50 protein-coding genes, 1 tRNA gene, 1 other RNA gene and 1 pseudogene (2 of these 53 only partly in view) are annotated in these 56,770 nt (G+C 63.3%); 12 read left to right on the forward strand and 41 right to left on the reverse strand.

Translation table 11 applies throughout. From position 1 onward, the window contains the following. From AB8717_RS16335 to AB8717_RS16365, 7 genes and pseudogenes are all read right to left on the reverse strand, one after another. On the reverse strand, positions 1 to 524 hold the 5' portion of the coding sequence (locus AB8717_RS16335; RefSeq protein WP_443748377.1) for a pentapeptide repeat-containing protein. 736 nt of this gene lie to the left of the window's left edge; only the first 524 of its 1,260 coding nucleotides appear in the window; the start codon lies at positions 522 to 524; the stop codon falls past the left edge of the window. A gap of 65 nt (positions 525 to 589) precedes the next feature. Beyond that, entirely contained in the window at positions 590 to 1,273 is a 684-nt protein-coding gene (locus AB8717_RS16340) for a bifunctional diaminohydroxyphosphoribosylaminopyrimidine deaminase/5-amino-6-(5-phosphoribosylamino)uracil reductase RibD (protein ID WP_443750911.1), read from the reverse strand. A gap of 81 nt (positions 1,274 to 1,354) precedes the next feature. After that, positions 1,355 to 1,624, reverse strand: a pseudogene (locus AB8717_RS16345) (endonuclease domain-containing protein); the annotation flags it as partial. Positions 1,625 to 2,028: 404 nt separating this feature from the next. Further along, positions 2,029 to 2,745, reverse strand: a complete 717-nt coding sequence (gene gpmA, locus AB8717_RS16350; RefSeq protein ID WP_443748378.1) for a 2,3-diphosphoglycerate-dependent phosphoglycerate mutase — start codon at positions 2,743 to 2,745, stop codon at positions 2,029 to 2,031. Positions 2,746 to 2,852: 107 nt separating this feature from the next. After that, positions 2,853 to 3,407: a hypothetical protein gene (locus AB8717_RS16355; RefSeq protein ID WP_443748379.1), complete on the reverse strand. Its 555-nt coding sequence runs from the start codon at positions 3,405 to 3,407 to the stop codon at positions 2,853 to 2,855. Positions 3,408 to 3,431: 24 nt separating this feature from the next. Then, positions 3,432 to 4,505, reverse strand: coding sequence for a peptide chain release factor 1 (gene prfA / locus AB8717_RS16360; protein WP_443750912.1), 1,074 nt, complete (start codon positions 4,503 to 4,505; stop codon positions 3,432 to 3,434). Between the two features lie 39 nt (positions 4,506 to 4,544). Further along, positions 4,545 to 5,144 carry a glutathione S-transferase N-terminal domain-containing protein gene (locus AB8717_RS16365; protein ID WP_443748380.1) on the reverse strand — a complete coding sequence of 200 codons (600 nt, stop codon included), beginning with the start codon at positions 5,142 to 5,144 and terminating at the stop codon, positions 4,545 to 4,547. 204 nt (positions 5,145 to 5,348) lie between these two features. On the opposite strand from AB8717_RS16365, the gene AB8717_RS16370 reads away from it, so the two are divergent. Continuing rightward, the gene (locus tag AB8717_RS16370) at positions 5,349 to 7,577 is read left to right on the forward strand and encodes a putative bifunctional diguanylate cyclase/phosphodiesterase (protein WP_443748381.1); all 2,229 of its coding nucleotides are present in this window, start codon (positions 5,349 to 5,351) and stop codon (positions 7,575 to 7,577) included. 184 nt (positions 7,578 to 7,761) lie between these two features. On the opposite strand, the gene ispG is transcribed toward AB8717_RS16370, so the two are convergent. Then, positions 7,762 to 8,868 carry a flavodoxin-dependent (E)-4-hydroxy-3-methylbut-2-enyl-diphosphate synthase gene (gene ispG, locus AB8717_RS16375; protein ID WP_443748382.1) on the reverse strand — a complete coding sequence of 369 codons (1,107 nt, stop codon included), beginning with the start codon at positions 8,866 to 8,868 and terminating at the stop codon, positions 7,762 to 7,764. Positions 8,869 to 8,938: 70 nt separating this feature from the next. Beyond that, positions 8,939 to 10,210 carry a helix-turn-helix domain-containing protein gene (locus tag AB8717_RS16380; RefSeq protein ID WP_443748383.1) on the reverse strand — a complete coding sequence of 424 codons (1,272 nt, stop codon included), beginning with the start codon at positions 10,208 to 10,210 and terminating at the stop codon, positions 8,939 to 8,941. A 223-nt stretch (positions 10,211 to 10,433) separates the two neighbouring features. Here AB8717_RS16380 and AB8717_RS16385 point away from each other — a divergent pair, with 223 nt between their 5' ends. Further along, positions 10,434 to 10,847 (forward strand): acyl dehydratase, encoded by a 414-nt coding sequence (locus AB8717_RS16385; protein ID WP_443748384.1) that lies wholly within the window; start codon positions 10,434 to 10,436, stop codon positions 10,845 to 10,847. A 329-nt stretch (positions 10,848 to 11,176) separates the two neighbouring features. Here the strand turns inward: AB8717_RS16385 and AB8717_RS16390 are convergent, their stop codons facing one another. The 5 genes from AB8717_RS16390 to AB8717_RS16410 form a co-directional block, all read right to left on the reverse strand. Beyond that, complete coding sequence (locus AB8717_RS16390) at positions 11,177 to 11,911, reverse strand: CPBP family glutamic-type intramembrane protease (protein WP_443748385.1); 735 nt, start codon at positions 11,909 to 11,911, stop codon at positions 11,177 to 11,179. Between the two features lie 43 nt (positions 11,912 to 11,954). Continuing rightward, the gene (locus tag AB8717_RS16395) at positions 11,955 to 12,281 is read right to left on the reverse strand and encodes a hypothetical protein (RefSeq protein ID WP_443748386.1); all 327 of its coding nucleotides are present in this window, start codon (positions 12,279 to 12,281) and stop codon (positions 11,955 to 11,957) included. Beyond that, entirely contained in the window at positions 12,278 to 12,574 is a 297-nt protein-coding gene (locus tag AB8717_RS16400) for a DUF2089 family protein (RefSeq protein WP_443748387.1), read from the reverse strand. The genes AB8717_RS16395 and AB8717_RS16400 overlap by 4 nt, the downstream gene beginning before the upstream one ends. A gap of 232 nt (positions 12,575 to 12,806) precedes the next feature. Next, a complete protein-coding gene (locus tag AB8717_RS16405) occupies positions 12,807 to 13,595 on the reverse strand; it encodes a SapC family protein (protein WP_443748388.1) in 789 nt (262 codons plus the stop codon). A gap of 170 nt (positions 13,596 to 13,765) precedes the next feature. Then, on the reverse strand, positions 13,766 to 15,874 hold the full coding sequence (locus tag AB8717_RS16410) for a TonB-dependent receptor (protein WP_443748389.1): 2,109 nt from the start codon (positions 15,872 to 15,874) through the stop codon (positions 13,766 to 13,768). Positions 15,875 to 16,034: 160 nt separating this feature from the next. On the opposite strand from AB8717_RS16410, the gene AB8717_RS16415 reads away from it, so the two are divergent. Together AB8717_RS16415 and AB8717_RS16420 are read left to right on the forward strand one after the other, a co-directional pair. Further along, positions 16,035 to 16,529, forward strand: coding sequence for a Fur family transcriptional regulator (locus tag AB8717_RS16415; RefSeq protein WP_443748390.1), 495 nt, complete (start codon positions 16,035 to 16,037; stop codon positions 16,527 to 16,529). A gap of 142 nt (positions 16,530 to 16,671) precedes the next feature. Continuing rightward, on the forward strand, positions 16,672 to 17,868 hold the full coding sequence (locus AB8717_RS16420; RefSeq protein WP_443748391.1) for a pentapeptide repeat-containing protein: 1,197 nt from the start codon (positions 16,672 to 16,674) through the stop codon (positions 17,866 to 17,868). A gap of 135 nt (positions 17,869 to 18,003) precedes the next feature. Here AB8717_RS16420 and AB8717_RS16425 read toward each other — a convergent pair whose 3' ends face one another. From AB8717_RS16425 to AB8717_RS16450, 6 genes are all read right to left on the reverse strand, one after another. Then, the gene (locus tag AB8717_RS16425) at positions 18,004 to 19,017 is read right to left on the reverse strand and encodes a magnesium transporter CorA family protein (protein ID WP_443748392.1); all 1,014 of its coding nucleotides are present in this window, start codon (positions 19,015 to 19,017) and stop codon (positions 18,004 to 18,006) included. A gap of 77 nt (positions 19,018 to 19,094) precedes the next feature. Continuing rightward, complete coding sequence (locus AB8717_RS16430) at positions 19,095 to 19,748, reverse strand: CHAP domain-containing protein (RefSeq protein WP_443748393.1); 654 nt, start codon at positions 19,746 to 19,748, stop codon at positions 19,095 to 19,097. A gap of 233 nt (positions 19,749 to 19,981) precedes the next feature. Continuing rightward, positions 19,982 to 21,094, reverse strand: coding sequence for an acyltransferase family protein (locus tag AB8717_RS16435; protein WP_443748394.1), 1,113 nt, complete (start codon positions 21,092 to 21,094; stop codon positions 19,982 to 19,984). 151 nt (positions 21,095 to 21,245) lie between these two features. Further along, positions 21,246 to 21,632, reverse strand: a complete 387-nt coding sequence (locus AB8717_RS16440; RefSeq protein WP_443748395.1) for a YdbL family protein — start codon at positions 21,630 to 21,632, stop codon at positions 21,246 to 21,248. Positions 21,633 to 21,645: 13 nt separating this feature from the next. Further along, positions 21,646 to 21,819 (reverse strand): YnbE family lipoprotein, encoded by a 174-nt coding sequence (locus AB8717_RS16445; protein ID WP_443748396.1) that lies wholly within the window; start codon positions 21,817 to 21,819, stop codon positions 21,646 to 21,648. Positions 21,820 to 21,894: 75 nt separating this feature from the next. Continuing rightward, on the reverse strand, positions 21,895 to 23,376 hold the full coding sequence (locus AB8717_RS16450) for a peptidoglycan DD-metalloendopeptidase family protein (protein WP_443748397.1): 1,482 nt from the start codon (positions 23,374 to 23,376) through the stop codon (positions 21,895 to 21,897). A 630-nt stretch (positions 23,377 to 24,006) separates the two neighbouring features. Here AB8717_RS16450 and AB8717_RS16455 point away from each other — a divergent pair. Beyond that, on the forward strand, positions 24,007 to 27,432 hold the full coding sequence (locus AB8717_RS16455) for an intermembrane phospholipid transport protein YdbH family protein (RefSeq protein ID WP_443748398.1): 3,426 nt from the start codon (positions 24,007 to 24,009) through the stop codon (positions 27,430 to 27,432). A gap of 45 nt (positions 27,433 to 27,477) precedes the next feature. After that, positions 27,478 to 28,626: a succinyl-diaminopimelate desuccinylase gene (gene dapE / locus AB8717_RS16460; protein WP_443748399.1), complete on the forward strand. Its 1,149-nt coding sequence runs from the start codon at positions 27,478 to 27,480 to the stop codon at positions 28,624 to 28,626. Here the strand turns inward: dapE and truA are convergent. The 4 genes from truA to rmuC all read right to left on the reverse strand — a co-directional run bounded on the left by truA (position 28,575) and on the right by rmuC (position 32,454). Further along, positions 28,575 to 29,357 (reverse strand): tRNA pseudouridine(38-40) synthase TruA, encoded by a 783-nt coding sequence (gene truA / locus AB8717_RS16465; protein ID WP_443748400.1) that lies wholly within the window; start codon positions 29,355 to 29,357, stop codon positions 28,575 to 28,577. The two genes, dapE and truA, sit on opposite strands and share 52 nt — an antisense overlap. A 231-nt stretch (positions 29,358 to 29,588) precedes the next feature. Beyond that, positions 29,589 to 30,521: a methionyl-tRNA formyltransferase gene (gene fmt / locus AB8717_RS16470; protein WP_443748401.1), complete on the reverse strand. Its 933-nt coding sequence runs from the start codon at positions 30,519 to 30,521 to the stop codon at positions 29,589 to 29,591. A gap of 64 nt (positions 30,522 to 30,585) precedes the next feature. Continuing rightward, positions 30,586 to 31,119: a peptide deformylase gene (gene def / locus AB8717_RS16475; protein ID WP_443748402.1), complete on the reverse strand. Its 534-nt coding sequence runs from the start codon at positions 31,117 to 31,119 to the stop codon at positions 30,586 to 30,588. Positions 31,120 to 31,170: 51 nt separating this feature from the next. After that, positions 31,171 to 32,454, reverse strand: coding sequence for a DNA recombination protein RmuC (rmuC, locus tag AB8717_RS16480; RefSeq protein WP_443748403.1), 1,284 nt, complete (start codon positions 32,452 to 32,454; stop codon positions 31,171 to 31,173). A 101-nt stretch (positions 32,455 to 32,555) separates the two neighbouring features. On the opposite strand from rmuC, the gene AB8717_RS16485 reads away from it, so the two are divergent. Next, the gene (locus AB8717_RS16485) at positions 32,556 to 33,119 is read left to right on the forward strand and encodes a VUT family protein (RefSeq protein ID WP_443748404.1); all 564 of its coding nucleotides are present in this window, start codon (positions 32,556 to 32,558) and stop codon (positions 33,117 to 33,119) included. Here the strand turns inward: AB8717_RS16485 and recR are convergent. From recR to ffs, 4 genes are all read right to left on the reverse strand, one after another. Then, the gene (gene recR, locus AB8717_RS16490) at positions 33,103 to 33,702 is read right to left on the reverse strand and encodes a recombination mediator RecR (protein ID WP_443748405.1); all 600 of its coding nucleotides are present in this window, start codon (positions 33,700 to 33,702) and stop codon (positions 33,103 to 33,105) included. The two genes, AB8717_RS16485 and recR, sit on opposite strands and share 17 nt — an antisense overlap. Before the next feature lie 7 nt (positions 33,703 to 33,709). Further along, positions 33,710 to 34,039: a YbaB/EbfC family nucleoid-associated protein gene (locus AB8717_RS16495; RefSeq protein ID WP_443748406.1), complete on the reverse strand. Its 330-nt coding sequence runs from the start codon at positions 34,037 to 34,039 to the stop codon at positions 33,710 to 33,712. Beyond that, positions 34,039 to 35,856, reverse strand: a complete 1,818-nt coding sequence (locus AB8717_RS16500; protein WP_443748407.1) for a DNA polymerase III subunit gamma/tau — start codon at positions 35,854 to 35,856, stop codon at positions 34,039 to 34,041. Before AB8717_RS16500 ends, AB8717_RS16495 begins: the two co-directional genes overlap by 1 nt. 175 nt (positions 35,857 to 36,031) lie before the next feature. Then, positions 36,032 to 36,127: signal recognition particle sRNA small type (gene ffs / locus AB8717_RS16505), an RNA gene on the reverse strand. Positions 36,128 to 36,240: 113 nt separating this feature from the next. Here ffs and AB8717_RS16510 point away from each other — a divergent pair. The 3 genes from AB8717_RS16510 to AB8717_RS16520 are packed head-to-tail and all read left to right on the forward strand — an operon-like array spanning position 36,241 to position 39,633. Further along, a complete protein-coding gene (locus AB8717_RS16510; RefSeq protein ID WP_443748408.1) occupies positions 36,241 to 37,905 on the forward strand; it encodes an alpha-glucosidase in 1,665 nt (554 codons plus the stop codon). 49 nt (positions 37,906 to 37,954) lie between these two features. Beyond that, positions 37,955 to 38,938 (forward strand): class I SAM-dependent methyltransferase, encoded by a 984-nt coding sequence (locus AB8717_RS16515; protein WP_443748409.1) that lies wholly within the window; start codon positions 37,955 to 37,957, stop codon positions 38,936 to 38,938. Continuing rightward, the gene (locus AB8717_RS16520) at positions 38,935 to 39,633 is read left to right on the forward strand and encodes a pseudouridine synthase (RefSeq protein ID WP_443748410.1); all 699 of its coding nucleotides are present in this window, start codon (positions 38,935 to 38,937) and stop codon (positions 39,631 to 39,633) included. The genes AB8717_RS16515 and AB8717_RS16520 overlap by 4 nt, the downstream gene beginning before the upstream one ends. Here the strand turns inward: AB8717_RS16520 and AB8717_RS16525 are convergent. Together AB8717_RS16525 and AB8717_RS16530 are read right to left on the reverse strand one after the other, a co-directional pair. Then, entirely contained in the window at positions 39,630 to 40,034 is a 405-nt protein-coding gene (locus tag AB8717_RS16525; protein ID WP_443748411.1) for a hypothetical protein, read from the reverse strand. The genes AB8717_RS16520 and AB8717_RS16525 overlap by 4 nt on opposite strands. 11 nt (positions 40,035 to 40,045) lie before the next feature. After that, positions 40,046 to 40,681: a TetR/AcrR family transcriptional regulator gene (locus AB8717_RS16530; protein WP_443748412.1), complete on the reverse strand. Its 636-nt coding sequence runs from the start codon at positions 40,679 to 40,681 to the stop codon at positions 40,046 to 40,048. Positions 40,682 to 40,773: 92 nt separating this feature from the next. Between AB8717_RS16530 and AB8717_RS16535 the strand changes: the two genes are divergently transcribed. Continuing rightward, complete coding sequence (locus AB8717_RS16535; RefSeq protein WP_443748413.1) at positions 40,774 to 41,187, forward strand: hypothetical protein; 414 nt, start codon at positions 40,774 to 40,776, stop codon at positions 41,185 to 41,187. Here AB8717_RS16535 and aguB read toward each other — a convergent pair. The 4 genes from aguB to AB8717_RS16555 form a co-directional block, all read right to left on the reverse strand. Next, entirely contained in the window at positions 41,184 to 42,065 is an 882-nt protein-coding gene (gene aguB, locus AB8717_RS16540; RefSeq protein WP_443748414.1) for an N-carbamoylputrescine amidase, read from the reverse strand. The two genes, AB8717_RS16535 and aguB, sit on opposite strands and share 4 nt — an antisense overlap. Before the next feature lie 56 nt (positions 42,066 to 42,121). Further along, complete coding sequence (locus tag AB8717_RS16545; protein ID WP_443748415.1) at positions 42,122 to 43,153, reverse strand: agmatine deiminase family protein; 1,032 nt, start codon at positions 43,151 to 43,153, stop codon at positions 42,122 to 42,124. Between the two features lie 164 nt (positions 43,154 to 43,317). Further along, positions 43,318 to 46,644 carry a TonB-dependent receptor gene (locus AB8717_RS16550; RefSeq protein ID WP_443748416.1) on the reverse strand — a complete coding sequence of 1,109 codons (3,327 nt, stop codon included), beginning with the start codon at positions 46,642 to 46,644 and terminating at the stop codon, positions 43,318 to 43,320. Between the two features lie 496 nt (positions 46,645 to 47,140). Further along, the gene (locus tag AB8717_RS16555) at positions 47,141 to 48,373 is read right to left on the reverse strand and encodes an OmpA family protein (RefSeq protein ID WP_443748417.1); all 1,233 of its coding nucleotides are present in this window, start codon (positions 48,371 to 48,373) and stop codon (positions 47,141 to 47,143) included. Positions 48,374 to 48,741: 368 nt separating this feature from the next. Between AB8717_RS16555 and AB8717_RS16560 the strand changes: the two genes are divergently transcribed. Continuing rightward, a tRNA-Ser gene (locus AB8717_RS16560) sits at positions 48,742 to 48,831 on the forward strand. A gap of 305 nt (positions 48,832 to 49,136) precedes the next feature. On the opposite strand, the gene AB8717_RS16565 is transcribed toward AB8717_RS16560, so the two are convergent. From AB8717_RS16565 to AB8717_RS16595, 7 genes are all read right to left on the reverse strand, one after another. Then, a complete protein-coding gene (locus AB8717_RS16565; RefSeq protein ID WP_443748418.1) occupies positions 49,137 to 49,817 on the reverse strand; it encodes a Fe2+-dependent dioxygenase in 681 nt (226 codons plus the stop codon). Positions 49,818 to 49,899: 82 nt separating this feature from the next. Further along, positions 49,900 to 52,188, reverse strand: coding sequence for a catecholate siderophore receptor Fiu (locus AB8717_RS16570; protein WP_443748419.1), 2,289 nt, complete (start codon positions 52,186 to 52,188; stop codon positions 49,900 to 49,902). A gap of 98 nt (positions 52,189 to 52,286) precedes the next feature. After that, positions 52,287 to 53,099, reverse strand: a complete 813-nt coding sequence (locus AB8717_RS16575) for a DUF4198 domain-containing protein (RefSeq protein WP_443748420.1) — start codon at positions 53,097 to 53,099, stop codon at positions 52,287 to 52,289. 93 nt (positions 53,100 to 53,192) lie between these two features. Further along, positions 53,193 to 53,717, reverse strand: coding sequence for a DUF2271 domain-containing protein (locus AB8717_RS16580; protein ID WP_443748421.1), 525 nt, complete (start codon positions 53,715 to 53,717; stop codon positions 53,193 to 53,195). 11 nt (positions 53,718 to 53,728) lie between these two features. After that, the gene (locus tag AB8717_RS16585; RefSeq protein ID WP_443748422.1) at positions 53,729 to 54,346 is read right to left on the reverse strand and encodes a PepSY-associated TM helix domain-containing protein; all 618 of its coding nucleotides are present in this window, start codon (positions 54,344 to 54,346) and stop codon (positions 53,729 to 53,731) included. Between the two features lie 92 nt (positions 54,347 to 54,438). Then, a complete protein-coding gene (locus AB8717_RS16590; RefSeq protein WP_443748423.1) occupies positions 54,439 to 55,695 on the reverse strand; it encodes a hypothetical protein in 1,257 nt (418 codons plus the stop codon). Next, positions 55,692 to 56,770, reverse strand: the end of a protein-coding gene (locus AB8717_RS16595) for a putative bifunctional diguanylate cyclase/phosphodiesterase (protein WP_443748424.1). 1,291 nt of this gene lie beyond the right edge of the window; 1,079 of the gene's 2,370 nt are visible here — the last part of the coding sequence; the start codon falls outside the window, past its right edge — the gene reads right to left on this strand; the stop codon is at positions 55,692 to 55,694. Before AB8717_RS16595 ends, AB8717_RS16590 begins: the two co-directional genes overlap by 4 nt.

Genomic DNA, 56,770 nt, shown 5'->3' on the forward strand with positions numbered 1-56,770 from the left:
ACCGCGTCGGTGAAGTCGGCCTTCATGGCCTGGATGCCCGACAGCTTGGACCGTTCCAGGTTGGCGCCGCGCAGGTTGGCATAGGTTGCCTCGGCCGTGCGCATGGAGATTTCGACGTAGGACAGGCCGGTCTGCTTGTCCGGCAAGGCCAGCGCCCCTTCGCGCAGGTCGGCTTCGAACAGGTCGCAGCCCGACAGGTTGGCGCCGCGCAGGCAGGCGCCGCGCAGGTCGACGCGCTTCATCGAAGCGCCCGTCAGGTTGGCCAGTTGCAGATCGGCGCAGAACAGGTTGGATTTGTCGAGGACGGCACCGGCCATGTCGCAGTCGGTCAGGATGGCGGCGGTGAAATCGGCATCCATCAGGACACGGCCACGAAGGCTGAGACCGGATAGATCGGTCCATGCGAACACGGCACGCGCCCCCCCGGGCCTGGCCGCCCAGAAGCGCTCATGCTTCATGCAAATCTGGTCGACCTGCACCTGCGTGAGCTTGGTATACCGTTTCTCGCCTGCCGTGGCGTTCATGAAGACAGAGGCGTTCCTGTGACAATCCGAACCGTCATAGTCGCATGAAAACCTTAAGATTTGGCTCAATCGTCAACAGGTGTGAGCAACCCGGCACGCTTCAACTCAGAGGCGATTTCACTGCCGGGAAGGACGTGGATCGCGCGGTAGCCCCTGGCGCCCCAGGCCTTGAGATCGGCTTCCGGCGAGAGATCGGGATCACGCGTGAACACGGCGTCGAAGCCTTGCGCGGTCTCGCTTTCGGTGACCAGCGGGCGGCCGGTAGAGAGAAAATGGACAAAGCCCGCGATCAGGTCCTCGGCCTCCCTGGCACACAGGCCCTGGGCAAGGTCGATCCCGGCGGCTTCGATGCGCTCGGGGCCGACATGCGAGGCGAAGGGGGATGGATCCTCGCAGGCATAGACGACGCGCGCGACCTGAGCCCTGACCAGCCGTTCGGAACACGAGCAGCCACCGGTCGAGCGTTTGCCGCACGGTTCGAGCGTGACATAGGCCGTGGCGCCCTGCGCCGCATCGCCGGCGGCATCGAGCGCTATTTCCTCGGCATGAGGCCGCCCGCCGTCGCCGGTGGCGCCCCGGGCGATGACTGCGCCGTCCTTGACGATGACGCAGCCAACCGGCGGATTGGGCCAGGTCCGGCCCATCTGTCCGCGGCCGAGCGCGATGGCTTCGCACATAAAGGCGATGTCGGCGTCGGACCAGACAGGTGTGGCTGGAAGGAATTGAAATTCGGGGCTATCGGTTCGCATGTGAATTTCGCCCCAGCAAATGGCGGCAATAGTATCAAGAACCGCTTGATGCTCGCTTAGCATGCTTCCGCTGTCAAAGCGCGCGACCGACCATCCGTTATCGGTCATATAGCGGTTGCGAATTTTGTCGTTTGGGTCATCGATATGATGGCTGCCATCGAGTTCAATAACAAGATGAAGGTCCAGGCAAACAAAATCGGCGATATATTTTCCGAGTGGATACTGGCGGCGAAACTTGAAGCCACCCAGCATACGGTTACGCAGATGCTGCCAGAGTCTGCCTTCGGCAAGATTGTCTGACTTGCGCTGTATTTTGGCCAAGGGCGTCAAACGAGATCGCTTCCTCGACATCGCAATCCTCCGACCGAAACTTAACTTTTCTTCTCCCCTTGAATAGGGGAGAAGGTGGCCCGAAGGGCCGGATGAGGGGTAAAGGCCCCGAACCCAGTGCGCGTATCTGCTGACGCTATCCTTCACCTTGGCGCTACACCTTGCGCTTGCCGACGCTATACGCCGGCTTCGCTCATCCGCCTCCTCTCAAGCGATAGGGCTATCGCATATGACTTAGCGGAGCCGTATTACATTCTCCTCTCCCGATGAAAAGGAGAGAGGAGAGACGCGAAGCGCCAAGGTGAGGGGGTAAATCGTCAGCAGATACGTGCGCTGAAGGTACAGTAACCCCTCATCCGGCCCTGCGGGCCACCTTCTCCCCTCAAGTGGGGAGAAGAAAAGCGAATTGGATATCGATCTCTTGTTTACCCCACCAATTCCGGCAGCGGGTTGGCGCGGGCCGTATCGAGATACTTGGCGGCGGTCGGCTTCAGGTTGGCATCCAGTTGCACCACCAGCGGGTTGCCCGTCGGGACCTCGACGTCGAGAATGGTCTTCTCATCGAGGTTGAACAGCTTCTTGATAATGGCGCGGATCGAGTTGCCGTGCGCCGCGACCAGCACCGTCTTGCCGCCCTTCAAGGCCGGTGCGATATCGGCGTCCCAAAACGGCAGGACACGGTCGAGCGTCGTCGCGAGGCTTTCCGTATCCGGCAGGTCGGCGCCGGCATAGCGGCGGTCGCCCTTGAAGTCATACGGGCTGTCATTGCCGAGTGGCGGCGGCGGGACGTCGTACGACCGGCGCCAGATCTTGACCTGGTCCTCGCCATGCTTGGCGGCGGTCTCGGCCTTGTCGAGGCCCGTCAGGCCGCCGTAATGACGCTCGTTCAGGCGCCAGTCCTTGATCACCGGCACATAGGATTGCCCCGCCGCTTCGAGCGCCAGATTGCAGGTGCGGATGGCGCGCGTCAGGACCGAGGTAAAGGCCTGGTCGATCTCGAGGCCTTCGGCCTTGATCAGCTCGCCGCCGCGCGTCGCCTGGGCTTCGCCTTCGGCGGTCAGGTTGACGTCGACCCAGCCGGTAAAGCGATTTTCGAGGTTCCACTGGCTCTGGCCGTGGCGGAGAAGGATCAGGGTCGGCATGGGGCAGTCCTCAGATTGTGGGAAGGATGCCCCCGGCTATAAAAGCCATGGCCGCGCAGTCAAGTTTAAAAGCCCTGAGTGTCGCCAAAGGCGTCGCTCCACCCACGTTATTTGTTTTTCTTGCGCCGCCAGTAAAAGCCCATGGCAATGAACGCCATGATCGGCAAATAGACGAGGACTAGCGTCAGGCCCCAATTGTCTACGAATACGCCGTGCCAATCGACCGGTCCAATCACGCGGACGATCATATAAAGGAACGTCAGCGCCCCAATCCCGCCCGCCGCAATAGCGACAGCGGCACGTATCGCCGGCGAACGGATTGCCTTCCAACGGTCATACACCTTGTCCAGCGCCGGCAACAAACCGCACGCTGCAGCGACCGTGGGAATACTCAAAAGAAGAAAACGGAGGTCGAGGTCGGATTCCGGCCGCCATGCGCCGACAAGCCAGACGGCAGCCGACACCCAGAACAGAATACGGAAAGCTATCGACGCCCGCCTGCTCGCGGGAATGAGGAATATCAACCAGGCAAAAAACGGAAAAACGACGATTATGATTCGCAGAACCTTACCGGAAATGCCGCGCGCCAGTCCGTAACCTGCCAAGCCAAGCCACACCGCCAGGCCCGCCGTAAATAAGGCCGGCCAAAGGGCGCCGATCATGCTGCGTAGTCTCGCCGTCATGGTCTATCCGAACTCGTCCTCCAGCATCGCCAGGCGTTCGGCCTGGTCCTCGGCGATCAGCGCATTGATCATGGCATCCATTTCGCCTTCCATAAAGGCCGGCAGCGAATAGATGGTCAGATTGATGCGGTGGTCGGTCACCCGGCCCTGCGGATAGTTGTAGGTGCGGATGCGTTCGGAGCGGTCGCCCGAGCCGACCTGGCTCTTGCGGGCGTCGGAACGCGCCGTATCCAGCGCCTGGCGCTGCATGTCGTAAAGCCGTGCCTTCAGGTTGCGCATGGCGATGGCGCGGTTCTGGTGCTGCGACTTTTCCGAGCTGGTCACCACGACGCCGGTCGGCAGGTGGGTGATGCGCACGGCCGAGTCGGTCTTGTTGACGTGCTGGCCGCCGGCGCCCGAAGACCGATAGGTGTCGATGCGCAGGTCCTGGTCGCGGATGTCGATCTCGACGTCCTCGGCTTCCGGCAGCACCGCCACGGTCGCCGCCGAGGTATGGATGCGGCCGCCGGCTTCGGTCGCCGGCACGCGCTGCACGCGGTGGACGCCCGACTCGAACTTCAGCTTGCCGAACACGCCCTCGCCCGTCACCGAAGCGATGATTTCCTTGTAGCCGCCGGCGTCGCCTTCCGAGATCGAGTCGATTTCGACCTTCCAGCCCTGGCCTTGCGCATAGCGGCTGTACATGCGGAACAGGTCGCCGGCGAACAGGGCCGCCTCGTCGCCGCCGGTGCCGGCGCGCACTTCCAGGATGGCCGAAGCGTTCTCGTCCTTGTCCTTGGGCGCCAGCAACAGGGCCACGCCGCGCTCCAGGTCCGGCAGGCTGGTTTTCAGTTCCGCCAGTTCCTCTTCGGCCAGCGGCGACAGTTCGGGGTCGCCCATGGCCGCCATTTCTTCCAGCTCAGGCACCTGGGCGCGCGCCTTGACCAGGCGCTCGACGGCGTCGCACACCGGTTTGATTTCGGCATGCTCCTTCGACAGGCGCACGATCTCGGCGCCATCGGTCGCCGACTCCATGCGCGCCTCGATCATGCGGAAACGGTCCATGACCTGGTCGAGCTTGGCTTGGGGCAGATGTATCAAGGCATCCTCACGCGAAACGAAGGCGTGTACCTACTCTTATCTTGGATGGGTGTCGATAAAGCTCTGGCGTTTTTCCAGTTCGGCCTGCACCGCGGCGATCCGCGGCGCGACCTTGCGCCAGTCGACATGGCCGAGACGAAAATCGCAGAAGGTCGCCGCGATCGCCAGGTTCATCGTCCCCATGTCGAAGACCGCCGGGTCGGGACCGAAGGCGTCGGCCATCCGGAAGGCGCGCACCAGATTGTCTTCCCAGCGCCTCAGCCAGAAGGGCGAGCGCTCGTCTTCCGGCCGGCGGTTCTCATAGACGATCTTGGCCATCATCTCGATCATGCCCATGGCCGCCGTCTCCATGCGCCGGACGCGCCAGTAGGCATCGGTGCCGTAGTCCGGCAGCAGACGGACGCCATCCGCCTGCCCGTCCAGCCAGGCAGAGATCACCGAGCTGTCGGTCCAGGCCTGACCGTTGTCGTCGATCAGCGCGGGGATCTGCGACAAGGGGTTGGCCGCCAGCAATTCCGGCGCCGCGTCGACCGGCAGGGTGACGACCTCCTCGATCCTCCCGGTCAATTCCTTTTCGCGGACCACGATCCGCACCTTGCGGGCGTAAACCGACGTCAGGCTGATAAAAAGTTTCATGCGCGCCTTCCGGACAAGGAGACAAGGTATACGGGCAAATGTCGCCTTTTCCTTTTCCTGTCAAGGATTCGCGTCGCGATACCAGCGTTCTTCCGGCATAAAAAAACTAATTAATAGTTAAGCAAAAAAGGCCATTGTTTGCCTTAATTTAAGACTTCCTGTGTACAACTGCGGAATAAATCCAGACCTCAGAATGAGGACCGAGTGAAACGACGTTCGAGTGAAGTCAAGTTGCTTGCCCCCATGGCGGCGATTGTCATCGTGGCCGTATGCGCCCTCGTTGGCAGCCTGTGGGTGTGGGCGGAACAGGCCGACAGCCTGGCCCGTACGCGTGAGGAAAACCTCGTTCGCCAGGGCATGACCGAAATGGCGGACGACCATTCGCTGCTGATGACGCCGATCACCATCTGGGGCAAGGCCGTCGAGGCCACGGCCGTCCACTATGATGAAACCTGGGTCCAGGGCAATATCGGAAAGTATTTCCAGACCTATCTCAACTACGAATGCAACCTGCTGATCGACGGCGGCGGCGAAGTCCGCTTTGCCTATCGCAACGGCGGCAAGGCTGATCCGGCCAGTTTCACGCCGCTTATGATCCAGACGCGTGAAGTCGTCACGGACCTGCGCAACCGCTATGAGGCCCGCCTGAAAAAGGGCCAGGGCTACAATGCCGAAAGCAACCATATCGGCCGCCTCATCGCGGTCGACGGCCACGTCTATTTCATGGGCGCCAGTCTGCTGCTGCCCGACGCGCAGAACTCGCCCCTGCTCAAATACACCCCGTTCGTCGCCGTCGGCATGCACGAACTGAAGCCATCCGAGCTGATCGACCTTTCCAAGCGCTACCTGGTATCCGACATCCGACTGTTGCCGACCGGCACGCCGCCGGCGCGCGACCATGCGGTCGTCGCCTTCCGGGACGACAAGGGCCGCGTGCTGGCGCAACTGACCTGGATGCCTGAAACGCCGGGCCGCACCCTGTTCATCCGGACGCTGGGCCCCGTGCTGATGATTTCGCTGGGCTTGGGTTTGATCGCCATCGTGCTGCTGCACCAGAGCCAACGCGCGGCGCAAAGCCTGATCGCGTCGGAAGCCAAGGCCAAGCACATGGCCTTGCACGACGCCCTGACCGGCCTGCCGAACCGGACGCTCTTCGCCGACCGCCTGACCCAGGCGACCGAGCGCATGAAGCGTCACGGCGGCCAGGTCGCCGTCATGTGCATCGGGCTGGACCGCTTCAAGGACGTCAACGATACGCTGGGCCACGTCGCCGGCGACCAGCTGATCCGCTACAACGCCCAGAAAATCGCCACCATGATCCGCGGAAGCGATACTTTGGCGCGCCTGGGCGGCGACGAATTCGTCATCGTTCAGACCGACACCGACGGCGCCTCGGCGGCGACGCTGGCCAAGCGCGTGCTCGAGGCCCTGACCGGCGTGGTCAGCCTGGAAAACGGCCAGGTCTTCTCGTCGTGCTCGATCGGCGTGACCGTGCTGGGCGATGGCGACATCGACCCTGCCGAAGCCTTGCGCCAGGCCGACCTTGCGCTCTACCGCGCCAAGGATATGGGCCGCGGCCAATACGCCTTCTTCGAAATCGAGATGGACGCCACCATCAAGCTGCGCAAGACCATGGAGACAGGCCTGCGCGAGGCGATCCATGTCGAGGACATCAACGTCGTCTACCAGCCGCAGGTCGACCATTACGGCCAGATCGTCGGTGTCGAGGCCCTGTGCCGCTGGACGCATCCGACACGCGGCCCGGTTTCGCCCGGCTATTTCATTCCGCTGGCCGAGGAATGCGGCCTGATGAACGATCTCGGCACGCTGGTCCTACGCCGCGCCATGCAGGACGCCCGCCGCTGGCCGGGCCTGAAGGTGGCGGTCAATGTTTCGGCGACACAGTTGCGCTCGACCGACTTCGTCGACACGGTGCGTGGCCTGCTCGAGGAAACGCGTACGCCCGCCTCGCAGATCGAGCTGGAAATCACCGAAGGCGTTCTGCTCAACGACGACCACACGACCCAGGTCGTCCTGCGCGACCTGCGCCACATGGGCTTTTCGATCGCGCTCGACGACTTCGGCACCGGCTATTCGTCGCTGGGCTATCTGTCCCGCTATCCCGTCGACAAGATCAAGATCGACCGCTCGTTCGTGTCGAACCTGGGCGTCGACCCCGAATCCGAAGCGGTCATCCGCGCCATCGTCAAGCTGTCGAAGGCGCTCAACCTGTCCATCGTCGCCGAAGGCGTCGAAACACGGGCCCAGAAGACCATCCTGCGCCAGACCGGCTGCACCATCATCCAGGGCTTCCTGTTCTCGCGTCCGGTTCCCGTGGCCGATATCGACGGCATCGTGCGCAGCGGCGGCCGCCTGACGCCGTCCGAAGCCGAGCCCCCGGCCGAACCCGCCCGCGCGGCCTCGGCGCGGTAATTGGAAAGATTGCCCCTTCCGTCTGGCTCGGCTTGACGCCGATCCAGCCACCGTCCCCGTAAACGGGGAAGGAAGGGAGTTTGGCAGCCTAATTCCTTCCCTGCGCAGCGGGGAAGGTGGCACGAGCAACGCGAGTGACGGAAGGGGCATACCCCGTCGTCGCCACAAGGTTAGACGTTGCCAATCAGAGCTTCTCCGCGTGGGCCTCGACCAGCTCCACAATATGCTCGATCATGTCGGCATTGCTGAGCTTGTGGTCGGGCTTGCCGCCCATATAGACCATGCCGGCCCCGGCCCCGCCGCCGGTGAAGCCGATATCGGTATAGAGCGCCTCGCCCGGGCCGTTGACCACGCAGCCGATGATCGACAGCGACATCGGCTTGGCGATATGGGCCAGGCGCTCTTCCAGCTTGGCCACCGTATCGATGACATTGAAGCCCTGTCGGGCGCACGACGGGCAGGCGATGATGTTGACGCCGCGGTGGCGCAGGCCAAGCGATTTCAGCAGGTCGTATCCGACCTTGATTTCCTCGACCGGATCGGCGGCCAGCGAGACACGCACCGTATCGCCGATGCCCGACCACAAAAGGTTGCCCAGCCCGATCGATGACTTGATGGTGCCGATCCGCGTCGGACCGGCTTCGGTCACGCCGATATGCAACGGACAGTCGATGGCTTCGGCCAGGGCCTGGTAGGCGGCGACGGTCAAGAAGACGTCGGACGCCTTCACCGAAATCTTGAATTCGTGAAAGTCGTGATCGCGCAGGATGTTGGCGTGGAACAGGGCGCTTTCGACCATGGCTTCCGGGCACGGCTCGCCATACTTTTCCATCAGGTCCTTTTCCAGCGAACCGGCATTGACGCCGATACGCATGGAACAGCCATGGTCCTTGGCGGCCTGGACGACTTCGCGCACGCGGTCGGCCGAACCGATATTGCCGGGATTGATGCGCAGGCAGGCAGCGCCGGCCTCGGCGGCCTCGATGGCGCGCTTGTAGTGGAAATGGATGTCGGCGACGATCGGCACCTGGGCATGCTGGACGATGGTCTTGAGCGCGCGGGTCGATTCTACGTCGGGACAGGAAACCCGGACGATATCGGCCCCAGCCTCTTCCAGGGCGCGGATCTGTCCAAGGGTTGCCTCGGCGTCCGAGGTCAGGGTGTTGGTCATCGACTGCACCGAGATCGGCGCGTCGCCGCCCACCAGCACATTGCCGACGCGGATCTGGCGGCTCTTGCGGCGCTCGATCGTGCGCCACGGGCGGACATGGGTATGGTCGGCGGAACTCATGCGGTCACTTCCAGTGGGGATAGGCCCTATATCGGCTTTTACCGCCCGGACCGCAAGCCATCAGCCGGGTTTATTGCTGCGATGCATCCGCGGCGGTCGCCGCCGGTTCGGCTTCCGCCGGCGCGGCGCTGCTGCTGGTGTCCACAGCGGGCTTCGGCTTGATAACGGGCTTCACAGCCGCGGGCTTTGGCGCAGGCGCCGGGTTGGTCGGCAGATACGGCAGCGGCGCGGTCGACTTCGGGGTGGCGACCGGGCGCTGCGGCGCCGGCGCCGCCGAGCGGTAGACATCGCTGACCTGGCCGGCCGCCGCCTGGCGGGCATCGAGCTGCGCCGAAAGCTGGGCCGCCCGGGCATTCATCTTGCCGACCGGCGTCACAAGCGCTTCGATCGCACCGGCATATTCACCGTTGTAATACATCTCGAACGCCGAAGTGTCCGACACGTCGATCAGCAGGTCCTGCTGGCTGTTGGCCGGCAGCCGGAAGGCTTCGCCGGCGCCCAGCTGGTGCGCGAAATAGACAGTGCCGTCACTGCCGCGCATCACCAGGTTGACGCTCTTGGTCGCCTGGATGGTGACGCTGGAATTTTCGGGCTGCGAACCGTAGATGGCGCCACGCGGATTGAAGGCCTTGCGGCCCTGCAGCACGTCCTGGACCGGCACGGGCGCGGCCGAGGATTGATTGTGCGCCGCCTCGATCGACTGGAAACCGGCCTCGAGACCCGGCGTGACGTAGGCCGGCGGCACGTCCTGGTCCTGGGGCGCGGCCTTGGGCTTGGAAACATAGACCACGCCGTCGCGGATCAGCGGCTGGCCGACCGACCACGACTCGTTGCCCATGGCGCCCGGGCGGTTGAACTTGCTGAGATCGATCGGCTTGCGCTGCACGACGTTCCAGATAACGACCGCGGCCACAAGGCCCACCGCCGCCACGATATACATGCGGTAATTGGGCTTGACGTCTTCAAGCGAAGCCCCGGACGGCGCGTGCAGGCGGCCTTGCGGCTCGGACACGTCGCGCTTGTACATGTCGGCCAGGGTTTCCTCGTCGAGCCCCAGCGCTTTCGCATAAGCCTTGACGTAACCGATGGCGAAGGCGCGCGGCGGCAGGATGTCGTAGGCTGCCTGTTCGAAGGCTTCGAGATAGGCGCGGCGCACGCGCGTCATGTCGGCCATCTGCTCCAGCGTCCAGCCGCGCGCTTCGCGCGTCGTCCTCAGGATATCGGCCAGGTCGAAACGGTCGGGCAAGTGGTCGCGCGCATCGGCATAATGGGACACCGCCCCGCGATAGAGCCCCTGATAAGGCTCGTCTTCGATGGCATTGATGCTGTCGTTCGCACTCATGACTGTCCCGCACTCGTCGCTGCCGACAGAACCACAGGCAGGCCCCAGAATCAACCGGCGGACCGCCCCCTTGCCCTCGCCCGCCGCAATTTTTTCGACGGCGACCTGAAGTGCGTATACCCTGTCGTTCAGAGCGTCCGGCGGCACGCGCAAGTTGTTGCTCTTGTGCACAACTCGGTCTAAGACATCGCTCTCTTGTGACACCTGCAATGAGGTCGAAACCATGCCCGCCGCCTTTGACGATTTGTGGATCGGACAGGTTGCCTCTATTGGCGCCGCTGTCGTCTCCGAAGAAGACCTCAAGGCCTTCTGCAAGAGCTATGCCCCGACGTGGAACATCGACGACGGCCTGCCGGATTCGCTGATCTTCACGGTATGGTCGCGGCTGGAGGCCGAAGCGGCCGCGTCGTGGCCGCAGACCAAGCGGCTGGCGGTCGACGCCCTGCGGTGGATGCGGAACCCTCCGGCAGGCGAACTGCTGAAATGCCGCCTGACCATCATGGGCAAGGACGCCGTCGGCGACACCAAGGGCGTGGTCATCGCCCAGCACGACGTTATCGACGAAGCCGGCCGCCTGGTCTTCTCCTGCCTGACGCGGTCGGTGTTCCAGCGCAATCCGATGGCGCCCACGGCATAGGTGGATTCAAGAGGTCCACAGATTTCACAGATTGGATTTTGCCGGGGACAGGATTTCGCACCCGTCACGGACGAGGCAGCGCGAAGCGCATTTCTGCCCATTACGGCAAGACAGAAGACGTTCGACCAGACATCCGTGTCGCCGCGTAGCGGCTAATTTGTGCCGTAAGCGGACTTGCCCAATATGCGCGATACCCACTGGCCCTTGGCATACTGCGAAAATTGTCTTCGAACACAGCCGGTTCTTCGGCGCGGCCGGGCCAGGGCCGCTGGCGAGATGCGTTTGGCAGTCTCAAAGCGCCGCTCCAGCGCATTGTTTTGCATCATGTTTCAATGGATAAACCCCGGTAGGTGATACCCCAGGAAGATCAGGGTCAATGAGGCCGTGTCCATTAGCCCATGAGCGATGATCGGCGCCCACAGATTGCGCCCGGAAGCGAAATAAACGCCAGCAAGCACCGCGCCGATCCAGGCCGTCATCAGGACGCCGGCCGGCCCCTGTATGGCGTGCAGCAGGCCGAAAATCGCGGCCTGGCCCAGCACCGCCAGACAAATCCCGACAACGCCGTGGCCGAAGACCCCCTGCAGTCGATCCATGATAAAGCCGCGGACCAACAATTCTTCCCCGAAAGCGGCACTTCCCCATACGACCAATATGATCCAGGTCGCATATGCCGCCATATTGCCCTGGATCGACTGGCGGATATATCCGACATCGAGGGGCGCCCAGCCGGTCATGCGTTTCAGTACCTCGCCGATCGCCAAGGCGCCCCCCTGGCTCAGCATGATGGCAACGACGACCCAAACCGCGCAGGTCAACAAACTTTTCGGCCTGGTAAAGCCTATTGCGGCGTAGGACGTCTTCGACAAGTGCAGCATCCACGCGCCGGTCAATACGCCGCCCCACAGGGCCAGGCCGAGCACCGGCGTGCGCAACGGCGAAGGCAGATGCGGAGTGACAAATGTCCCGATCAAGGCCGACGCAACAAAGAGGCCGGCGACCGCGCCGACGATCTGTAGACCATATGCAAGGCGCGAAGCCGCGCTTCCCACGCTTGAAGCCATGAGAGTCTCCTTTTCATATTGGATTGCTGGATGTCCGGCGCGTTTAAAGTTCGCGCGCCGCGACCTTACGCTGTTCAGCCACGCGATAGCCTTTGAGCACGAATACGAGCGACAGGGCGTAACCTGCCCCGATCACGCCGCCGCTGATTGTCAGGGGCAGCGTTACATACAAGGGCTGATGCCCGCGCCACGCCACCAGACCGGCGGCGAGTAAGGCGAAGCCGAGGGCGATGATGGCGCGCCAAATCCCGACCACGATCGTACGATACCGGCCCTTGCTGATGGCCGGAGCTGCGAGGGCGGTCAGGCCGAGCGCGCACAAGCCGGTAAACCACAATGCCCCTTCGGGCGGAAACCACGCTTCACTCATCGCGCCACCTCCTTGCGATGCAAATCCAGAAGCTCCCTGGCTAGCCGAGGCTCGAGCTCGCCGCCGGCGACCAGGTCTTTCAAACGCGCGTGGAAGGGATCGATCCGTTCACTCTCTGCCAGGCGCAATCGCTCGATCACCTGATCGAGACGGGCACGGATCGTCGGATAGGATACACCGTATTCCACCGCCATCGCTTTCAACGATCCCGAGGTCAGCAGGAAGCTGCGGATAAAGCTGAGATCCTCAGCGGCAAGGTTTTTAACCCACTCCGGTAGCTTCGCGTCGCTCATGCCATCCACTTCAATTTTATTAAGTTGAGTTTAATAAAATTAAGGCGAATGGCAAGAAAAAAATCACGGCGCCGCCGATTCAGCCAACCGGCATTGGGCGGCGCATTGGCTCGACCGGAATCAAAAGCCGGTGTTTTAACGCTAAAATTTCAGCGTCTTAGCGCTAACGCGCGCAAACGAAAAAGGCTCCGGATCGCTCCGGAGCCTTTCGCAATTTCAGCAGTTCAGCGAATTACTGAACGGTGCCGTTGGCGTTGTTGCGCTCGATCGCCAGGGCAATCAGCTTGTCCCAGGCCAGCAGCGAGTTCAGGTGCGCGTAGATGTGCGTCAGGGCGCCGTTGTCGCGCAGTTCGACCAGCTTGTCGCCGGTCAGCGCGGCCATCTTGGCCTCGTCGACGGCGAAGTATTCAGCGATCTTTTGCGGCTCGCCGGCCGAGCCATCCGGATTTTGCGGACGGTAGATGGTTTCGCGCGGCGCCAGCAGGTCGAGACCGCGCAGCAGCTCGACGAAGGACTCGGTGCGGCGGCGCTCGGTTTCGAAGTCCGTGCAGAACTGCATGGCGTTCTCGACGAACGGGGTCGCCTTGCCGCCTTCGAAGAAGGGCACGTCCGGATTGGAGCGGGTGACCATCGGCGCTTCCGAGTCGACGCACAGGATCATGCGCTCTTCGCGCTCGTCGTTGGCGAAGACGAAGGGATAGCGGCGGGCGAAGGCCGGCAGGTAGGCGTCCGACTTGAACAGGCCTTCCGGCGATACGAACAGGTTCTGACCGGCCGACAGGCCCATGGCCGCAACCGGCATGTAGTTTTCGCCGATGAAGACGATCGGGAAGCTCAGCGACGCCGCCGGGAATTCGGCGACCGTCAGCGGCACGACGTTGGTTTCGGCAACGAAGGCATGCGGCGTCGGCAGGGCGACGATGCCCATTGCGCCGTGCGTATCCGGGCTGAGCGGCTCGGGGTTCTTATAGAAGAGGACGTTCCCTGTCAGAGTGGCGTCGTTATTTTGCTCTTGGGCCATTGGTCACTTAGGTCAGTTGAGAAAAAGCGAGCCTCGCTTCTAGCGCATGGCGTTGCGGCGGGCAAGTGACGTAACAGAAGAAGGGAATGGGACACGCCTTCGTGTCCCATTTGGGATTATGTTGTATTGTTTTGGGAAGCTTTTCACGCATCTCCTGAACCTGCCGCAGATCAGAAATCCTTGCTCAGGCCGACGAAGACACCCCGGCGCGGGCCCCATTGCGGCGCGCCGACGCCGATGCCGCCGCCATCGCGGATTTCATAGGCCCGGTCGAACAGGTTGACGATGTCCAGGCGGGCTTCGATGCCGTGCGCGAACTCGTGGCTGACGCCGGCATTGACCTGGACATAGGCCGGCAAGCGGCCGCCATTGGGCACCGCGCCGTCCGTGCGCAGCCCCGAACCGTAGATGGCGTCCATCGACAGCCGCGTCTTGCCGATGCGCCAGGTCATCCCGGTCGAGGCCGAAGTGCGCTGGTCGTGGTCGACAAAGATGAAATGGTTCACCACATAAGCCTGGTCGGCCGGATCGAAGTTGAACTGCGACGACACGATGTCGCGGCCCTGTGCCCTGGAGAAGGCCAGGTTGGCGTAGGCCGTGAACGGGCCGTTCTGGTAGTTGGCGGTGAATTCGACGCCCGAATTGCGGCCATACTTGTAATTGAACGGCGTCAGGATGATCGGCGCGCCGAACTGGCCTTCGTCGAGCAGATAGCGCGCCACGCGGTGATAGGCGTCGACGCCCAGCGTCAGGTTAGGCGTGACGACCTGTTCCAGCCCCAGGTCGTAATAGTTGTCGCGCTGGGCATACGGCAGGTCGTTGGTGCCCGAAATGTCGAAAGACGTGCCCGCGAACAGGGACTGGGTCTGGCTGGCGATCAGTTCGTAGGGCGGCGGCGTGAAGTAACGCGCATAGCCGCCATGCACCGTCGTGCCCTTCAGCGGCGTCCATACGAAGTTGATGCGAGGGCTCCACTGGTCCTCGGTGCGGTAAGACTTCAGCTTGTCGTAGCGCAGGCCGTAGTTCAGCGTGAATTCCGGCAGGATCGCCCATTCATCCTGGACATAGGCGCTGAGCGTCGTCGAGTTCTGGCGGCCGGAGTCGTTGATGACGACCGGCACGTCCGAGGTCTGGTCGCCGTTCATGTCGAGGTCAAAGACGTGGCTGACCGTCTTCGACGTCGAGCGGTCGATCGACACGATCACCCCGCCGCGCAGCGTATGCGACGGCGTGATGCTCCATGAGCCTTCCGCCTGGATGCCGGCGGCGGCGTCCTGCTTGTCGGCACCCTGGGCGATGCCGTTGAAGGCCAGTTCGCCGTCCCAGTCGGGCGTATAGGTCAGCTGCGACTGGCGCGCGAACAGCGAGATCTGGCCCGTCGCGTGATCACTGGTCTTCAGGTAGGACACGATGGCGTAGTCGGTCGTCTCCTTCTGGCGCGAATTGAGGTTTTCGCTGAAGACCCTGTCGACGCCGTTGACGCGGTAGCCCGCCCCGTCGTCGACAGAATTCAGGCCCGGCGTGTTGGGCAGCTGAAAGCTCTGGTCCGACACGCCGGCGATCAGCGATACGCGGCTGGTGTCGTCGATAATGTGGTCGAAATAGCCGAAGCCGATCAGCTGTGCCGTGCGGTCGTGCGGCGGCGTGTCGGTATTGTACGGGCTTTCGATGCCCAACTGCGACTGCTGGTAGCTCAGCGAGCCGAAGGCGGTGTTGCTGCCCGAGGTGCCGCCATAGGTGACACCCGTCTGATACTGGCCATGGCTGCCGCCGTAGACGGACACTTCACCGCCCGGCTTGGCGCCGGACAGGGTCGACATGTTGATGACCGCCGCGGTGCGCAGGCCGTACTGGGCCGGAAGCGCGCCCGTGATCATCTGGACGTTGGAAGCAAAGCGAGGGCTCAGGACCTGGCCGAAATTGCTCAGGCCCTCGGGCAGGATGACGCCGTTCAGGCGATACTGGACGCCGTTATGGTCGCCGCGAATGTGAAGCTGGCCGTAGGAATCCTGCGTCACGCCCGGGGCCTGCAGGATGACCTGGTTCAGGCCGACATTGTCGCCGCCCGGCAAGCTGGCGATCAGTTCCTTAGGCAGCGACACGCTCGACGCCCCGATATCGGGCTGGATGGCGGCGCGCGCCGCGTCGAGCCGGTGCGCCCGGACGATGACCACGCTTTCGGTCGGCGCATCCTTGCTGTCCTCTGCGCGCGCCGCCCCCGTCAGGGCGAGAAGCGACAATCCGGCCAGAAGGGCGGCTTTGGAAGACGGCGAGCGCATGAGGACTCCGGAGGCTTGGCGATGCTGCGTATGCGAAACGAGTATGTAATATTGTAACGCCCGTCAATAGCGAAATGATACATTATTACATTTTTTGCCCATATCGGGCCGCAATGGATTGCCGGTTGCGAAATCGTCCGCCGCACCCTAATTTAAGAGCATGAGTCACGCTTGCGGCCACCACGATCATGATCACACCCCGGCACCGGGGAATACAGCGGCGCGTCTCGCCGAAGCCCAGGCCATGTGCGCCGAAGCCGGCGAACGCATGACGACGTCGCGCCTGCGCACGTACGAGCTGATCCTCGAAGCGTCGGCGCCGGTCAAGGCCTACGACGTCATAGACCGCTTCCATCCCGACGGCGCGGCCAAGCCGCCGACCGTCTATCGCGCGCTCAGCTTCCTGGAACAGATGGGTCTGATTCACCGCATCGAAAGCCTCAACGCCTTTGTGGCTTGCGGCGCCGGTGACCACGCCGCGCGCGAAGGTCATACGGCGGGCTTCCTGCTGTGCGACTGCTGCGGCCAGAGCGTCGAGATCGCCCTGCCCGCGCTTACCGCCGTCGACAGCCGCGCCGCCGAGGCCGGTTTCAAGGTCAATCGCATCACGCTGGAAGCTCGCGGCCTGTGCCAGGCGTGCGGCAAGGACAGCTGATATTGCAAAATAATACCGTTTCCGGCTGAAACGCGAATTGCGATCACACTTTGTTAGGGTTACCGGCGCAAACAGAGCGAGCTCGCTTTAACGCGCGACTCGTGCAAACGTTTTAATAGATGCCTTCTCAACCGCCGCGCTCATGACTGCCGCCACACTTCAGCTTATCGATCCGGTTTCGCTGCGCAACATCCTGGACCTGCACGCCATGTTCAAGGCGCAGAAGGCCGGGGGGCGCATCGCCAATCTCAGCTATATCGACCTGACCGACATGAAGCTGGAAGGCGTCGACCTCAGCGACGCCAACCTGACCGGCGCCCGGCTGTATGGCGCATCCCTGCGCGACGCCATCCTCATGCGCGCCAACCTGTTCGGCGCCGACCTGCGCAATGCCGACCTGCGCTTTGCTCGTCTCGACCGCGCCGATATGCGCGGCGCCTGTCTGCGCGGCGCCAATCTGACCGCCGCCTCGCTGATCGGGGCCGACCTGCGCGAAGGCCAGATCGCCTTCAAGGACGACAAGCAGGGCCTGCGCCTGATGAAGCACGAGCGCAAGCCCGGCGAGTTGGACTACGCCATCCTGAGCGGCGCCGACCTGTCCGGTGCGCGCATGATCGGCACGGCCGCCATCTCGACCGACTTCAGCGACGCCAACCTGACCGGCACCATCATGTCGCAGGCCAAGCTGCGCAAGGCCAATCTCGACGGCGCCGTCCTCAACGGCACCGACCTGTCGGGCGCCGACGTCACCGGCGCGACGCTCCGCGGCGCCATCATGGTCGATACGGCGACCGCCGGCTGCAATCTCAGCGAGGCCGACACGGCCGACATCCTGTCAACGCCGATCAGCGTCTATATCGACGACGAACCGCTCGATACCGTGCTCGGCCATCATGAAGCCTGGGTGCGCACCGGCGGCGCCAAGGGGACACGCCAGTCGCTGAACGGCGTCGATTTCCGTCTTGTCCTGGACATGCGCAAACGTTCCCTGTCGACACTCGACGCCGCCGAAAGCGTGTTCGTCGGGCTGGATCTGAGCGGGATCGAATTGCAGGGCGCCAACCTGGTCAATGCCGACCTGCGCCGCTGCAACCTGAAGGGCGCCGACCTGCGCGGCGCGCGCCTGCAAGGCGCCAAATTGAACCACGCCGACCTGGAAGGGGCGAACCTCGGGCCGCTCGACCTCGGCGGCGGGCGGCTGCTGCGCACCGACATGACGGGCGCCGTGCTCAACCACGCCAGCTTCGTCAATGCCGACCTGACGCGCGCCCGCATGATCGGCGTGACCGCCGACAACGTTAAAGACAAGGGCGCGAATTATACCTTAGCTGAACGCTAGAGCGCGATCCAAAAAGTGTGACGCACTTTTTGGACACATTGCGCACCACGAAGCGTTGTCCTGCGCTGTTTGAGGACAGTGCGCGGCGGGCCGTCGCCCTTGCCGAAGCCTGCGCCTTCGGAGACCCGCCTTTGATCAGATCCAGCGGAACTTGCGGAAAACCCAAAGCAGGGCGCCGGTGATCACCAGCATCAGCACCACGACGATCCAGAACGACTGAGGATTGTGCAGCCCCGGCATGGCTTCGAAATTCATGCCGTAGATCGACGCGATCAATGTCAGCGGCAGGAAGATGACCGAGGTGATCGAGATCACCTTGACGATATTGTTCTGCTCGAGATTGATCAGCCCCAGCGCCGCATCGAGCAGGAAGGTGATGTTGCCGGTGACATAGGAGGCGTGGTCGCTGAGTGACGTCACGTCCTGGCCCATGGTGCGCAGGCGGTCGTGCCAGTCGCGCGCATCCTCGCCCTTCAGGCCTGTCGCTTCGCGCTCCAGCCCCACGGCAAAGGCTGTCAGCCGCGCCAGCGATACCAGCGAATCGCGCGCCTTGGCGATGTCGTTCTGCGCGCGGCCGAGCTGGTTCAGGATGGTCTCCAGCTTTTCCTGGCGGCGCGGCCGGAAGATGGCGCGCGACAGGGCGTCCATATTGCCCGCCACCTTTTCGATCAGGTCGGCCGTCCGGTCGATCACCACGTCGATCAGGTTGAGAAATGTCATGGCGCCGCTGGCGCACAGGACCGGCTGCTTTTCGATATGTTCGGCAAAGATGGAGAACGAGGCCGGGTCGACATACCGGATGGTGACCAGCCGCCCCTTGGTCAGGACAAAGGTTACCGGCCCGGTCTGCAACTGCTCCTGGCCGCCGAAAAAGGCCACCAGCGCCGTCATAAAGGCCGCCCCCTCCTCCATATAGAGGCGGCTCGAGGTCTCGATCTCGTCCATGTCCTCGCGCGTCGGCAGGAGCACGCCCAGGCGCTCCTCAAGGCTCAGCTCCTCGTCGCGGGTGGGATTGAGCAGGTCGATCCACACGGCGTGCTCACCGACCTCGACGCCGTGATTCGTGTAATGGAGAGCGTGCAGCGGCCCGTGCCCGGCGTCGGTCACCGGATGGCGCGCCGACGGACTACAGGTGTGGATGGTCAGCATGCCGTGCCCCCGAATCAAAAACGCCGGTGAGTGATCTCACCGGCGCCGAAATGAGCCTGAAAAAGGCCTGTCGTCAATTATTGGGCGCTACCGCGCACATTGTGCAGGTCGATGTCCTTGCTGGCGTTGCGCGTGGCGTCGACGCTGGAGTCGAGCTTGGCGACCAGCTCCTTGGCCGAGGTGCCGGTGACGCGGGCCGACACGGTGACCGGGCGCACGGCCACGGCGGTGTTGGCGGGCGTCAGGGCCTGGCGCAGGTCGGTCGGCAGTTCGGCCGGCTGGGTGTTGGCGGCGACCTGAAGCGGCGCGCGTTCCAGCGGCTTGGCCGGGACCTGCTCGATCTTGGCCTGCTGCAGCTGGCCGGCATTATAGATGAAGCCGTAGGTCGTATAGACGGTGGTGCCCAGGTCGTTCAACGGGCCATACCATACCTTGACCTTGCTCCAGTCGCCCTTGTCCGACACGTCCAGCACATTGACGTGGTCTTCGACGCGGCCGCGGTGACCGTTGACCGGCGACCAGTTGGCGTGGGTGATCTGGATGTAGCGATCGGTGATGATCTGCGACACCACGGCGACGTGGCCCAGCTTCATCTTGCCCTGCGACTTGAACACAAGCACCGCGCCCGGCTTGGGCGTCTGGCCTTCGTCATACTTGCCGGTGGCTTTTTCCCACCAGGTCCATGCGTCACCGAAGATCTGCATGCCGGTGAGCTGACGTGCGAAGGTCACGCACTGTAAGTACGGGCTGCTGGAAGTTGCCTTTTCGGCCGAGATTTTGGTCGTTCTGTGGGTCGTGGTCTTCGCTTCAAGCGAACCGGCGGCACAAAGGGTGGTTACGGCACAAATCAACGCCGACAAGGTTTTCCGCATGCACTCATACTCCGTCACTGTTAGTCCTGTGACGTGGGTACAACAGAAAAATAAAATTTCAAAGTGCCATTCGCGTGATGGGCGTAAAAAAATTAACGCTGTTTTGCGAGCTTGTAACCCAGTTTGTTAACCATTTGCTCGCCGCACCGGCGAACAATTCGCCTGAACGGCAGCTCGACCAGATGGTGGGCCAGCATGGACAGCGGCACCAGGGCAATCAACCCGGCAAACCACCAGGTGAAAGGCAGGCCTTCATCGCCCAGATTGAGGACGGCATGGACTGCCTTCAGGAATACCCACTTCCATGGCACATAAATCATGTACGTGGCAAAGCTAATTTCACCCAAGTACACAAGAATTTTCGACGACAGGATGCCCGGGCGGTCGCGGTCGAGGCCGCCGACCGAGAGAATCATCAGGCCCAGCGCCAGGACGATCAGGACATCGATATGGGGCTTGTCGGCGCCGAAGCTGGCCGCCGCAACGACGATCAGGCTGGCCGCCGCCGTGCCGAAGCGGGCGATCCACGGACTGGCCACCGCCCCTCCCCGCCAGGCGAGATACAGCGACGCGCCGAACAGGAAGGCCGGAACGATTCGCAGCGCGCCCCACTGGAAGGTGGCGTGCGTCAGGTTGAAACTGGCCACCGCGCTGAAGACGAGATTGAGGCCGATCAGGAAGGCCGCGGCCAGGCCCACAGCCAGGATCGGGCGTTCCCGCAGACGCCACGCCAGGGTCGCAGTCACCGGGAAGGTCAGGTAGGCGAACCATTCGGCCGAGATCGACCAGGACGGATGATTGAACGCCGCCGTCGGCGCCAGGCCCCAGGACTGCATCAGCAGCAGGTGCGCCGGCAGGGCCGACCAGTTGGCGGCATTGGGATCGAGTTGCACGCCCTTGATGGCCGCCGCGCCGATCAGCAGCAGGGTGAACAGCAGCGTGGCGATATGCAGCGGATAGACGCGCGCCAGGCGATGGATGACGAACTGGCGATAGTCGAATTGCTTGCGCCCGAAATCCTCGAGATAGACGTAGGACAGGATGAAGCCCGACAGGACGAAGAACAGGTCGACGCCCAGATAGCCCTTGTCGATCAGCCCGAATTGCACGGGCGGATGAAGCTCCTTGATATAGGTATAGAGCACGACCCACAGGGCGGCGAAGAACCGCAGCGAGGTCAGGGGCTTCAAGAGATCTTTGGTCATAGTCAATCCTGCCGGTCCCGGAACGAGACTTGGGCAACGCCGATGCACGATACGGGCCACCGGCAAAGAAAGCGTGAACACCTTTCCACACAAGGAAAAGCCCCCGGCGACCAGGTCACCGGGGGCTTAATCGTAATTCACTATGGTACAGTTACTTCTGCTTCCACGCGCCCGAGGCGTCGCGGTAATATTGTCCCGCAGACAGCTTAGGGAAGATGACATTGGTAAAGGCCGACTGGCCGGCGGCGTCAACCGAAACGCCGTTCTTGGCGGCGGCCTGGCCGTAGACTTCCCGGCGGCCGGCATTGATTTCGTCGACCGCGGCCTTGAGGCCGGCATCGCCGGCGCCGTGGACGAAGCCCAGGAAGCCGTCGGACTGTTCGCCGACCGTGCCCTTGGCCTTGGCGGCGTCGACCAGCGCCTTGGACGTCGCGACATCGGCCGAAGCCGGCGTGGCGATCAGCGCCGTGGCGGCAACGCCCGAACCGGCGATCATCAGCGCGGTCAGGGCAATCTTCATGACAGACAGGGTTTTCATGGTTCAGCCCTCCTTAAAACAGGTTCGGGTTCTGCTGGACCAGGGCCTTCACGTCCTGATCGAGCTGGACCTTAACGTTGACATCAAGCTTGGCGTAGATGGGCGCCAGGTTGACATTGACATTGACCGACGGCGTGCACGCCGCCAGGCTTAAGGTCGCCGCGACGGCGGCCAGTGCTTGCTTCATGGATCGCTCCTATCCCGTGACCTCATAAACGATAGTCGCAGATATAGGCTGAACCGGGGCTGAACGGAAAGAGCGTTATTTCATGCCGCGCGTCGACGACAGCGCCGGACGCAGGGGCATGAGGGTGTTGGCGCGGACGCGACTGGGTTCGGTCTGGGCCAGGGCCATCGGACGCGCCGTGGCATCGTCGTGTTCGTAATGATAGGCGCCGGCCTTCATGGCCAGGGCTTCAGTCTGCGACTTGTCGTCCGAACGCTTGACGTCGGCCATGGCGATCATGGTGTCGATCTCACGCTTACGCGCGCGGAAGGCGACCATGTCCGTGCCCTGCAGCAGGTTCGATTCCGGCACCTTGGCGCTTTTCGGGTCGATGGGCGTATGATCGTGCCACACTTCGAAGTGCAGGTGCGGGCCCGTCGAGCGGCCGGTCGTGCCGACATAGCCGATGACCTGCCCCTGCGTCACGTGTTGGCCGGGACGCACGGCGATCGCCGACATGTGGCCGTAGCCCGTTTCCCAGTCGCGGTTGTGGCCGATACGGACCCAGCGGCCGTAACCGCCCCACCACTTGGCGTCCTCGACGACCCCGTCGCCTGCGGCCAGGATCGGCGTGCCGATCGGCGCGGCGAAGTCGATGCCGGTATGCATCTTGTTGAAGCCCAGGATCGGGTGAAAGCGCATGCCGAAGGTCGACGAAATGCGCGCGCCGTAGACCGGGGTGGTCAGCAGGAAGCCGCGGATGTTCTTGCCGGTCTCGTCGAAGAACTGGATCTCGTTCGTGCCCTTGGGCTGGTACGAATAGAAACGGTCGGTGCCGCCCTTGGCTTCGATTTCGGCATAGAGCAGGTTGCCGGCTTCGACCGTGCGGCCGCTTTCGGTAACCTTGCGATCGAAGACCAGCTTGAAGGTATCGCCCGACTGGATGTCGCGTTCGAAGTCGACCTTGTGCTGGAACAGCGACAGGACCTGCTTGGTCAGGGCCGGCGTGGCGCCCAGCGCCGCAGCCGAAGTAAAGAGCGAGCCGTCGAAGGTGCCAATGGCGACGCGGCGTTCGTCGCGCACCGATTCTTCCAGGGCGCGGATGCGCATGGCGCCGTCACGCGTCGTCGTCAGGGTCAGTTGCTTGGCCGGGCCGGTGCGCAGGGTCAGGCCCAGCAGCTGCGCCTGGCCGTCGCCGTCGGACGGCTTGGCGATGGCGGCTTCCAGCGTCATGCCGGCCTTCACGCTGTTGACATTGACTGCCTTGGACAAAAGATCGGCAGCAGCCTTGGCTTCGTTCGGCGCTACACCGGCGCGGACCACGGCGTCGGCCAGACTTTCGCCGGCCTTCAGGGAAATGGGAACATCGACAGGCTGGCTGTAGCCCGGACGCGCGGCGGCTTCGGCATAGGCCTGGGTTTCAAGCGCGATCGCGGTCGCCGGATCGAGCGGCTTGACATCGCCCTGCAGCGGCGTGAGCACGCGGAACAGCAGGGTTCCAATCGTCAACGCGGTCGCCGATGCGAAGATCATCGGCGTCAGACGGACCGGTTGGCGGCGTGGGTCGAGTTGGGCCATGGTACGCGAGTTACATCCTGTTCGTCGGTGGCTGGCCGTTTCTCGGCCAACGGCAAGGGTCTTCAAACGCATGCGGCGTTCCCGGTACTTTCGACGGGAAATCCGCTGTTCTTCAAACTTCCGCCCAAAAACGCAACACGGCGGTGCAGGTAGATATACGTCTTGTTCCAGCTCTGTTTTGAGCCCCGGATGAGCTTCATCCGACTACATTCGCCAACCGGTACCGTGAGTCTCGATTAAGCGGAAGGCCCCTGCATACGCCGGAATAAGGCGAAAATGAGGCAGATTTTTCTGCCTTCGGGGCCGGGTCTTCGCGCAGCTATTAACCGAAAAACTGTTAACATCGGCCTTAAAAGGCATTAATGACAGGTTAACGGCTTTTGTCCGGCTGCGGACGAAAGGGCATCGTTTTGGTAAGCGACGCATAAATAAGAAAAATCGCGGCCAAACGATGACGCACGCAAAATTTGCGTCACAGACCGCCTTTCCGGACCGATTTTGGCCCGCGACCGGCGTTATGCTTAAAAAGTTTTTCAAGCTGTCCACAAATTTTAACAGGTTTCGGTCATAGTGGGAGGCTGAACACGATGCGAGCAGAAGCCCGTCCCGAATCGAAATGCCAGACGCGCGATGATTGAAAACCGTCCCACACAGAACGTGATGGGCGACGACGAAGCCCTCTGGTTCCCCGCACAAATGGGCGGGAGCGACAGCTTTCTTCGCGTCACCCGGCCCGATGGCGCCCCCGAAGACGGGGACGACGGCATCGGCCTGCCCAATCCGCGTCCGCCGCGCAAGAAGGGCGGCAAGACGCCGCCGCGTAAAGGCGGCATCCGCGCCTCCAGCTGGCTTTGGATCGCCCTGTGGGGCACGGCCGCCGTCTCGATCGTCGCGGTTGCCGCCCGCAAGGAAATCGCCGCCGAATTCACCCGTGAATGGCTGAAGGGCCAGGGCGTTACCGCCAGGGTGAAGTTCGACACCCTGTCGTTCAGCCACGTCTCGGGCCACGTCCTGATCGGCGACGAGGCGCACCCCGACGTCAGCGTCGAGCATTTCGACGCCGATTACAGCCTCAACCTGTTCGCGGGCCACGGCCAGCCGTTGATCCGGCTGAACCGCCTGCACGCCATCCACCCGCTGGTCGCCCTGGTGCTCAAGGACGGCCGCCTGCATTTCGGCAGCCTCGACAAGCTGGTGCAGAATGCGCTGAACGCACCGGCCACGGGCGCGCCGCCGCCGGGCCTGATCCAGCTCGACGATGTCAGCCTGCTGGTCACCACCGATTACGGCGTCGTCAAGACGCGCGGCAACCTGACCGTCGCCGATGGCCGCATCCGTTATCTGAGCCTCAGCCTGCCCGCCTCGCAGTTCAACGGCCCGCGCGGGGCCGGTGAAATCCGTGACGGCAGCGTCGTTGCCAAGGCCGTTGCCGGCGACCAGCTGGAAGTTCATGCCGCCTTCGACATCACCGACGCCGACGTGCGCGGCGGCGACGGCGTCGTCGAGGACAGCGACCATCCCGACCTGCACGTCCAGGGTGTCGGCCTGACGCTCGATGCCCGCCTGCCCTATCGCAGCGGCGCTGTCGGCCTGGCCACATTGACCGGTCCATTGGCCGGGACTCTTTCGGCGCACGTCATGGGCCTGCAAAGCCCGATGGCGGTCGCCAACGGCTTCGACGCCAGCCTGACCTTCAACGGCAATCTGAGCGGCACCAAACAGGGGCTGGCCTATGACGGGTCCTCCGGCCTGATTGCGCGCGCCGACGCTTTAAGCAGCGGCAATCTCGAAGGCCAGAGCGTGAAGTTCGATGCCCCGGCCCTGAGCCTGCGTGCGGGCTATACCGACAAAGGCCTTTCGGTCGCCATGACCGGAGCCATGACCGGCGATCTGGCCGCGCTGCGCCAGGGCGATATTGCAGTAAAGAATGGCCATCTCGATCTCGGCACATTCGCCTTCGCCATGGAAGCCGACACGGCGCACAGCGAATTCAAGGGCAGCCTGAAAGCGGCGCGCGCCACGGCGGGCGATATCAGCGCCAGTGCGGCCGCGGTCGCCTTTACCGGCAATGCGCATGGCGAGAACGGCGACTGGACGTCGACCGTCACCAGCGACATCTCGGGTACCGCCAGCTATGCCGGCCTGTCGAGCCTGGCCGCCGATCACCGCAAGGATCCGAAGGCGCCCAAGGACGATGCCGTCGTCGCCATGGACCGTGCCTTCCAGGGCTTCGCCATTCGCGTGCGCGGGCTGAAAACCGTGCTGATGACCGGCGCCAGCGCCACACCGCATTATGACGTGCGCCTGAACGGCTCGGCCGAGGCGCAACTGAATGGCGGCGGCCGCATGATCATTGCCCCGATCGCCGGCAAGCCGTTGATTTCGACCAATGCGCGTGGCGGTTTCGCCTTGGCGCTCGACGGGTCCAACCTGCCCAGGCTCAAGCTCGATGTCAGCGATTTCGGCTACGATCCGCGCAATACATCCCTGCTGTATGGCCGTTATGCCGTATCGACGCGCTTCAGCACCGCGCCGGTGTCGGGCGTCGCACTCGACGCCCACGGCCAGTTCAGCGCGTCGCCGGAAACGGGCCTCGCCGTCACGCTCGATGCGCCGGCCACCGTCACGGTGGCGTCGGCCGAACTGGGCGACCATATCGAAAGCCTGACCGGCACCGTATCGCAGACGGGTGGCGCCCTGTTCACCGCCAACCCGGCCGGCTGGCACGCGTCGGGGCTCTATTCCGGCCTGTCGCTGACCGCGCCCGCCGAACAGATCAAGCTCAGCGGCGGTCAGGGCCGGTTCGAGGTCTTTTCGCAGGCCGACAGCGACGCGCTGGGTATGAAGCTAGCGCTCGATACGGCGACGATCACCGACGCCATGGCCGACGACCAGCGCCGTTTCAACGCCATGAAACTCGGTGGCACGCTGGCCCAGGACCGCAAGGCCCTGACCGGCCGCCTGACCGCGTCGGTGCCGGTTTCCGGCAAGGCGCAACCAGTCGCGACCATCGCGCTCGACAACGACGTGAAGTCCGGCCGCGGCAGCCTCAGCTTCGATACGCACGATTATCTGACCTTCGCCAAGGACGGCCTGCAGCCGGACGACCTCAGTCCGATCGCCGGCAGCATTCTGGCCAAGGACGTCAGCGGCCATGCGGCCTTTACCGGCAGCTTCGACTGGGCGGGTGAGCAGACCGGCAGCCACGGCCTGCTGACCGCCACCGATATAAACTATACGGGCGCGACCGGCGTGTCGCAGGGCCTGAACGGCCGCGTCGTCTTTACCTCGCTGGCGCCGCTGCAAAGCGAGCCCGGCCAGGTCATTTCGATCAAGCAGATGCAGCTGGGTGTGCCGTTGCATGACCTCAACCTGCGTATCCAGTTCCAGGCCGACCGCATCGCCGTCGAAGCCGCTTCGGTCGAAAGCCCCGGCGGTCCGCTGACGCTTGAGCCTACGGTCCTGCCGCTCGACGGGACGTCGCCGATCGCCGGCGCCGTCAGCTTCAACGGCCTCGATTTCGGCGCCATCGTCGCCACGACCGGCCTCAGCCAGTCCATGACCTTCAACGGCAAGCTGACCGGCCGCGTCCCCTTCACCATCCTCGGCGGCCATATCACCTTCGCTGACGGATCCGCCGCCGCCGATGCGCCGGGCCGTATCTCGATCCTGCGTTCGGCCGTTACAGGCGTCTCGGCGACAGGCTCGCTGGCCGCCAGCAATAACCAGGCGGCGGGCTCGGCCCCCGCGCCCGATTTCAATCCGTTCCAGGACCTGGCCTTCCAGGCCATGGAGCATCTCAGCTACGACAAGCTGGACGCGAAGATCAATTCGGCGGCCGGCGGCAAGCTCGACCTCAACTTCCATATCAAGGGCCGGTTCGACCCGCCGCAGACCCAGAAGGCTACGGTCAGCCTGTCCGACTATGTCGGCGGCAAGTGGATGCAGAAGCCGATCAAGCTGCCCTCGGGCACGCCGATCGAGCTCTATCTCGATGTGCCGATCAATCTCGACGAAATCCTGAACGACCTCGGCCAGTTCGGCAAAGCCAAGTAGAATTTTACGCTTTCCTGTACGGCTTCAAGGCTTTACAGAATTGGCATGGCAAAGCTCGACCCCGTCGCCCTCACCCAGGCCCTGATCGCCCGCCCCTCCGTCACGCCCGCCGACGCCGGCGCCATGGATGTGGTGGAAAACCATTTGCAGGCCTTGGGTTTCGCCTGCATCCGCCTGCGCTTCGGCGAGATCGAGAACCTCTATGCCCGCCGCGGGACCAGCGGCCCCAACCTCTGTTTCGCCGGCCATACCGACGTCGTGCCGGGCGGCACGCGCAGCCTGTGGCGTTACGATCCGTTCGGCGCCGAGATTCACGACGGCACTGTGATCGGCCGCGGCGCCGTCGACATGAAAGGCGCTATCGCCGCCTGGATGGCCGCCGTGTCGCGCTTCGAAGACGTGCCGGGAACCCTGTCCTTTCTGATTACCGGGGACGAGGAAGGCATCGCGACCGACGGCACCATCAAGGTCGTCGAATGGCTGAAGAGCCAGAATGAGGTCATCGATCACTGCATCGTCGGCGAACCCTCGTCGTCGCAGCAACTGGGCGACATGATCAAGGTCGGCCGCCGCGGCTCGATCAACGCCACCTTCACCGTCGCCGGCAAGCAGGGCCACGTCGCCTATCCGCAGCGCGCGCTCAATCCCCTGCCCGTGCTGGTCGACCTGATGACGGCGCTGAAGGCGCGCGAACTGGATGCCGGCTTCGAATCCTTCCCGCCGTCAAACCTGGAAATCACCACGATCGACACCGGCAATACGGCGACCAATGTCATTCCGCAGGACGCAAAAGGCCGCGTCAATATCCGCTTCAACCCTGCCCATACAGGCGTGGAATTGCAAGCCTGGATGGAAGGGCTGGCGGCGGACTTCGCCGAAAAGACCGGCACGACTATCCGCTGCGACTGCGCGATTTCGGGCGAGGCCTTCTTGACCGAGGCCGGTCCGTTCGTCGATCTGGTCGCCGACGTAATAAAAGCTCAGTTCGGCGTCGAAACCGACCGCTCGACGACCGGCGGCACATCAGATGCGCGTTTCATCCGCAACCTGTGCCCGGTGCTGGAATTCGGCCTGGTCGGCCAGACCATGCACCAGATCAACGAATGCGTGGCGGTGGACGACCTGAACGCCCTGACCGACGCCTATTCGGCCTTGATCGAGGCGTATTTCTCGAAATTCGGCTCTTCGTCGTAGGTTACGTGTGTCAGGTAGAGGCCGTCGGCCGGCGCCACCTGGCCGCACGCCTGGCGGTCGCGCGCCTCCAGCGCCTTCTTCACGTCACCAACCGCCCAGCGGCCGATGCCGGCTTCGACCAGGGTTCCCGTCATCGAACGCACCTGACGGTGGAGGAAGGAGCGCGCGGCGAAGACCAGGTGAATCTCGCCACCAACCTCGGCCACGCGCGCGATATCGAGCGTCTTGACAGGCGAATTGGCCTGGCATGCGACGTGGCGGAAGGTGGTAAAATCGTGCGAGCCGACCAGGCATTTGGCGGCTTCGACCATCACGCCGACGTCGATCGGCCGCTTGACATGCCATACCCGGCCCCGATCGATCGCCGGCGGCGCGCGGCGATTGAGGATGCGGTAAAGATACATCCGCCCCGTCGCGGAAAAGCGCGCCGAAAAATAGGAGTCGCACTGTTCGGCCTCGAGGATGGCAATCGGCTCGGCGGCCAGATAGGCGTTGATGGCATCGCGCACCGTGGCGGGCTTGAAATCCTTGTCGAGATCGAATGTCACGACCTGGCCGGTAGCATGGACGCCGGTGTCGGTCCGTCCCGCCGTGGTCAGCCGCAAAGCCTGGCCGCTAAAGCCCAGGATGGCGCGCTCGATCGATGCCTGCACCGTCGGCTGGTCGCCCTGGGCCTGGAAACCGTTGTACGGCCGGCCGTCGTACTCGACCAGAAGCCTATAGCGGGGCATGGAAGTCTCTTTGGGCGATCACCGAGCCTCTGGCTGAAGCAAGACACCCCACCACCACACCTCGTCGCTGCGCTCCTCGTGCGGTCCCCCTCCCCATTCCTGCGGAACGGGGAGGTGCAAGACATTGCAGGTGCATGCACCTCCCTGTCGCGAAGCGATGGGGAGGGGGACCGCCCGGAGCGTCAGCGTAGGGTGGTGGTGGGGTTTCTTGCTTTTTCAAGCTGTGCAAGATCACAACAACTGATCCCCGGCCTGAAGACCCGAGCCTTTGAGGAATTCCGTGGCGTCCTGGGCCGACTTGCCTTCGCGCTGCACCCGCAGCAATTCGACGACACCGTCACCCGTCGCGATCTTCATACCGAACCCGATAAGGATCGTACCTGCCGGCTCGCCGCTTTTTTCATCGGACAGACGCGACATCAGGACCTTCACGCGTTGCGGGCCCTTGCCCGTCGCCATCATGGTCCAGGCGCCCGGAAACGGCGACAGGCCGCGAATATGGAAATCGAGATCGCGGGCCGGGCGGTTCCAGTCGATACGCGCTTCTTCCGGCGTCACCTTCCTGGCATAGGTCGTCTCGCCGGCCTGCTCCTTCGCTTGCGCGCCACCGCGTTCGATGGCCGCCAGCGCCACCGGCAGCAGTGACGCGCCGAGCGCCGCCAGCTTGTCGTGCAGGGTCTGCGCGGTATCGTCACGCGTGATTTCGACGCGGCCTTCCAGGATGACGGGACCTTCGTCGAGGCCTTCGCTCATGCGCATGACGTCAACGCCGGTAAAGGTGTCGCCGGCCATTATGGCGCGCTGGATGGGGGCAGCTCCCCGCCAGCGCGGCAGCAGCGAGGCGTGCAGGTTGAAGCAGCCGAGCGGCGGGTGGTCGAGCACGGGGGCTTTGAGAATCTGGCCGTAGGCGACGACGATGGCTGCATCGATGTCGAGCGCCTGGAATTCAGCGATAGCGTCTTCGCTCTTCATCGATTTCGGCGTGCGCACGGGCAGGCCCAGGCCTTCGGCGAACAGATGAACCGGCGACGGCGTCAGCACCTGGCCGCGCCCCTTGGGCGCCGGCGGCTGGGTATAGACGCAGACGACCTCATGGCCGGCGGCAACCAGCTCGGCCAGGGCCTTCACGGCGAATTCGGGGGTGCCCATAAAGGCCAGACGCATATGAAAAGACCTCGCGGCTTCAATTGCCGCGAGGTCTAATGATAATTCAGTGGGCGGACAAGCCTTACGCGGCTTTCTTCAGCTTTTTGACCTTGGCGACCGCGCGATCGCGCTTCAGCTTCGACAGGTGGTCGATGAACAGCACGCCGTTCAAATGGTCCATCTCGTGCTGGATGCAGGTGGCGTAAAGGCCGTCTGCCTCCTCTTCGACGAGGTTGCCGTTGTAGTCGAGATACTTCAGGCGGACACGCGCCGGGCGCTGCACCTCGTCATAGACTTCGGGAACGCTGAGGCAACCTTCTTCGTACGGCGCCAGCTCTTCCGAAGACCAGGTGATTTCCGGATTGACGAAATAGCGCGGAGTCTTGATGCCCTCGGCCTCGGGATCGGCGCCTTCGGGCTTTTCCTGCAGGTCCATGACGATGACGCGGACCGGCTCGCCGATCTGGATCGCCGCCAGGCCGATGCCGGGCGCGTCGTACATGGTTTCCAGCATGTCGTCCATCAGCCGGCGAAGGTCGTCATCGACCTTTTCGACGGGCTTGCAGACCTGCTTGAGGACAGGGTTCGGTACGGTCAGGATTTCACGGATAGCCATGCCGGAGATGTAATCGTGCAATTGCAAAAAATCAAGAATAGCTAGACGCTATCAGGCCGTTTCATCTTCCGTTTCCGGGGCGGGCGCCAAAGACAAAAGCTTGGCGGCCGTCTTGGGCTGGCTCTCGACCGACCTCGGTTCGGGGATGCTCTTGCCCTCGTGGTCAACCTGCAAATCCTCGAAACGGCGCGCCTGGGTCAACACCTTGGTCTCCAGCGAACCGACAAAGGCGTTGTACTTGTCGACAGCGCGGCCGAGCGCATCGCCCATCTGGGTGACGTGCCCGCCCATGACCGACAACCGGGCGTAAAGCTCACGCCCAAGATCGGCGATGTGATTGGCGTTCTTCATCTGGTCTTCGACGCGCCAGCCATAGGCGACCGCCTTGCAGAGCGCGAACAGCGTGGTCGGCGTGACGATGATGACCTTCTTGTCCATGGCTTCGGTCATCAGATCGGGGCTGTGTTCCAGCGCCGCCGCCAAAAGCCCGTCGCCGGGGATGAACATGGCGACGAAGTCGGGAGAGGTCTGGTCGCGGAACTGGTCCCAATAGGCCTTTTGCGACAGGTCGCGCACGTGGTTGCGCATGGCCTGGGCATGCTGGCGCATATGTAGCTCCCGCGTTGCTTCGTCGGCCGCTTCCGCCGCCTGGAGATAGGCGGTCAGGTTGACCTTGGAATCGATGACGAAGATGGCCGACGTGTTTTCGCCCGGCAGCCGCACAACGACGTCAGGGCGGCGCCGGCCCTCTTCGGTATCCGTGCTCGGTTGTTCGATAAAGTCATATCGCGCCGACAGGCCGGCGGCCTGAAGGACATTGCGCAGGACCTCCTCGCCCCAGCGCCCCTGGACGCCCGCGCCACGACGCAGCGCGCCGGCCAGTTTCTGCGTCACCTCGCGCGTGGCGTTCGACGCCTGCATCAGGTCGTTGATCTGCTGGCGCAGGCCGCCCGTATCCTTGCCGCGCGCCTCCTCCATCTCCTTGACCTGCGCTTCGAAGCGCACGAGGTGTTCGGCCACGGGCTTGAGCGTATTCTGCACACGCTCCAGCGCCAGCTTTTCACGCTCGGCGGCTTCCTTGCGCAGCGCCTCGGCCGAGGTTTCCAGCGCCTGCTGCGACATCAGCTTGAACTGCTCGCCCATGGCGGCGCGCGCGTCTTCGAGATTGCGCGCCCGTTCGCGCAGGCGTTCCAGTTCGGCCGTCGCCTGCAAGTGCCGGTCGCGCGCTTCGTCGAGAGCGATGCGCAGCTTCTTGCCTTCGGAAAAGGCGAGGAACCACGCCGCGGCGAAGGCCAGGGCGACGCAGGCGACAACGAGCAACAGGATCATGTTCATATAATGTTCCATACACCGAGTCCTGTCAGCGGAAAAGACGGAAAAAGCGCGTTGCCATGACGGACGCGCGCTGACATGGTGCACGACAAAAGGGGCGAGACATGGATTTCAAGACGGTTCTGAAGCGGACATTCACCGGCCGCGTGCCATGGACCTATCTCTACCTCTTCCTCATTCCCTTCGTGAACTGGGGTTTCGACAAGATTCACACCATTCCGCTACCGACCGGCGGCGACTGGCACCCGTTGACCGTCGTGACCGGGCTGACCCTGGTGGTGCGCGACTTCGCGCAGCGCGAAGTCGGTCACTACATCTTTGCCTTCCTCGGAATCGGCCTGGTCCTGTCGTTCATGACCTCGGATCCGTCCGTGGCCTTTGCCTCGACATGTGCGTTCGCCATTTCGGAACTGGTCGACTGGGCGCTGTTCACCTTCGCCAAGATTCCTTTGTCGAAGCGCGTTTTCCTGTCGGCGGGCATCAGCGCACCGATCGATGCCGCGGTTTTCCTGGCCATTGCCAGCCAGTCGATCCCCGGCATCTTCAATCCGTGGTCATTCGCCGCCGCCATTATCAGCCGCTTTATCGGCTGCTGGATCGTCTATCTTCTGATGCGCAACCGCGACAGGCGCGAAGCGGAAGCTGCCAAGGCTAACGCCGGCTTTTAAACGCGTGGGCAATGGTATTGTCGTCCAGCCAGTCGAGGTCGCCGCCGACCGGCACGCCGCGCGCCAGATGCGTCACCGACACCGCGTTGCCCATGCCCTTGAGCCGGTCGGCGATATAGTGCGCCGTCGTCTGGCCTTCGACGGTCGCCGGCAGGGCCATGACGATCTCGTGGATTTCACCGGCTCGCACGCGCTCGACCAGACCTTCGATACGCAGGTCTTCGGGCCGGACGCCTTCCAGCGCCGACAAGAGGCCGCCCAGCACGTGATAGCGCCCGGCAAAGGCGCCGACGCGCTCCATGGCCCACAGGGCGCTGTCCTCCTCGACGACGCAGATCATGGTGCGGTCGCGCGCCGGATCGGAGCAGATCGAGCAGGGATTTTGCGTGGCCAGCGATCCGCAGATACTGCACGAGGTGACCTTGTCGGCCGCGTCCTGCATGGCGGCGGTCAGTGGCAGCAGCAACTGTTCGCGGCGCTTGAGCAGAGCCAGGGCCGCACGCCTTGCCGACCGGGGGCCGAGCCCCGGCAGCTTGGACAAAAGCGCCATAAGGCGCTCGATTTCGGGACCGGCTCCGGCCATCTTCTATCTAAAAGAACCTCGGCATCTTGGGCAGACCGCCGCCGGCCCCCAGCGGACCGGCCGCTTCGGCCATCAGCTTTTCGTTGAGCGCTTCAAGCTTCTTCTGCGCGTCCTTGTGCGCCGCCATGATCAGGTCGGCCAGGACTTCGGAATCGCCCGGCGTCATCAGGCTGTCGTCGATCTTGAGCGTCAGCATCTCACCCGTGCCCTTGAGTTCGAGCGAAACGAGACCCGCCCCCGACGCGCCCGACACGACGCTTTCGTGCATCTTGGTCTGGGCTTCGGTGAACTTCTGCTGGACCTGTTGGGCCTGCTTCATCAATGCCTGGAAATCCATCACTCTTGTCCTTGTTCGTCGTTGTCGTCGTCCTCAACCGGCGCAACCGTGACGCCGGTGTCCTGGACTTTCAGTTTCGGGCGGATCGAGGTGATTTCCGCACCGGGAAAGGTTTCGAGCAATCCCTTGACGAAGGGGTGCTCCGTAATGCGCGAGCGCATGGCGGCGACTTCGCGCTGGTCGCGCTCATAGATGGTCTCGGCCCCGCCGCCGCCCTGGGTGGCGATCAGCCAGCGCTGGCCCGTCCATTCCTTCAGCTTCAGCGACAATTTGCGCACCAGGTCGATCGGCGCATTGGGCGCAGGCTCGAAGGTGATGGCGCCGGGCATGAACGACACCAGGCGGACATAGCGTTCGACATCGACGCGCAATGAAATGTCGCGCTTCTTTTCGATCAGGTGCAGGACCTCGTCGAAGGTCTGCGGATTGGGCATGGCGACAGCCTGCGGCGCGGGCTTGAGCATGGTCGCGCCCCGCATCTGCGTGCCTTGCGGCGCGCCGGCCACCTGTCCAGCGCCTTGCAGCAGCGGTTCACCCGATTGCAGGCGCTTCAAGAGCAGTTCCGGCCCCGGCAGGTCCGACGTGTAGCACATGCGGACCAGGGCCATTTCGAAAGCCGCGCAGGCGTCCGGCGCTCGGCGCAATTCCTCGAACGCCTTGAGCATCAGGGTCCACAGCCGCGACAGGGTGCCGGCCGACAGCTGCGCGCCCAACGCCGTAACGCGCATGGCCTGCGCCTTGGGCAGGCGCGTGGCGTCGGCGCCGAGCACCTTGGCGACCGAGGTGGCGTGGCAGTATTCGAGCAGGTCGCCCATGATCTGCGATGGGTCGGCGCCATAGCCGTAGAGCGTGCGGAAGGCCAGCAGCGCTTCGCTGACCTGGCCGGATATGATGTTTTCGAACAGTGACAGGGTAGCCGAGCGGTCGGCCAGGCCGAGCATGTCGCGCACCGATTCGGCGCCGACGGTTTCGCCGGGATTTCCCTGCACCAAAGCCTGGTCGAGCAGGGACAGGCTGTCACGCACAGACCCTTCGGCGGCGCGCGCGATCAGGGCCAGGGCATCCGCGTCGATGCGTACGCCTTCGAGGCCGCAGATCTTTTCCAGGTGCGGAGTCAGCGTCTCGGGCTCGACGCGGCGCAGGTCGAAGCGCTGGCAGCGCGACAGGATGGTGACCGGCACTTTTCGGATTTCGGTCGTGGCGAAGATGAACTTCGCGTGGGGCGGCGGTTCTTCCAGCGTTTTGAGCAGCGCGTTGAAGGCGCCGGTCGACAGCATGTGGACTTCGTCGATGACGTAGACCTTGTAGCGCGCCTCGACCGGAGCGTAACGCACCGATTCGAGCAGTTCGCGCATGGCGTCGACGCCCGTGCGCGAGGCGGCGTCGAGTTCCAGCACGTCGATATGGCGGCCTTCGATGATCGCCTGGCAGTGCCGCCCCATGACCTGAAGGTCGACGCTGGGCTGATGGACGGTATCGCTGTCGTAATTGAGGGCGCGCGCCAGCAGACGGGCGGTCGTCGTCTTGCCGACGCCGCGCACGCCGGTCAGCATGAAGGCGTGGGCGATGCGGTTGGACGCAAAGGCGTTGGTCAGCGTCCTGACCATGGCCTCCTGGCCGATCAGGTCCTCGAAGGTGCGCGGGCGGTACTTGCGCGCCAGCACGGTATAGGCTTCGGCCTTTTCGGTCGTCAGAGCGGGGGCTTTCGGCGCTTCGACGACGGGCGCGCCGAAGATATCGGCGGTCAAATCGTCGCGCTCGAACGCATCCGAATCGTCGGAAGCGAAGGCGTCGTCATGATCGGGGGTATCGGCCATGCTTGCCTATATAGGGACTTTTCCACCGGACGTCAGCAATTAGAGTCAAAGACTCACAGGCCAACGCCGATAGATCAGAATATGGAGTTTCAGGAACTCCGGCTTCACTTGAAGCCGGCAAGCGCGACTGCGCGCCCGAGCCGTTGCGAGGAGCCTTGCGGCGCTTGAGCAACGAACAAAGTGAGGCGACCGACCCGAAGGTGAATTCGTTGTGGCTGCTGCCTTCCGGCCCTGACCAGGTTGGCGAGGCCTTCGCCCGGCCGCCTCACGGCCTATATGCGTATTTTCACAAGCGCGTGCAAGAGGGAATCGCATCAGCTTGTCCCCTCCCCTTCCGTGGCCGGAACGACTACCTTCAATACGGGCGCAACGCTGAGGTACGACATGGACGACGTGATCAATGGCTATCGGCGCCGATGGTGGAAGGAGGCGGTGGTCTATCAGGTTTATCCGCGATCCTTCTACGACAGCAATGGCGACGGCATCGGCGACCTGGAAGGGCTGCGGCTCAAGCTGCCCCATATCAAGGGGCTGGGCGTCGACGTCATCTGGCTAAGTCCCCATTTCGATTCGCCCAATGCCGACAACGGCTACGACATCCGCGACTATCGCAAGGTGATGGCTGAATTCGGCACGATGGATGATTTCGACGCCGTACTGACCGAAGCGCATGCCCTGGGCATGCGCTTGATCATCGACCTGGTGGTCAATCACTCAAGCGACGAACACGCCTGGTTCACCGAGAGCCGATCGGCGCGCGACAACGACAAGCGCGACTATTATATCTGGCGCTCTGGAAATGACGGCCCGCCCAATGACTGGACGTCGATCTTCGGCGGCCCTGCCTGGACGAAGGACGCACAAACCGGCGACTATTACCTGCACCTGTTCGACCCGAAGCAGCCCGATCTTAACTGGGAAAATCCCAGGCTGCGCAACGAGATCTACGCCCTGATGCGCTTCTGGCTGGACAAGGGCGTCGATGGCTTTCGCATGGACGTCATCCCGTTCATTTCCAAAGATCAGGAATTCCAAAACCTGCCGACAGAGCATATCGCCAAGCCGCAATTCGTCTATGCCAACGGCCCGCGCGTCCACGAATTCCTCCAGGAGATGCGGCGTGAGGCGCTTGCGCCCTACGACACCATGACGGTCGGCGAAGCCTTCGGCATCACGCCACAGCAGGTGCCGAACTTTGTCGATGAGCGGCGTGGCGAGCTCGACATGGCCTTCCAGTTCGGTGCCGTCGAGGTCGATCGCGGCGCCGACGGCCGCTGGGTGCCGTGGAAATTGCCGGACCTCAAGGCCGTATTCAGCCGCCAGGAAACGCAGCTCGACCGCCATGGCTGGCCCACCGTCTTTTTTTCCAATCATGACAATCCGCGCATCGTGTCGCGCTATGGCGACGACAGCCCGGCCTGGCGCGTCAAGTCGGCCCAGGTGATGGCGGCGCTGCTGCTGACGATGAAGGGCACGCCCTTTATCTACCAGGGCGACGAACTGGGCATGACCAACTTTCCGTTCGGAAACATTTCCGAATTCGACGATATATGGGCGCGCAATGCGTACCGTGACGAGGTCGAAAGCGGCCGGTACAGTGTCGCTGACTTCCTGGCCAACCAAAACCATCTCAGCCGCGACCATGCCCGCACGCCGATGCAATGGACATCCGGGGCGAACGCCGGCTTCACGACGGGCAAGCCCTGGCTGGCCGTCAATCCGAACTCTACGGAGATCAATGCCGAAGACACGGGCACAGGTTCGGTCTACGCCTGGTATGCCGACCTGATCCTTTTACGCCACGGCCATCCGGCGCTGATTTACGGCGACTATCTCGACCTGATGCCCGATCATCCACGCCTGTTTGCTTATCGCCGCACGACCGAGGACGAAGACTTCCTGATCCTGCTGAATTTCGGCGCGGAAGACCAGACATTTCAATTTCCCATGAATTTTCCGCCGGGCAACATCGTCCTGGACAACTATCCCGCGCCCGCCAGGGGCTCCGAACCGTTGCGCGGCTGGGAGGCGCGCATTTACAGACTATAGACGGCTGTGGCATAGCGCGGCGATGACCGATCCCGTTCTAGATACATTGATGCTGCCCATCGAAGAGGGCCGCGTTTCCTGGCCAGACGGCCCCGCCCTGTTCCTGCGCGCCCGTTATGGCCATGCCCTGGGCGATGCTCCGCGCGGCAGGCTTGTGTGCGAGCAGACCTTCAAGCCCGCCGTCGATACGCTGAAGCGCGCCGGATTTACCTTGCGCGATGACGATCAAGACACCTACGGCCTGACCCTGGTCCTGCCGCAGCGCCAGCGCGACGAAAACCGCGCCCTGCTGGCGCGCGCCGTCGCCGCGACGAATACGGGCGGTATCGTCCTCGCGGCAGCGTCCAACGCCGAAGGCGCCAAGACGCTGGAAGGCGATCTGCGCCTGTTGACCGGTCAGGTCGACACCCTGTCCAAGAACAAGTGCCGCGCCTTCTGGAGCCGGATCGATCCGGCCAAGGTCGATCGCGATGTACTGGAAGCCTGGATCGCCGCAGACGAACCGCGCGATATCGGCGGCTATGTCAGCCGGCCGGGTGTGTTTTCCTGGGACCGTATCGATGCCGGCTCGCGCCTGCTGATCGAACACCTGCCGCATGACCTGAAAGGCCGGGTTGCGGACCTCGGCGCCGGGATCGGATATCTGGCCAAGGAGGTTCTGACCCTGTGCCCGGGCGTCACGCATATCGATCTCTACGAGGCCGAACATCGCGCGCTGGATATGGCGCGCCAAAACCTGGCCGCCTTCGGTGACAAGGCGTCAGGCTATTGGGCCGACGTGACCAGGGGAATCCAGGGCGAATACGACGCCACCATCAGTAATCCGCCCTTCCACATCGATCGCGCCGACCGTCACGAACTGGGCCAGGCCTTTATCAAGTCGGCCGCGGCGGCGCTCAAGCGCGGCGGCGCCCTCCTGATGGTCGCCAACCGCCACCTGCCCTATGAAGAGACACTGAAAGACGCCTTCAAGACCGTCACCGTCCTGACAGAGACCGGCGCCTACAAGGTGTTCTGGGCAGTGAAGAAATGAAGCTGATCAAACACTTGGCCAATCTGGGCTACGGCAGCCGCAAGGAGGTGCAAATGCTCCTGCGCATGGGCGCGTTTTCCGACGCCGCCGGCGGGGGGATCGACGAAGACACCACGATCGCCCACGCCGATATCCGCTACAAGGGCAAGCCGCTCGATCCCGATTTCGGCGTCGTGCTGATGCTCAACAAGCCCGCCGGCTATGTCTGCTCGACCCGCGACCGCGGGCAACTGGTGTATGAGCTGCTGCCGGCGCGATTTTCCGAGCGCAAGCCGGCCCTGTCGACCATCGGGCGGCTGGATTCCGAAACGACCGGGCTGTTGCTGTTCACCGACGACGGCGATTATCTCCACCGCATCATCTCGCCGCGCAACCACGTGCCCAAGGTCTACGAGGCCGAGCTGGCAAGGCCGCTGGAAGGCCACGAGGCCGCGATCTTCGCCTCGGGATCGATGATGCTGGAAAGCGAAACGACGCCGCTCAAGCCCGCCGAAATGATGCAGACCGGCGCGCAATCCGCCGAGCTTATCCTGCACGAAGGCCGCTATCACCAGGTCCGGCGCATGTTCGCCGCGGTCGGCAACCACGTCGAAAAGCTGCATCGCTCACGCATGGGCAATCTGACGCTGGGCGACCTGAAACCGGGCGAATGGCGGATCCTGGGCAAGGCCGAAGCCGAGGCGCTGATCGCCTAGGATATCCAGGTCTGCTTGCGGCTGGCTATCATCCAACGGCCGTTCTTGCGTTCGGCGATGATTTCCTCGCCGTGGCCGCACCAGACATTGCAGGCATAGTCGAGCGTCACCTTCGCGTGGTCGGCGTCGCTGAAGACGATCGTCTTGAACTGGATCTCGTGCGTCAGGCCGGGCGCGTCCTTGTCGGCGGGCTTTTTCAGGCCCAGCATGGCGATCCCGGCGGCCTTGAATGCGGCCTTGCAGTCCTTGCCCGCCACCGCGCCGTTGACATTGTCGGCCTGGATCTGCGGACTGAGATCGACGGCGACCTGGCACTCCGCCGCGACGGCGCCGGCCGATCCCGGCGTCGTACAGCCCGGCAGAAAAGCCAGGGCACCCAAAACAGCAAGACGGACAAGCATGTGCGATCTCCCTAGGTCGAGCATGCGCCCGAACCGTGGCGATTTCCAGCCCCCAGTCCATAGCCTTCGATCACCGCGAACACCGACGTCTTCATGGCTTCGGCGACCTGGTCCCACGTCCGCCCCTCGGACAACGTGCGGAACATCGACATCCCCGTCAGCCCGAAGACGACATCCGCACAGTCGCGCTGTGCCGCCGGATTGCCGTCAAGCCGCTCCACCAGGGTCCGGAACACCATGCGCCGCTTTTCATTGCGCGTGGCCAGGGCCTCCGCGAATTCAGGATCGGCCGCCGCCGCATCATGCAGACGCGCAAAGGACGGATGGCTGCCCCAGAATTCGCACAACAGGTAGATAGCCTGGGCGATACCGGCGCGCGGATCCGGAAGCTGCATCGCCTCGGCCATGCGGGCAATACCCCAGCGCCGGCCGTTTTCGTCGAACACGGCTTCCAGCAGGCCGCGCCGCGAACCGAACTGCTTGTAGACGGTCAGCCGCGTCACCCCTGCGGCCTTGGCCACGGCCTCCATGGACACCACGCCGGGGCCGTCATCCAGCAGCCGGATGGCTGTTTCCAGGACAAGCCGGCGCGTTTCGGCTGCGGCAGCCTCACGCTTGGCACTGGTATAGGAACGCCCTGGCGGCACTTTTTCGCTTGCCTTTCAATTTACACACTGTATATCTATTTTTCAGTGAACAGCGCGTATAGTCAATTCCATTTCCTTCGGAGACTGCCGCAATGCCGAATCTCATGCAAATCCTTATCATCATCGCCATCGGCCTTCACGCCCTGGCGGCCATGTTCTGGGCGGGATCGTCGATGAATTTGGCGCGATCCGGGGGCATGGGGGCGGAAATCCTGTTTCCGCGCCAGATGATGGCCGCGCTGGTCGCCACGCTGACGGGTGGGTATTTGTGGAGCGCACTCCACACGGGTGGGTTCGGCCCCTACGAAATGGTCCTGGCATTCGGCGTGTTGTGCGCCTTCGTTGCCGCCGGGATTCAAGGGGCCGTCGTCGGCGGATCGATACGCAAGTTGAAGGCCGGCGGCGACGAGGCCGGCCTTCGCAAACGCGTGGCCGGCGCCTATCGCGCGTCGGGCGGCCTGTTGGCGCTGTGTCTTGTAGCGATGGTGGTCGCGCGCTTCGTTTAAGCGGGCCTGGGGTTCGCCAGGGCTGCGTAAAGCTCAGGCCGGCGATCGCGGAAAAAGCCCCAGGCGGCGCGGTGCGTTTTCAGATAATCGAGATCGAATTCCGCCACCAGCACGCCCTCTTCCGCCGCACCGAACGACTTTACCAGGTCGCCGCGGTTGTTGGCGATGAAGCTGTGGCCATAGAAGGTCTGGCCCTGGCCGTTCTGCGGGCTGATCAGGCTTTCGGTGCCGATGCGGTTCGACGCCACGACGGGGATGACATTGGCGACGGCGTGGCCCTGCATGACGCGCTGCCACGGCGCGGCGGTATCGAGTTCCGAATCGTGCGGCTCCGAGCCGATGGCGGTCGGGTAGAACAGGACCTCGGCGCCCTGCAACGCCATGGCGCGCGCCGCTTCCGGATACCACTGGTCCCAGCAGATACCGATGCCGATGCGGGCGTATTTGGTGTCCCACACCTTGAAGCCGGTATCGCCCGGGCGGAAATAGTATTTCTCCTGGTAACCGGGGCCGTCGGGAATGTGGCTCTTGCGGTAGACGCCCAGCAGTTCGCCGCCGGCGTCGATCACGACCAGGCTGTTGAAATAGTGCGGGCCTTCCGCTTCGTAGATCGAGGTCGGGATGACGACGTCGAGCTCGCGCGCCAGTTGCTGCATGGCCAGCACGGCCGGGTGCGTGCGCCAGGGATAGGCCGTGGCGAACCACTTTTCTTCCTGCGCCACGCAGAAATACTCGCCCTGGAACAGTTCGGACGGCAGGATGATCTGCGCGCCGCTGGCGGCAGCTTCGCGCACCAGCTTTTCTGTGCGGGCGATGTTCGCGGCCATGTCGGGGCCATAGGCGGTCTGCAGCGCGGCGACCTTCACCGTACGGGTCATGACTTGAGTCCCTGAAATCTGCGTGGGGAGGAAACGGCCCACCACATAGGGCGTGGTTACGCCTTAATCAATGGCACCTGCTGGCTGATGCAGTGAAAACTGCCGCCACCGGTCAGAATCGCCTTCGACGACAGGCCGACGACGCTGCGTTCCGGAAACAGGCTTTGCAGCGCCTCGACCGCCAGCTCACCGGCGCGGTCCTTGTAGACCGGCACCACGACGCAATCGTTGGCGATGAGGAAATTCATGTGCGACGCCGGCACGATCTCGCCGTCTTCGTCGAGGAAACGCCCGGGCGACGGGATGCGGACGACTTGCAGCGGCCGGCCGCGGGCGTCGGTCTGGTTGCTGAGCAGCCGCGCCGTATGGTCGTAGACATGCGCGTTGGGATCGTCCATGCCGAGCGACACCGGACAGGCCACGACGCCGGGCGCCACGAAACGCGCCAGGTTGTCGACATGGCCGTCGGTGTGGTCGTTGACAAGGCCGTCGTCCAGCCAGATGACCTTGCGCACGCCCAGCGCCTGGAACAGGGCCTGTTCGGCCAGGGACTGCGTCCAGCCGGGGTTGCGGTTGGGATTGAGCAGGCACTGGCGCGTCGTCAGCACCGTACCGTGGCCGTCGTGATCGAGCGCCCCGCCCTCGAGGATGAAGTCCTCGATCGTCGTCGGGAAGCCGTCGGCCGTGGCGATCTGCGTCGATACCTCGTCGTCGTGCTTCAGGTGGTACTTGCCGCCCCAGCCGTTGTTGCGGAAGCCGACCGGGCGCGCCTGGTGCAGGTCGTCATTATCGGGATCGTCCGCGACATAGATGGGCCCCGTGTCACGGAACCAGATATCGCCGAACCGGCCGTCGACGATCTCGACGCGCTTTACGTCCGATAGCAGGCGGTGCGCGGCGTCGCGCGCCGCATCGCCCATCACCATCAGTTTGACGTTTTCGTCGCCCATTTCGGCCAGGACGCGCGCCAGCGCCGCGACTTCGGCCTGGGCCGGAATAAGATCTTCCTGCCAAAGGTTGGCGTGGCTGGGGAAACCAAGCCACATCGCCTGATGGGCCTCCCATTCCGCGGGCACGATACGGCTCATAACTGGTCCTGGCAAAAAGGTTTTTGCTGTTGCCCGCCTCTTAACACCCCCCTTTTGGTTTGACCATGCCCTGCTCTTTTTGTGCGCAAAAAATCCACACGGTATAACGAAAAACGGCCCCCGGTTCGCACCGGAGGCCGCCTTTTTCAGATCGGAAGTCGGGATCAGAACTTGTACTTGATGCCGACCTTGTACTGATAGACCGAGCTGCCGAAGGTATAGGACTTCGCACCGGCCGTGTAGGAGTTGTACTGGTAGAAGTTGCCGTTGCCGGCGGCGCAAGCCGTGGCCGCGCTGGCAACTGCCTGACAGTTGGTCGCCGTCACGATGTTGCGGTCGTACGGGAAGCTGTATTGGCCCAGCGTACCCCACTCGTCGTTGATCAGGTTACCGACGTTCTGCACATCGAGGTACAGTTCCAGCTTGGTGCCGTTCGGGAAGGACGGCAGTTCCTGCATGAGGCGCAGATTGCTGAACAGGAAGTTCGGCGCCTTGAAGCCGTTACGCGGCGAAATCGAGCCGGCGTACTTGATCAGGCCCGTCTTCTGCAGCAGGGCGTTGAAGCCCGCCACGTCGAAGCCCGGCTTGTAGGTGACCAGCGGATCCGACGTCGCGGTGACGTTGCCCGAAGCGTCCGTCTTCGGCACGTAGAACAGTTCGTTGTCCGTGCCGGTGTAGAGGCCGTTCATGCCGTACATGCCGTTCGAGGCCGAGGTCGCGGACGGCTCGTCGAAGGTGAAGCTGTAACGCTGGCCGGTGCGGAAGGTCGTGTTCAGGCGGATCGAGGTGCGGTTGTCGCCCCAGAACTTGTGGCTGTAACCCAGGAAGGCCTTGGCGATGGTGTCGATTTGATAGTTCGACGTCGCCAGCTCAGGATGGTTCGGGTTCGAGATGACCGTCTGGCGGTAGCTGGAGGTCGCGACCGAGGAGGTACCCGAATTGACGTCGTTCGCCTTGGTGAACGAAGCCGACAGGTCCATGGTCAGGCCACGGGCCCAGCCCTCGTTCCATGCCTTCGACAGGGCGACGTTCAGTTCCTTCGAGTCGCCGAGCGCGATCGACTTGAACACGACGTCGGTACGGTTGGCGCGAGCGACGCCGTTGACCGTGGTGCCGAAGTATTCCGGGCGGCCGTCAGGCGCGGTGCCGGACAAGGCCTTTTCCATGTACAGGTCTTCCCAGTAGACGGAAGCGCGGTACTTGGCCGAGGTGTATTCGACGTTCAGCTTGTAGTTGTCGCCGAGGCTGCCCAGATCGAAGGTCTTCTGGATACCGATCGTCGCCTTGCCGATGCTCGGCAGCTTGAAGTTCGGATCGATGGCGTTGGTGTTACCCGTGCCGGCATTTGCCGAAGCGGTGTTCAGCGACTTCAGCGTGCTGCTGACGTTGAAACCATCGATATTGTCGAGCGCGCCCGGCGTGGCGACATTGCCCGAGCCGTTGTTACAGGTGGTGGCCGCCGTAACCGCAGTACGCGTACAGGTGACCGAACCCAGCAGGTTGCCGGTGTTGGTGTAGCTGTTCGAGATCCAGACGTTCGGGTTGCCGCCCTGGAAGATGCCCCAGGACCCATAGACGACCAGGGTGTTGTCGATCGCCGGACGCCAGTTGAAGGCCACGCGCGGCTGGATCAGGCTCAGGCCGTCGAGACCCTTGGCGTTGCTGTAGCCGTTGTTGGTCTGGAACGAAGCGTTGGCCGCCGGCAGATCCTTCGAAGTGTAGCCGTCGTAGCGCAGGCCGGCCGTCAGGGTCAGGCGCGGGCTGACACGCCACTCGTCCTGGGCGTACAGGGTGTTGGTCCCATACGAGAACGAGGCCGCACCGTCGTTCTTGTTGTTGTCCGCCGCATTGGCATAGGTGACCGAAACGGCCTTCTTGGCTTCGAGGTTGGCGATCGAGTCGAAGACATAGGCGCCGGTCGCGTTCTGCACGAAGACGTTGAAGATATCGACCTTTTCGTGTTCGGCGCCGAAGGTGAAGTTATGCGAATTCCAGCGGTACTTGGCCTTGAAATCATAGTGATCGACGTCGTTGGTCAGGGCGTTGGCCTGGCGCGAGATATCCGGGCCAAGGTAGACGCTGCTGCCGCCGATCTTGATCTGGAACTGGGCGAAGCTGTCGCCGGCCAGCGGCTTGGAAATGTTGACCACTTCCTTGCGGGCAACGTTGACTTCGGTCGTCAGGTTTTCGTTCCAGCGCGACAGAACCTGGGCCTTGTAGACCTTCAGGTCCGACTCCAGGGTGTACCACTTCGACAGCAGGCCGAGCGTCTTGCTGGTCAGCGAGTTGCCGGTATCGGTGACGTTCTGGCCCTTGGTGTCGACATAGAACAGGTTGACGCGATGGTTGTCGTTGACGATCCAGTTCAGCTTCAGTTGCTTGATCTCGTTGCTGTATGGGATCGAGGAGGTCTTCCAGCTCAGCGGATCGTAATTGTACAGGGTCTTCAGGTCGTTCTGGATCTGGTCGACCTGCGCCGATGTGATGCCCGAAACCGCGTTGACGGCACCCGAGTCCGACGGACCGTACAGGGCGGGCTGCGAACCTTCGAACTTTTCGTACAGACCGAATAAGAACAGGCGATCCTTGATGATCGGGCCCGACAGGTAGGCGTTGTAGGTCTTTTCCTTGAAGTCGCCCGTAACCGTCTTGGTCACGTCGGCGCCGGTCACGTCGTCCTGGACGACGAACTTCTTGCCGCGCATGCTGTTGTCGGTGGTTTCGTACTTCAGGCCACCGTGGAATTCGTTGCCGCCCGACTTGGTGACGTAGTTGATCACGCCGCCCTGGAAGAACGAGTACTGGACGTCATACGGCGCCGTGTCGACGTTGACCGATTCGACCGAGTCGGTCGACAGCGGCGTACGCTGCGTCGGCAGGCCGTTGGCGTTGAGGCCGAAGTCGTCGCCGAGGCGAACGCCATCGACGAGGATAGCGTTGGTACGGTTGTTGAGACCACCCAGCGACAGGGCGTTCGAATTGGTCGGGTCCATATAGGCCGACGGCGACTTCAGCGCGTAGTCGCGGATGTCGTTGGTCAGGGTCGGGGTCTGTTCGATTTCTTCCGAACCGACGCGCGTACGGCCGCCGACGGCAACGCTGCGGCGGCCCTTGACGATGACTTCACCGTTGGAGGCGACCGAGGCCGTGGCGCCGGCCTTGAGCACGACGTCGGACTGGGTCGGCTCACCGATGCCGACATAGGCGACGTCGGATTCGGTGGTGATGCCGCCCGACTTGACGGTCACATGGTAGGGGCCACCGACGGTCAGCTGGGTGACCAGGAAGTAGCCGGTCGAATCGGTCGTGGCCGTCTGCGTGACGCCGGTGGGAACGTGAACGATCGTCACCTTGGCGCCGGCAACGGCAGCACCCTGCTCGTTCGTCACGGTGCCCTTGATGCCACCCGTCGTTTCCTGGGCGTGAACCGCGCCAGCCGCCAGAAGCGCCAGCGCCGAAGCCGCGGCACCGTATTTGAAGAATTTCGTCATAGTGGGAGTATCCCTCTCCGATCAAACTAAAGACACAGAACCACCCTCTCGCAATGGACACGCATTGCGATTGAGCCGAGCGTCAGCACGGCTGAAGGGCTTTTTCAGCAGGATTGAGTGATTAATCCTTTAGAAGATTTTGACCGGTTTTTTGAGCGAAAAGTGCTACGGTTTTGTGACGGTGGTCACATCCGAAACAGAATGCTGCCTTATTGTCACACCGAAATCGGCCTTTTAAGGCCAAATAATGTCATGTTGCCGATCAAATTTCAGCAATATCACACAATATATATGGGTTTTGAGCGGGTTGGCGGCCATATTTTGCCGTCGCTAAAAAATTTTGAAATCGGTATCAACCGAACCTAAATCTTCCGGTTCAAATAAAAAATGTAGCCGTTTCAACACATTTTCGCTGCGCCGCGAAACATCCTGTTACAAACAAAAAGCCCGGCCTGATGACAGGCCGGGCTTCTGTTTTGACAAGGTTCTAAAAGGCTTAGAACGTGATGTCGATCGTCGAACGACGGTTCAGCGGTTCCTTCACGCCGTCGCCGGTAGCGACTGCCGGTTGGGACTCGCCCTTCCAGTCGACCGCCAGCTTCGAACCATCGACGCCTTGGCCCGCGAGGGCGTCAGCGACGGTCTTGGCGCGGCGTTCCGACAGCTTGATGTTGTAAGCGGCCGAACCCGAGGTGTCGGTGTGACCGACGACGACGATGCGGGCAGCGTTGCCAGCTTTGGCGTAGTCAGCCGCAGCCTGGACAACCGCCTGAGCGTCGCTGGTGAGGTCCGACTTGTCGAATTCAAAGTAGACGATGAATTCGCGGGCCTCATAAGCCGGCGGAGGCGGCGGCGGGGGAGGCGGCGGAGGCGGAGGCGGCGGGGGCGGAGGAGGCGGCGGCGGGGGCGGAGGCGGCGGGGGAGGCGGAGGCGCCTCATGGCCGAAGGTCCAGCGCAGGCCGACCGAGACGGTTTGATCGCTCAGCTTGCCCGAGAAGGTGCCCGGTTGCCACGGCGAATCGGAAACGCCGTTGTTCGAGATGGTGTCGAACGAAGCCTTTTCCGCACCGGTGTAACGGTAGGTCAGGTCGACGCTCAGGCGATCCGAAACGGCCCAGGCCATGCCGGCCAGGAGCTGATAGGCGGCGACGGTGTCGCTGCCGCGGATCGTCAGGTGGTCGATGCGACCGCCCGGGTTGGTCGAATACTGGCCGATCATCTTGGCGCGGACGTGGTCGAGACCGACACCGGCACCGATGAACGGATGGAACGACGACTCCGGCAGGATGTCATAGTACAGGTTGACGAACAGCGACGACTGGTTCAGCGAGCCGTTCGGATGACCGCACGGATCCGAAGCCGTGCGGATCACGCCCGGGGTGCAGAGGGCGGTCGGCAGGGTGTTGCCGCCGCTCGTCGGATAGACGCGCGGGAAGCCAATGGCCGAGTCGACGTCGCCCGGACGGTAGCCGCCCTCGAACTCAACGCGCCAGTTGGGGCTGTAGCGATAGCCGAGGCGAGCAAAACCAGCCCAGTCTTCCTTGGTCGAGACGTTGTAAACGAACGGGCCGCCGTCCGGCATGTTGCCGGTCGAACGGGCCTTCCAGCCGTCCATCGAGTTGTAGCCGGCGTCAATGGCGCCGTACCACCCCGTAGGTTGTTCGGCTGCAGCGGCAGTCGCCACAGCCATTGCGGCAAGCGCGACGCCCGCCAGCAAATTGAGTTTCATGTTCTTGCCCTCTCTTGGCCATCAAACGCGCAGCCGTGATTAGCGACTACACATAAGGTACCGGCTTTCATAGCGTCAGGAAGCCATTTTGCAAAGCACCCAAATACGCCTTTGGTTAAAAATGTGGACATTATTCTCCGCTTTAGCGAGACCTGACACCTGAAAGACACGCTGACGAATTTTGCCATCACATCGCCGCATTTAGGCCTTGCCGGGCGGTAAAAAATCCATGCCCGGCCCAAAAAGTCGAATAAAAAAACCATAAAACTCACAAAAGGGCTTGCACTGCGGCCTTCGCCTGAGTAGGTACACGCCTCCTCACGACCCCTTGTCCGGTTTCCGGACCTGGAAAGCAACTTCTGATACACGGAGAGGTGGCTGAGTGGTCGAAAGCACCGCACTCGAAATGCGGCATAGGGGCAACTCTATCGTGGGTTCGAATCCCACCCTCTCCGCCATCAAAAAACCGGCCCCAAAAGGGCCGGTTTTTTGATGGCTTCGAGGCTGGGAACTTGAACCCGCAAGAATAAAGAGGGGTGACGAGGCTCGAAATCACGGCCTCCAAAGCCGCTCCCCTCGACCTCCGGGCGAATCACCCCTCTCCTTACGCCTTCCTTACAACTCGCCCCGGTTTCCCGATTTTCCCCTTAGGCCCCCGCCGCTATAGTCAACCCGTTACCTGCCAGACGTAACACAAAGCCCAAAGAGCCGGGACCTGCTGGATCACAATCCACAGTCCCGGTTCTTTCGTTTTGAGCCCTCCTCAGACCTGGGCCCACTGCCGAATCAGGTTGTGATAGTGGCTCGTCAGCGCAACCACTTCGTCGCTGTCCGCTTCCCGTCCCCGCAGCCTGACAATGGTCATGTCGAGGTCGAACAGCATCTGCCGCCGCTGGCCGTCGGCCACCAGGCTCTGCGTCCACGTAAAGGCTGCCAGGCGTATGCCGCGGCTTACCGGCTCGACGCGATGGACGCTGGTCGCGGGATACAGGATCGCATCGCCGGCCGGCAGCTTGACCTCGTGCGCCCCGTAGGTGTCTTCGACAACCAGTTCACCACCGTCATAGTCCTCCGGATCGCTGAGAAAGACGGTCGCGGAGATATCGGTGCGAACCTTGGCCCCAGTCACCGGATCGGCCTGGATGGCGCCGTCGACGTGATTGCCGAAATGGCCACCGCCTTCATAGGCGTTGAAGCGCGGCGTCAGCACCGTATGCGGCAGCGCAGCAGACTGGAACAGCGGGTGGGCCAGCAGCGCCGCCCGCACCGTATCGGCCAGGCCCTGCGCCTCGGGCGCCAGCACAGGCAGCTGGTAGTTCCGCTTCTGGCCGGCGGCCTGGGCGCCGGTCGTGTGGCGTCCGTCGGTCCATTGCGCGTCCCTGAGCACGGCGCGGATGTCGGCAACGGCCTGTCGGCTCAGCACGCCGGGTATATGAAGCATCATGACGGAACTCCTTACCCATACTTAGGCCAGCGCCCGCCGTTTGCATAGCAAGGGCGGGCGCGACATTCGGTCGTGCGGCGGATCAGAAGCGCAGGTGCGCCGTCAGCGTCGCCGTGCGCGGCTGCCCCTTGGTGACACGCGAGCCGCCGTTGTTGAGCGACTGGATGTAGTTTTCGTCGAATAGGTTGTAGACATTGAGTTGCAGTTCGATGCGGCGCGTCAGGTCGTAGCTGGCCATGGCGTTGGCGACCACGAAGGACGGGATTTTCGGCAGGCCGTTATAGGTCGACAGGTCCGTTTCCGGGTTGACGACCAGCAGCTGGTCCGAGGTGTAGGACGCGCCGCCGCCGACCGTCAGTCTTTTGGTGACCTTGTAGGTCGTCCAGACCGTCGCGGTCAGGTCGGGCGACCAGCGCGTCGCCGCGCCCTGGGCGTTATTGCCGGTGGATCCTTGCTTGATTTCGGTATGCATGGTCTGCACGCCGGCCGAAACGGTCCATTTCGGCGACAGCTGGCCGACGGCGCCCAGTTCGATGCCGCTGACTTCGCGCTTGCCGATCTGGGCGTACAACAGGGTCACCGGGTCCTGCAGGGAAATTTCGTTCTTCGCCTGGGTATTGTACCAGGCCGCGGTCAGCGACAGGTGATCGCGGAAGACGTCCCACTTGGTCCCGATTTCGAAATTATCGGTTTCGGTCGGATCGAGCGCCGCGTTGGCCAGGTTTCCCGCCGTGGACGAAAGCTGGAAATTGCTGCCGCCCGGCGGGGTCAGCGAGGTGGCGTACGAGATGTAGACGCTGCCGTTCCTGCGCGGCTTGTAGACCGCGCCGATATTCCAGCTGGCGATGGTGCGGCTGTCCTTGAGCGGCGCTATGGCCGTGGCGCCGGTGGCAGCGGTGTTGTTGGTGTGGATGGTATAGGTGTCGAGGCGCAGGCCGGCGCTCAGCAGCCACGGGCCATGCTTGGCCGTGTCGAAGACATAGCCCGCGACGGTCGTGGTATCGCCGTCGGTGGCCGCGCCGGTCGCGACCGGCACCGGCAGGGTGTCGTTGACGTTGGGATGGTAAAGGCTGGCCGCCGGGATAACCAGGCCGGTCGTCCCGTAGGTTTTGGTCTGCTGCTCTTCGTAAGTCAGCTCGAGGCCGGCCGACACGTCGTGAGTCCACGAACCCCAGTCCAGGCTGGCCGTCAGGTTGGTGGCGCTGGCCAGTATCCGGTTGTCCTGGTCGACGCGCTGCCGCGAGCGCGTCACCGCCCAGGTGGACGGATCGGCCGGATTGAAGGACGCGGCAGCTGCATTGGTGCCGTTGACGCCCGTCAGGACGCGATCCATGCTGGTCTGGCCGTAGCGTGTCGTGTTGACCAGATGGACGCCATCGGCGAAGTCGTGCTCGATGATCGAGGTGGCCATGGCCGCGTCGACCTTTTCATAGTCGTTCGGGCTGCCGTAGAAGTTGCGGCTGTCGACCGGGGCCGCCGCCGACAGGGCCGCGTTGTTAAGGGCCAGCTGGGCGTTGGAAATGACTGCCGGCGTCGGCTGCGTGGCGTTGCTGTGATAGCCGGCCAGACCCACGACCGGCAGGCCGCCGTCGGGCAGGTTCTTCTGCTGCACGACCTGCCCCAGCAGGTAGAAGCGCGTGTCGGTGCCGATACCCAGGCCGTAGGCCGGCGCAACTCCGTAACCGGAATTCTTGACATAGTCGCGGCCCGGGACGTCGACGTCCTGGTCCATGATATTCAGGCGGAAGCCCGAGGTCTTGCCCAGGCGGACATTCGAGTCGACGGACGCGCGCAGGCCGCCATCGGAATACCCCGAAACGGTCGCATGGTTGCGGGTCTCCAGGTAGGGCCGCTTCGATACCAGGTTGATATAGCCGGCCGACGAGCCGCGGCCGCCTTCGGCGCCCGCCGGGCCCTTGGCGACTTCGACCTGTTCGACGTTGAAGACGTCGCGCGACACGGCGCCCAGGTCGCGGATACCGTCGAGATAGATCGAGCTCTGCGCCGAAAAGCCGCGCAGCTGAAAGGTGTCGCCGGCCGAGGTCGAACCGTTTTCGCCCAGCTGCATGGTGATGCCCGGCGTATTGCGCAGGGCGTCGGTCAGGGTGACCGCGTTCTGGTCGCTAAGCAGTTCCTTGCTGATGACGCTGACCGTCTGCGGCGTGTCGACCAGGGCCTCGGTCTTCTTCGGCGACGAGACCGTGTCGGACTTGTAGCGCTCATGGTGGCCGGTCACGGTGACCGGATTGTCGTGGTCGCCGTTTTCCGTTGCCGATTCGGCCTGGGCAGCGGCCGTCACGGCCATGCCTGCCAGTGTCAGGGCGGCCAGGTACCGGCCGGGATTATGCTTGCGGCTGCGGATGAGAGGCATCGGTCAATCCTTTCAACGATCCATGTTTCCGGATCTTAAAGAATGCGAAGCAGTCGCATTCTCAGGTCAAAAAAAAGCGCGGCAGGAAGCAGCGCCGCTCAGTTCGGTAAAACGTCTACGGTGGCGGAATAGGCGTCACGGCGCGCCGGCTGGTCGCCGCCCTTTTCGCCCTCGCCTTCCGCCGCGCGCGGCGGATAGCTGGCGGTGATCAGGTACTGGCCGGCCATCGGCCACTGGACCGTGATCCGACCGTCGGAGTCGGTCGTCGCCGCCACGTCCTTCAGCGCGTTGCGATAGCGCGCGCCGCCCGGAACGACGGCGACCTTCAGGCCAGCCAGCGGTTTGCCGTCGAGCAGGAAGCGGAACTGGCCGGGCGCGTCAGTGACGAGATCGCTGGGATGGGTGACAGGCACCATTTCAAGGCCCTTGCCGGTCGGCTGAAGCGCTGCGTCATTGCCCTTGCCGGCGGTGACGAAGGTGTCGAAGCGGCTGTTCATCCGCATGACCTTGATGTCGGCCGCGCCGGCCGGAACATCGCTTTCGCTGCCGCGGAAGCGCTTGGTCTCGCCGTTCAGCGTGTAGCTGCCCATGACGGCGGCGCTGGCGGCGGTTATGCGGTAGGTGCCGGGCTGCGGCAGCTGGATGTCGAAGGTGGTGCGCAGGTGGCCGACAACGGGGTGATCCAGCACGGTCACCTTGCCGTCCGGACCGGTCAGGGTCGCGGTGTCGTAGCGCAGCGGAAACGAGTCGAACAGGAATAGGGTCTCGGACATGGCGGCGTCGACCGTGACCCACGGCGCATTGCCTTCGACCTGCACGGCCGAGGGCAGCAACCAGCCGCGGTGGGCCTCAGCCGCCGGGGCGCCCATCAGCGTCGCCGCCAGGATCGCATATGCCAGGGTTCGTTTCATATCAGCCTCTCACCGCTTTATGACGCAACTGCGGTAACATCATTGCAAATCATTCGCAAACAGATTCTGCGAATGATTTGCAGTTTCTTCACGTCACGGCTTATAGGCCACAGTGACGGTGCCCAGCTCGCCGTCGCCCTTGCCGGACACGGTGACGGGCTTGGCCGGGGCATAGGCCAGCGGCAGCTTAACCAGGTCGTGGCCGCCCGCTTCGCGCGACGCCTCGACGACCAGGCTGTACTGGCCTGCCGGCAGCCCTTTCAACGCCGTGGCGGTATCGACCGTCAGGGTCTGGCGGCCCGGGGCGCGGGTGGCGCCCGACACGCCGTCCGCCGGCAGGGTCATGTCGCGGCCAGCCTTGCGCCACCAGGTACGCAGTTCCTTGAGGTACTTCAGGCCGCCGCCTTCGCGCTTCTTGACGTCGTACCAGACGAAGACCGTCGCCCTGGCCTGCCCCGTATTGTCCTCGATCCAGCCGGCGACGTAGGGTTTATGGTATTCGGCGACCGACTGCTGCGGCAGCTGGACATCGACGGTCAGCTGACCGGCGGACGCGGCCGAAGCCGAGGCCGTGAGGATCAGGGCGCCGCCCCAGACGGAGGTGGATTTGGAAAGCATCCGAAACGTCCTTATGCGTGAACGAGGAGAAGATAGAGAAGAAGCGGCGCCGCCAGGCCTGCCGCCACCAGCGGCCAGGTGATGCGGCGGTTGCGCGAATAGAGCCACAGCAGCCCGAGGCCGGTCAGCGCGAAAACGACGCAGGCGATCGCCAGCACGTCGATGAAGAGCGACCAGACCGGTCCGGCGTGGCGGCCCTTATGCAGGTCGTTGAGCACGGCGACCACGCCGCGTGTCGTGCGTTCATAGACCAGGCTGCCGTCGCGGCCGAGCGTCACCGACGCATCGACACCCGGAGTGGCCAGGTCGACATAGATCTCTTCGTCGGACACATCGGCCGGACGGCGCGAAATGTCGACGCCGACCGCCCGTTCGACGGCGGCGGAAACCGCCGCCGGCACGGGGTGTTTGTCACGGGCGCCCGCCAGCGCCGCGGCAAGGCCGGCAGGCAGGGTCTTTTCGACATGCGTTGTCTTGGGCTTCGCCTCGAGCGTGGCGGCATGGTTGAGCGTAAAGCCCGTGGCGGCGAACAGAAGCAGCCCCGCCAGGCAGAGGGCGGAACTGATCCAGTGCCATTGCCGCAACTGGATGCGCCAGAAATTGGGACCGAGATTGGAAAACAGCGACATGATGCGGCCTTAGCATTGCGGCGCAATCATGACAATGAGAATAATTATCAACTAGCGTGATAATTCGGCCCCGGCCCCGTATGTGTGCACCGTCAGATATGCAGTTTCAGGGCAATTTGGAGCTGGGTCTGGCTTTGATGGCCGGCCAGGGCGTGGGTCAGGCCCGCCGGGTGGTTGCTTTGCACGTTCATCGCCTCGATGGCCAGGTCGAGGTGGTCGCTTACGGGCCGCAGATAGGCAAGCGTGGCGGCATAGCCCTTGTCGGTATTGTCGTCGACCGAACGCTTGGAATTGTCCTTGATGGCGAAATAGTCGATGCGCCCCGTCAGCTTTGCCGCCCCAAGGCCTTGCGACAGCAGCAGGTAAGCGGCGTCATAGTCGGTATCGACCGCCCACACGTCTTCGCCCAGGGGCCAGCCCATATCGGTCTTGCCCTTCATGTACTGCGCCAGGATCTCGGTATGCGCGGCGGGCTTCGCCTGGATGCCCAGGTTCCAGAACTTGGTTTCCCAGCCCCACTGGATATGGCGGACAGCCTGCGGATCACCATGGTTGGCGTAGTATTCGAGATTGAAGGCCACCGGAGCCGGCGGGCGCCAGTCGAGGCGCAGATAGTCGCCGACATGGCCGTCGACCTCGGCCATGGGCGCGGTGAAACTGGCCTGGTAGTCGCCGAACAACTGATACCAGCCCTGGGCGTCGCCCGATGGCAGCGGCAGGCGGGAATTACGGTCCGAGGCTACGTCGTGCAGCGCCCAGCCGCGCCAGCTAAGAATCGTGCCTGCCGTATCGTTGCCGGTGAAGACGGCGCCGGTCAGGGCCAGGTCCTGGCCGAGGATGGTCTTGCGGACATTGAGTTCCATGGCGTCGACCAGGACCTCCTCGCCGATCCAGCTGTTGATGGCCGACGGCGTAATGGTGCGTGACACCGACCAGCCCGGGCCGTCGTGCTCCATCGAGACCGGCGGAAACATCTGGCCAAAACGGACCGACCAGCGCAGGTCCGATTTCGGCACCGGCTTCCATTTGACGAAGGCTTCGGAGACACCAAAGTCGGTCAGGCTGCCGGGCGTGTACTGCGCCAGGACGTAGGCCGTCACCGTATCCGTCAGGCGCGGCTTCCAGTTGATCGCCGCCTGGGCCAGGTCGAACTTCGTCTCGTTTCCGTAGCGAAGCTTGCCGAAATTACCATCGGACGCCCGCCACGACGGTTCGCCGTCGGCGGAGACGGCGCGGACATCCATCCAGGCCGACAGGTTTTCAGGCGCAAACAATTGGGTTTCAGCCCGTGCCGTGCCGCCAACTACGCTCAGGGTAACCAGGGTAGCCAGCAGAACGGCCCGCATCATCCCACGGCCTTCCGCGTTTTGGGTAAGGTCGCGCCGGCGACCGGCTCGTCCTTGCGGGCGAAGTCTTCCAGGAAGGGCACCAGCAGATCGAAGGCCATCGGGCGCGCGATGCCATAACCTTGCGCGATATCGCAGCCCATGGCTTGCAGCAGGGTGAAGGCCGTGCCGGTTTCGACGCCTTCGGCCGTGACCTTCATGCCGAGGCCGTGCGCCATTTCGATCGTAGAGCGCACCAGCAGCGCGTCGCGCTGGCCGCCTTCGATCTCCATGATGAAGGAGCGGTCGATCTTGAGTTCGTGCGCCGGAATCTGCTTGAGATAGGCCAGGGACGACAGGCCGGTGCCGAAATCGTCGATCGAGATTTCGATGCCGTGCGACACGAAGGTGTTGATGGCGGCAAGACCGATGGCCGGGTCCTCGATGACCGCGGTTTCGGTGATTTCCAGGCAGATCCGCCCCACCGCCTGGTCGCACAGGGCCAGGGTCTGGGCGTTGAACTGTTCGTCCGACAGCAGGCGGCCGGAATAGTTGATGCTGATGTCGAGCTCTATGCCCTGGTCCAGCAGGCGCTTCTGGTCGTGCAGGCAGGTCTTGAGCACCTGCAGCGTCAGGTCGCGGATACAGCCGGTTTCCTCGGCTATGCGCACGAAGCGTTGCGGCGAGACGAAGCCGCGTTCCGGATGCTGCCAGCGCACCAGCGCTTCGGCCGAGCCGATGCGGCCTTCGCGGTAGCTGAACTTGGGCTGGTAGTAGACCTGCATCTGCTTCTGCTGAAGCGCCGCGTAAAGCTGGTCGGTGAGCAGCAGGTTGTCCGCCAGCTCGGAATAGATGCGGGCATCGAAGACGACGATCGAGGTCTTGGCGGCGCGCGCCTGGTCGAGTGCGATCAGCGAGCGTTCGATCATCTCGTCGGCGGTCGGGTGCGCCGCGCCGATATGATAGACGCCCAGCGTGACGCCGACATCGAGGCTCTGGTCGTCGGTGACCTTGATGCGCTTGGACAGGCGGGCGAGAATCGCGCGGGCCAGCGGCAGGGCCTGTTCAGCGGCGCAGCCGTTGAGCGTAAGACCCAGCG

The sequence above is a fragment of the Asticcacaulis solisilvae genome, from assembly GCF_052327315.1.
In the GTDB taxonomy this organism is placed as follows: domain Bacteria; phylum Pseudomonadota; class Alphaproteobacteria; order Caulobacterales; family Caulobacteraceae; genus Asticcacaulis; species Asticcacaulis solisilvae_B.

Bases quoted from the DNA above. Each gene is read 5' to 3' on its own strand.
- AB8717_RS16340 (WP_443750911.1), bottom strand. From the start codon at position 1,273: ATGCGAACCGATAGCCCCGAATTTCAATTCCTTCCAGCCACACCTGTC.
- gpmA (WP_443748378.1), bottom strand. From the start codon at position 2,745: ATGCCGACCCTGATCCTTCTCCGCCACGGCCAGAGCCAGTGGAACCTC.
- AB8717_RS16355 (WP_443748379.1), bottom strand. From the start codon at position 3,407: ATGATCGGCGCCCTTTGGCCGGCCTTATTTACGGCGGGCCTGGCGGTG.
- AB8717_RS16365 (WP_443748380.1), bottom strand. From the start codon at position 5,144: ATGAAACTTTTTATCAGCCTGACGTCGGTTTACGCCCGCAAGGTGCGG.
- ispG (WP_443748382.1), bottom strand. From the start codon at position 8,868: ATGAGTTCCGCCGACCATACCCATGTCCGCCCGTGGCGCACGATCGAG.
- AB8717_RS16380 (WP_443748383.1), bottom strand. From the start codon at position 10,210: ATGAGTGCGAACGACAGCATCAATGCCATCGAAGACGAGCCTTATCAG.
- AB8717_RS16385 (WP_443748384.1), top strand. From the start codon at position 10,434: ATGCCCGCCGCCTTTGACGATTTGTGGATCGGACAGGTTGCCTCTATT.
- AB8717_RS16390 (WP_443748385.1), bottom strand. From the start codon at position 11,911: ATGGCTTCAAGCGTGGGAAGCGCGGCTTCGCGCCTTGCATATGGTCTA.
- AB8717_RS16395 (WP_443748386.1), bottom strand. From the start codon at position 12,281: ATGAGTGAAGCGTGGTTTCCGCCCGAAGGGGCATTGTGGTTTACCGGC.
- AB8717_RS16400 (WP_443748387.1), bottom strand. From the start codon at position 12,574: ATGAGCGACGCGAAGCTACCGGAGTGGGTTAAAAACCTTGCCGCTGAG.
- AB8717_RS16405 (WP_443748388.1), bottom strand. From the start codon at position 13,595: ATGGCCCAAGAGCAAAATAACGACGCCACTCTGACAGGGAACGTCCTC.
- AB8717_RS16410 (WP_443748389.1), bottom strand. From the start codon at position 15,874: ATGCGCTCGCCGTCTTCCAAAGCCGCCCTTCTGGCCGGATTGTCGCTT.
- AB8717_RS16415 (WP_443748390.1), top strand. From the start codon at position 16,035: ATGAGTCACGCTTGCGGCCACCACGATCATGATCACACCCCGGCACCG.
- AB8717_RS16420 (WP_443748391.1), top strand. From the start codon at position 16,672: ATGACTGCCGCCACACTTCAGCTTATCGATCCGGTTTCGCTGCGCAAC.
- AB8717_RS16425 (WP_443748392.1), bottom strand. From the start codon at position 19,017: ATGCTGACCATCCACACCTGTAGTCCGTCGGCGCGCCATCCGGTGACC.
- AB8717_RS16435 (WP_443748394.1), bottom strand. From the start codon at position 21,094: ATGACCAAAGATCTCTTGAAGCCCCTGACCTCGCTGCGGTTCTTCGCC.
- AB8717_RS16440 (WP_443748395.1), bottom strand. From the start codon at position 21,632: ATGAAAACCCTGTCTGTCATGAAGATTGCCCTGACCGCGCTGATGATC.
- AB8717_RS16445 (WP_443748396.1), bottom strand. From the start codon at position 21,819: ATGAAGCAAGCACTGGCCGCCGTCGCGGCGACCTTAAGCCTGGCGGCG.
- AB8717_RS16450 (WP_443748397.1), bottom strand. From the start codon at position 23,376: ATGGCCCAACTCGACCCACGCCGCCAACCGGTCCGTCTGACGCCGATG.
- AB8717_RS16455 (WP_443748398.1), top strand. From the start codon at position 24,007: ATGATTGAAAACCGTCCCACACAGAACGTGATGGGCGACGACGAAGCC.
- dapE (WP_443748399.1), top strand. From the start codon at position 27,478: ATGGCAAAGCTCGACCCCGTCGCCCTCACCCAGGCCCTGATCGCCCGC.
- truA (WP_443748400.1), bottom strand. From the start codon at position 29,357: ATGCCCCGCTATAGGCTTCTGGTCGAGTACGACGGCCGGCCGTACAAC.
- fmt (WP_443748401.1), bottom strand. From the start codon at position 30,521: ATGCGTCTGGCCTTTATGGGCACCCCCGAATTCGCCGTGAAGGCCCTG.
- def (WP_443748402.1), bottom strand. From the start codon at position 31,119: ATGGCTATCCGTGAAATCCTGACCGTACCGAACCCTGTCCTCAAGCAG.
- rmuC (WP_443748403.1), bottom strand. From the start codon at position 32,454: ATGAACATGATCCTGTTGCTCGTTGTCGCCTGCGTCGCCCTGGCCTTC.
- AB8717_RS16485 (WP_443748404.1), top strand. From the start codon at position 32,556: ATGGATTTCAAGACGGTTCTGAAGCGGACATTCACCGGCCGCGTGCCA.
- recR (WP_443748405.1), bottom strand. From the start codon at position 33,702: ATGGCCGGAGCCGGTCCCGAAATCGAGCGCCTTATGGCGCTTTTGTCC.
- AB8717_RS16495 (WP_443748406.1), bottom strand. From the start codon at position 34,039: ATGGATTTCCAGGCATTGATGAAGCAGGCCCAACAGGTCCAGCAGAAG.
- AB8717_RS16500 (WP_443748407.1), bottom strand. From the start codon at position 35,856: ATGGCCGATACCCCCGATCATGACGACGCCTTCGCTTCCGACGATTCG.
- AB8717_RS16510 (WP_443748408.1), top strand. From the start codon at position 36,241: ATGGACGACGTGATCAATGGCTATCGGCGCCGATGGTGGAAGGAGGCG.
- AB8717_RS16515 (WP_443748409.1), top strand. From the start codon at position 37,955: ATGCTGCCCATCGAAGAGGGCCGCGTTTCCTGGCCAGACGGCCCCGCC.
- AB8717_RS16520 (WP_443748410.1), top strand. From the start codon at position 38,935: ATGAAGCTGATCAAACACTTGGCCAATCTGGGCTACGGCAGCCGCAAG.
- AB8717_RS16525 (WP_443748411.1), bottom strand. From the start codon at position 40,034: ATGCTTGTCCGTCTTGCTGTTTTGGGTGCCCTGGCTTTTCTGCCGGGC.
- AB8717_RS16535 (WP_443748413.1), top strand. From the start codon at position 40,774: ATGCCGAATCTCATGCAAATCCTTATCATCATCGCCATCGGCCTTCAC.
- aguB (WP_443748414.1), bottom strand. From the start codon at position 42,065: ATGACCCGTACGGTGAAGGTCGCCGCGCTGCAGACCGCCTATGGCCCC.
- AB8717_RS16545 (WP_443748415.1), bottom strand. From the start codon at position 43,153: ATGAGCCGTATCGTGCCCGCGGAATGGGAGGCCCATCAGGCGATGTGG.
- AB8717_RS16550 (WP_443748416.1), bottom strand. From the start codon at position 46,644: ATGACGAAATTCTTCAAATACGGTGCCGCGGCTTCGGCGCTGGCGCTT.
- AB8717_RS16555 (WP_443748417.1), bottom strand. From the start codon at position 48,373: ATGAAACTCAATTTGCTGGCGGGCGTCGCGCTTGCCGCAATGGCTGTG.
- AB8717_RS16565 (WP_443748418.1), bottom strand. From the start codon at position 49,817: ATGATGCTTCATATACCCGGCGTGCTGAGCCGACAGGCCGTTGCCGAC.
- AB8717_RS16570 (WP_443748419.1), bottom strand. From the start codon at position 52,188: ATGCCTCTCATCCGCAGCCGCAAGCATAATCCCGGCCGGTACCTGGCC.
- AB8717_RS16575 (WP_443748420.1), bottom strand. From the start codon at position 53,099: ATGAAACGAACCCTGGCATATGCGATCCTGGCGGCGACGCTGATGGGC.
- AB8717_RS16580 (WP_443748421.1), bottom strand. From the start codon at position 53,717: ATGCTTTCCAAATCCACCTCCGTCTGGGGCGGCGCCCTGATCCTCACG.
- AB8717_RS16585 (WP_443748422.1), bottom strand. From the start codon at position 54,346: ATGTCGCTGTTTTCCAATCTCGGTCCCAATTTCTGGCGCATCCAGTTG.
- AB8717_RS16590 (WP_443748423.1), bottom strand. From the start codon at position 55,695: ATGATGCGGGCCGTTCTGCTGGCTACCCTGGTTACCCTGAGCGTAGTT.